This is a genomic window from Pseudomonas moorei (assembly GCF_042846945.1).
Classification (GTDB): domain Bacteria; phylum Pseudomonadota; class Gammaproteobacteria; order Pseudomonadales; family Pseudomonadaceae; genus Aquipseudomonas; species Aquipseudomonas moorei.
In genome coordinates this window covers 504,271-560,404 of record NZ_AP035776.1, presented here as the reverse complement: position 1 = coordinate 560,404, position 56,134 = coordinate 504,271, and the positions used below count along the sequence as shown (strand labels likewise).

Below are 56,134 nucleotides of genomic sequence, written 5' to 3'. Positions count from 1 at the left end.
CCAAGGCCGCCATCGGTTCCGGCGGTGTATTCGGCAAGGGCTGGTTGCTGGGTACCCAGTCACATCTGGACTTCCTGCCGGAAAGCCACACCGACTTCATTATTGCGGTGATGGGTGAGGAGTTCGGCCTGGTGGGCATCTGTGCATTGCTGCTGATCTATCTGTTGTTGATCGGTCGCGGGTTGGTGATCACCGCCCAGGCCCAGACATTGTTCGGCAAATTGCTGGCGGGCAGTCTGACCATGACGTTTTTTGTATATGTTTTCGTCAACATCGGTATGGTCAGTGGCTTGTTGCCGGTGGTGGGGGTGCCGTTGCCGTTCATTAGCTACGGAGGAACTTCGCTGGTGACGCTGCTGTCAGCGTTTGGGGTTTTGATGTCGATCCATACCCATCGCAAGTGGATCGCACAGGTTTGAATAAGGTGAAGAGTTCAATGCAAGTAATGCGTGGCTGGGCGACTCGATACGCGCCATGGGTCGGCCTGGTAAGCATCCTTGGCAATGCGCAGGAAGCGTTGGCCGGCGATTATGAGGGCTCACCCCAGGTGGCCGAGTTCGTCGGCGAAATGACCCGCGACTACGGCTTTGCCGGCGAACAGCTGATGGGCGTGTTCCGTGAAGCCGAGCGCAAACAGTCGATTCTGGATGCAATCTCGAAACCCGCCGAGCGGGTCAAGCAGTGGAGCGAATATCGCCCGATGTTCATCACCGACGCGCGGATTGCCCGCGGTGTGGACTTCTGGCGTCAGCATGAGGCGGTGTTGGCCCGCGCCGAGCAGGAATACGGCGTACCGGCCCAGGTTATTGTGTCAATCATCGGCGTTGAGACCTTTTTCGGACGCAATACCGGCAATTACCGGGTAATTGATGCCTTGTCGACTCTGGGTTTCGACTATCCTCCCCGTGCCGAATTTTTCCGCAAGGAATTGCGTGAGTTCCTGCTGCTGGCCCGGGAAGAGCAGGTCGATCCATTGACTCTCAAGGGTTCCTACGCCGGCGCCATGGGCCTTCCGCAGTTCATGCCGAGCAGCTTTCGCGCCTATGCGGTGGATTTCGACGGTGACGGCCACATTAATATCTGGACCAATCCGGACGATGCCATCGGTAGCGTCGCCAGTTACTTCAAGCAACATGGCTGGGTGGCCGGGGAGCCGGTGGTCAGTCGTGCCGATGTCCGGGGCGATCAGGTCGACGAAGGTTTGACCGACGGCATCGAACCGACGAAAACCGTCGGAGATTTGCGGGCCTTGGGCTGGTCAAGTCATGATGCGCTGCGCGATGATATGCCGGTTACCGCATTCCGCCTGGAAGGCGATAATGGCCCCGAATACTGGATGGGCCTGAAGAATTTTTATGCAATCACGCGTTATAACCGCAGCGTGATGTACGCCATGGCCGTACATCAACTGTCAGAACAGTTGGTCCAAGCACGGGGCGTCAAGTAATGCGGGCATTGCCTATGAGTAAACCCCTGAAGCTGATGGCATTCGCCGTGTTGGCAGTGCTGGTCGCCAGTTGTTCGACCAGTCGCTCGCCGACCCAGAAGTCCTCCACCGCCGTGCGCTCCATGCCGGGGCTGGACATCAACCGTGCCCACAAGGATGGCGCGCCGTGGTGGGATGTCGATGTGTCGCGCATCCCGGATGCCACGCCGACCCTGCACACCGGTCCCTACAAGGCCAACCCGTATACCGTGTTGGGCAAAACCTATTTTCCGCTGCAGGATTCCAAGACTTACGTCGCCTCGGGTACCGCGTCCTGGTACGGCACCAAGTTCCATGGTCAGAACACCGCCAACGGCGAAGTCTATGACCTGTATGGCATGAGCGCGGCACACAAGACACTGCCATTGCCAAGTTACGTTCGGGTGACCAACCTGGACAATAACAAGAGCGTGATCCTGCGGGTCAACGACCGTGGGCCGTTTTATTCGGACCGCATCATCGATTTGTCCTACGCGGCGGCCAAGAAGCTTGGCTATGCCGAAATCGGCACCGCCCGGGTCAAGGTTGAAGGCATCGACCCGCAACAATGGTGGGCAGCCAAAGGCCGTCCAGCGCCTTTGATGCTCAACGAGCCGCAAGTCGCGCAGAATAGCGCCCCGACGATCACGGCTTCGGCCGGCACCGTCGAGCAATGGACACCACCGCCACAGCAACACGCCGCTGCAGTTGTGCCCGTTCAGCTGGATGCCAAAAAAAGCGCTTCCTCACCAGCCGCTGGTCAGTATCTGCAAGTGGGAGCGTTCGCCAACCCGGACGCCGCGGAACTCCTGAGGTCGAAACTCAGCGGGATGGTGAGCACCCCGGTGTTCATCAGCTCGATCGTACGCAATCAGCAGACGCTGCATCGGGTACGACTGGGGCCGATCGCTTCACAGGGTGAAATCCAGCAAGTGCAGAACAGCGTGCGCCTGGCCAACCTGGGTTCGCCGAGTGTGGTCACGGAGTAATACGTAGGACTTGTTTGAGGGTTCACTTGCAGTCGGGAGTGAACCAGGTTGTTGGCTCGTCGAGAACAAAAGCCCGGCAAAGGGTGACTGGAGTGAGCAACTGAATACGCGATGACTCGTTAGAAAGTCATTTGATTAGTTTTGCCCTTGGGCAGTTTCCATTAGCGATTTCGAGAGACGGATGAACATCACCACCTTTGCCAAACGCCTGTGCCTTCTAGTCCCGCTGCTCCTCTCACCTGCCGCGTTCGCGGCCGAGATGATGCCATCGCCACCGCAACTGGCCGCCAAGGCCTATGTGCTCATGGACGCCAGCAGCGGCAACGTGCTGGTCGAGAACAATGGTGACCAGCGTCTGCCGCCAGCCAGCCTGACCAAGCTGATGACCGCCTACATCGCGACCCTGGAAATCCGTCGTGGCCAGATCGGCGAAAACGATCCTGTGACCGTCAGTGAAAACGCCTGGCGTACCGGCGGTTCGCGGATGTTCATCAAGGTCGGCTCGCAAGTCACCGTCAGCGACCTGCTGCACGGCATCATCATTCAGTCGGGCAACGACGCCAGCGTTGCGCTCTCCGAGCACATCGCCGGCAGCGAAGACGCGTTCGCCGACCTGATGAACAAAACCGTTGCCGATCTGGGCATGACCAACAGCCACTTCATGAACCCGACCGGTCTGCCGAACCCTGAGCATTACTCGTCGGCTCACGACATGGCGGTGCTGGCTCGCGCGATCATCCACGAAGACCCGGCTCACTACGCGATCTACTCGCAGAAAGAGTTCTTCTGGAACGGCATCAAGCAACCGAACCGCAACCTGCTGCTGTGGCGCGACAAGACCGTTGACGGTCTGAAAACCGGCCACACCGACGAAGCGGGCTACTGCATGGTGTCTTCCGCCGTGCGTGATGGCATGCGTCTGATCGCCGTGGTGTTCGGCACCAACAGCGAAGTGGCGCGCGCCGCCGAGACCCAGAAGCTGCTGACTTACGGCTTCCGTTTCTTCGAAACCCAGACCTTCTATCAGAAAGGCGCCGAGCTGGCTCAGGCCCCTGTCTGGAAAGGCTCCACCAACCAGGTCAAGGCCGGTCTGGCTGAAGACCTGACCATGACCCTGCCAAAAGGCCAGCTGAAGAAGCTTGCTGCCAGCATGACCATGAACCCGCAACTGGTTGCGCCAATCGCCAAGGGCGACGTGATCGGCAAGGTGGAAGTCAAACTGGACGACAAGGTTGTGCATAGCGCTGATCTGATCGCTCTGGATGCTGTCGAGGAAGGTGGTATCTTCCGCCGCATGTGGGATAGCATCCGTCTATTCTTCTACAGCCTGTTCAACTGAATTTAGTGTGCACCTGCATGGCTCCGCGCTGATCCAGCCCGGGGCCTTGCCCGTCGCCACGGCTTACGCTTACGAGGCCGTTACGCCATGACCGATACCGAAGTAAAGGCGCCAAAGATCGAATTTCCCAACGTTGATTACCCGGTTAAGGTGATCAGCGATACCGGCGTTGGCAACAAAGACAAGATCATCGAGATCGTCAAGAAACACGCGACGATCAACGATGAGCGTGTGGATGAGCGTCAAAGCACCAACGGCAAATACACCACGATTCAGTTGCACATCGTCGCCACCGACCAGGATCAGCTGTACAACATCAACAGCGAACTGCGGGCTACCGGCTTCGTGCACATGGTGCTGTGATGTCTGGCACGCTGGGCTTTCGCGAACTTGGCCAGATGGCTTACGAACCGGTCTGGCATGCCATGCAACGCTTCACCAACGAACGCGGCAGCAATGCCACCGACGAGATCTGGCTGGTCGAGCACCCGCCGGTGTTCACCCAGGGTCAGGCCGGCAAGGCCGAACACCTGTTGCTGCCGGGAGATATTCCGGTGGTACAGGTCGACCGCGGTGGCCAGGTGACGTATCACGGTCCGGGGCAATTGGTGGCCTACCTGTTGCTGGATGTGCGCAAGCTGGGTTTCGGTGTCCGTGACCTTGTGACCCGCATGGAGACGTGCCTGATCGAACTGCTCGCCAGTTATGGCGTGACGGCTGCGGCCAAGCCCGATGCTCCGGGTGTCTACGTCGACGGGGCGAAAATTGCTTCCCTGGGTCTTCGGATCCGCCATGGTTGTTCCTTTCACGGCCTGGCCCTGAACGTGGACATGAACCTGGAACCGTTTCGACGGATTAATCCCTGCGGCTACGCCGGGCTGGCGATGACCCAGCTGAGCGATCACGCAGGACCGATTGAATTTGCCGAGGTAAGTGCCCGGCTGCGCGCGCAGCTCGTCAAACACCTCGACTATGCTGAGCAGACGACCCTAACGGGCGGAATCGACTGATATGACTACTGATGCAGTGCAAACCATGATCCCGACGCAGGATGTCACCGAGCGTCCGGCCCCGCGTGCCAAGGTTGAAGCCGGCGTAAAGCTGCGCGGCGCCGAAAAGGTTGCACGCATCCCGGTAAAAATCATTCCGACCACTGAGCTGCCGAAAAAGCCTGACTGGATTCGCGTGCGCATCCCGGTTTCTCCGGAAGTGGACCGCATCAAGGCGCTGTTGCGTAAACACAAACTGCACAGCGTGTGCGAAGAGGCCTCCTGCCCGAACCTGGGCGAGTGCTTCTCCGGTGGCACCGCGACCTTCATGATCATGGGCGACATCTGCACCCGTCGCTGCCCGTTCTGCGATGTGGGTCACGGTCGTCCGAAACCACTGGACGTCAACGAGCCGGAAAGCCTGGCTATCGCCATCGCCGACTTGCGCCTCAAGTACGTGGTCATTACCTCGGTAGACCGTGACGACCTGCGCGACGGCGGCGCCCAGCACTTTGCCGACTGCATCCGCGAGATCCGTAAGCTGTCGCCAAACGTGCAGCTCGAGACCCTGGTTCCGGACTACCGCGGCCGCATGGATATCGCACTGGAAATCACCGCGGCCGAGCCGCCGGATGTGTTCAACCACAACCTGGAAACCGTGCCGCGCCTGTACAAGGCCGCGCGCCCGGGCTCGGACTACCAGTGGTCGCTGACCCTGCTGCAACGCTTCAAGCAGATGATGCCGCACATTCCGACCAAGTCCGGCCTGATGCTGGGGCTGGGCGAGACCGACGACGAAGTCATCGAAGTCATGAAGCGCATGCGCGAGCACGATATCGACATGTTGACCCTGGGCCAGTATCTGCAACCTTCCCGCAGCCACTTGCCGGTTCAGCGTTTCGTACACCCGGACACCTTCGCCTGGTTCGCCGAGGAAGGTTACAAGATGGGCTTCAAGAACGTCGCTTCCGGTCCGTTGGTGCGCTCTTCGTACCACGCCGACGAGCAGGCGAAACTGGTCAAGGCCGAGTTGATGTCGTCCTGATGAGCTGAAGACAGAAAAAACGCCCGCCAGGCAGTGAGCCGAGCGGGCATTTTTTTGTCTTGCCCACGACCCTCCGCGCTTTTTCCTGCAACCTGCGGGGCGACGAAGCCTCTTCTGTTTGCCCCCATTCCTGACTACTGTGTATTGAGGTTTTACGCAGGGAGATATGGATGACAGTTCGACCGACCCACACGCTTTGTCCAAATGCTCCCGTTCCGGCATTGCCGATGGAAGGGCTGATTGGCGTCATTGCGCCTGCCGGTCCGGCTGCGCTGGACACCCACAAGGCCGTGCAGTGGATGCGCGACCGAGGCTATTCGCTCAAAGTGTTTCCCGGCGTCTACGAAAAGGAAGGCTACCTCGCCGGTAGCGATGAGGTGCGGCTCAACGATTTGCATGCGGCGTTCGCTGATACCGAGGTCGACGCCATCATCTGCCTGCGAGGAGGGTACGGTACGCCACGCTTGCTTGACCGTATCGATTTCGACCTGCTGCGCAATAATGCCAAGCCGTTCATCGGTTACAGCGACATTACGGCGTTACACCTGGCGATCAGTCGCCATGCGGGTTTTGTGACGTTCCATGGTCCACTGCTCAATGCCGACCTGCTCGGCAAGCGGCAACAACCCACTGAGTCTTCGTTCCTCAACATGCTGCGTGGCCACTTGAAGACTGGCAGCGTGCTGGCGCATCCGGAGGCCTTCCCATTGACCACGATCGAGCCTGGCATCGCTCATGGACGCTTGCTGGGCGGGAACCTGTCGATGATTGCCGCAACCATGGGCACGCCTTACGAGATCGACGCCGAGGGTGTCATCCTGTTTATCGAAGACATCAACGAACCGCTGTATCGCATCGATCGATTGCTGACCCATCTACGGCTTGCCGGGACACTGCGCAAGCTGCGTGGCGTTCTGGTCGGAGACGTGGCAGGGGTCGATGTGCCCTCCCTGGAGCGATTGCTCAAGCAGACGTTCGAGCCGTTGCGGATTCCGGTGCTGTCCGGGTGGCGCAGCGGACATTGTGATCCGAATCTGACGTTGCCCATGGGCGCGCTGGTCAGGCTGAATGCGGGCAGGCAGGAGCTGCTGCTGGAGCAGGATGTGGTGATCAGGCGCTAGAACGGCACTGCCTGTCAGGTCGTCATCGCGGGCAAGCCGCCCCCCCCTGAGGGTGACGGTTTGCCCGCGAATCATTTAGCGGCTGCGAAGACCTTCCAGCAACTTGTGCGTCGGATAGCCATCCGCCGGCCAGCCAAACGACTGCTGGGCGCTGCGGATCGCCTTGCGCGTGTTGGCGCCGATGATGCCGTCCGGGGTGCCGGCATCGTAGTTCTGGGCGCTCAGCAGGTTCTGCAGTTCAATGCGCTCGGTACGGCTCAATGGCAAATCATCTTTCGGCCAGGTGCCGCTGATCAGGCCCGCGCCGTTGAAACGTTCGGCCAACAGGCTCACCGCCAGTGCGTAGGACGAAGAGTTGTTGTATTTGAGGATCGCGCGGAAGTTATCGAGCACCAGGAATGCCGGGCCGCGATAGCCGGCTGGCAGCAACAATGCGGCGGAGAGCTGTTCAGTGCCTGCCGGGGCCTGGCTTCCATTGGGCAGCGTGATACCCAGTTGGCGCCATTCGGCGACACTTTTGCGAATCGTGCCGTCAGCCAGGAAGTAGTTGAAGCCGCTCGGCAATTGCACCTCGAAGCCCCATGGCTGGCCTTTCTGCCATCCGGAGCTTTGCAGGTAATGGGCGGTCGACGCCAGGGCGTCGCTGGCACTGCCCCAGATATCCCTGCGACCGTCGCCATCAAAATCCACGGCGTGGGTGTTGTAGGTGGTCGGGATGAATTGGGTCTGGCCCATGGCGCCGGCCCAGGAGCCGAGCATCTTGTCCGGTTCGATGTCGCCCTGTTGCAGGATCTGCAGGGCGGCGATCAATTGCGCGTGAGCGAAGGCAGGGCGTCGGCCTTCATAGGCCAGGGTCGCCAGTGAATTGATCACCGATTTGTTGCCCTGGAACTGGCCGAAGTTACTTTCCATGCCCCATACCGCCACCAGGGCCTGGCGATCGACGCCGTAACGCTGCTCGATGCTTTGCAGGATGCCGTCGTATTGGCTGATCAGTGCCTGGCCTTTGCGTACCCGCAGTGGCGACAGGGCGCCGTCGAGGTATTCCCATACTGGTCGGGCGAATTCCGGCTGGCTGCGATCGGCACGAATCACGCTGGGGTCGAAGCTGACGTTGGCGAAGGCACGGTCGAACAGGTCGGCGCGGATACCGGCGGCCAGGGCCTCCTTGCGGAAACCTGCCAGCCATTCGGCGAAGGTCTGAGTCGGCTGGATGTCGAGATTTTCGTCGCTGGGTGCCACTGGCGGAACCACAGCAGGGGCGGTGGTGACGGGAAGGGTCTGAAGCGGCTGGGCGTCGGCGGCGGTGGGTTTTTCCGCGCAGGCGACTAGCAAAATGAGGCTGGAGGCAGCAATCAATTGGCGCAGGTGCCAACGACGGGAAAGACAAAGGGGCATGCACGGGTCCAGGGAAAACGGATCAGATGCAGACCTTAACATGTTGAGCCGATGCATGCCTTTCAGGCTGCCAGAAAGTAAGAAGCCTCCCAGCTATTAGACTGGAAGGCTTCGCGGCGGTAGCTGCCTTTGCCCTTGCCGGCTCGTTCCTGACGGCTGCGGAACAGTGGCTGGGCGATGATGGATTTGGCCTTGTTGGGGCCGTGTCTGGACGGCTTTTTGCTCATGATGGATGCTCGCAAGTGAGTGGTTTTTGCGGAGCAAATCATCCGCCGAAGTTGGGGTTCTGTCTATAGGGCGAGATGTCAGCCAATGCGCCGCCCCCTGTAGGAACGAGCCTGCTTGCGATCGAATCAGGAACACTGCGGGGAGCCAGACTCCCCGCGTTATCGTTAACGACCATCGCGAGCAGGCTCGCTCCTACAGGGGGGGCGAGTTCACTCGGCAGGCAGCGTAAGGCGCTGGCCCGCCATCAACAGCGTCAATCGACTCAAGCTCATCCACGGCGAGCCAGCTGCCTGGCCCTTGATCTGTGCATCGATGCGCTGTGCTTCGAGCAGCAACTGCGCCCAGCGTTGCGCCGAGTAGCGCTGCAGGGCTTTGCTCATCAGGGGTTTGCGCTTGTCCCAAACGGGCGGCTTGGCCTGGCTGAAGGCTTTGTCCAGGGGCGTTCCCTGGCTGTATTGCAATGAGATATTGGCCAGCAGGCGCAGCTCCCGGGCCAGCGCCCAGAGAATGACCGGCGGTTCGACACCTTCCCCGCGCAACCCTTCGAGCATGCGCAGGGCATGGGCGGCTTCACCGTTGAGAATCGCATCAGTCAGGCCGAAGACATCGAAGCGCGCACTGTCGGCCACCGCTGCCTGCACGGTTTCGATGGTGATCTGACCGCCTTCGGCCATCAGCTTGAGCTTTTCGATTTCCTGGGCGGCGGCCAGCAGGTTGCCTTCGACCCGTGCAGCAATCAGCTCGACCGCGTCCTGGCTGGCGGAAAGCCCGGCCTGGGACAGGCGCTGACGGATCCAGCTCGGCAGCTGGCTGACATCCACCGGCCAGATCTGCACGAACTGGGTTTGCTGACCTTCGACCAGGGCCTTGCCCCACTTGGTTTTCTGCGCGCTGCCGTCCAGCTTTGGCAGGCTGATCAGAAGCAGCGTGTCTTCGGCCGGTCGCGAGCAGTACTCGATGAGTGCGGCGGCACCTTTGTCGCCAGGTTTGCCGGAGGGCAGACGCAGTTCCAACAGGCGCTTTTCGGCGAACAACGACATGCTGGCGCCGGCTTGCAGCAGCGTACCCCAGTCGAAACTGGCATCGGCGGCAAAAACCTGGCGTTCATCGAAACCTTGCTGGCGAGCGGCGGCGCGGATCGCGTCGGCGGCTTCCTGACACAGCAAGGGGTCATCGCCACTGATGACGTAGACCGGCGCGAGGGCACCTTGCAGGTGTTTGCCGAGTTGAGCGGGGGCGAGTTTCATAGGCGAGGGCAAACGGGGCGTTTGAACGCCCCGTAAGTCTTACTGCTTCGGCAGTTCAACAGGCGACTGACGCGGTGTTTCCGCTTCAGCCTTCTGCGCCGCTTCCAGCGCCGCGGCTTCAGCCTTGGCCCTGGCATTGGCCGTCTGCTGCAACTGATCGAGCTGGGCCGGGGTCAGTTGTTGCAGGCGCAGGATCATGCGCTGAATCAACTCGCGACGGGTTTCGCCCCGTGCAGTTGCAGCTTCCTGGTCAGAGCCCACCAGATTGTTGCCGTCGTGGATGAAGATTTTCTGTACTTCAAGTTTGTCGCTCAACAGATCCAGGTTGTTCTGGCCACGGATGTCGTAATTGAGGACTGTGGTCACCTGGTATTCGCCAGTACGACCGGCACCGGCGTAGCTGAGGATGCGCTGGCTTTGCTGTTCATCGGTCAGCACCAGTTTGTAAGGTGCGCCGGTGTAGACCTTGACGCCGCTGCTTTCCAGCACCTGGCGCAATTGCGTCACGGTTTCGCCGTAGGCGTTGCGCGCGCTCAGGTCGAGCTCCTTGATCGCCAGTTCTGTAGTACCGGTGCCACGCAGCTGGAAACCGCAGGCGCTCAGCAGGACCGCAAGGCCCATCACCAGCAAATTGCGTTTGATCATTGTGTTGCTCCCCTTGAAACCACGTGGGCCGATCATGCGGCCCGAAAGGTTTTACGCGGCGCCAGGCATGAGCTGGCGCCTGATCCAATTAGCTGGCGACGATGTTGACCAGTTTCCCGGGCACCACGATTACTTTGCGAATGGTCAGACCGTCGACAAAACGCAGCACATTCTCGTTAGCCCGCGCGGCAGCTTCGACTTCTTCGCGGCTGGCGCTGGCCGGCATTTCGATATGGCCACGCAGCTTGCCGTTGACCTGGATCACCAGTTGCAGGCTGTCCTGCACCAGCGCGCTCTCGTCCAGCACCGGCCAGGCGGCGTCGATCACCGGGTCGGCATGACCCAGTTGATTCCACAGCTCGTGACTGATGTGCGGGGTGATCGGAGCCAGCAACAGGGTGACGGTTTCCAGGCCTTCCTGAACCAGTGCGCGGTCCTGCTCGGTGCCTTGCGGGGCTTTTTCCAGCACGTTCATCAGTGTCATCACCTGGGCGATGGCGGTGTTGAACTTGTGGTTCTGCCCGACATCATGGCTGGCCTGCTTGATGGCCTGGTGGATCGAACGGCGAACGGCTTTCTGCTCGTCGTTCAGGCTGGCGATATCCAGCTTGCCCGGCAGGCCCTGAACGACGTGCGCCTGAGCCAGACGCCAGACGCGCTTGAGGAAGCGGTGCGAGCCTTCCACGCCGGAGTCAGACCATTCCGCGCTCATGTCAGGTGGCGAGGCGAACATCATGAACAGGCGGCAGGTGTCTGCGCCGAACTGGTCAATCATCGACTGTGGGTCAACGCCGTTGTTCTTGGACTTGGCCATCTTCTCTGTGCCGCCGATTTCCACCGGCAGGCCGTCTGCGATCAGCTTGGCGCTGATGACCTTGGCCTTGCTGTCGCGTTCGAGTTCGACATCCGCCGGGTTGAACCAGGTGTAGGCACCGTTGGCTTCGCGACGATAGTAAGTCTCGGCGATCACCATGCCCTGGGTCAGCAGGTTCTTGAACGGCTCGTTGGAGCTCACCAGGCCTTCGTCGCGCATCAGCTTGTGGAAGAAGCGCGCATAGAGCAGGTGAAGAATCGCGTGTTCGATGCCGCCGATGTACTGGTCCACCGGCAACCAGTGGTCGGCAGCGGATTTTTCTACCAGGCCACCTTCAAAGTGCGGCGAAGCGTAGCGGGCGTAGTACCACGAGGACTCGACGAAGGTGTCCATGGTGTCGGTTTCACGCTTGGCAGGCTTACCGCATTTCGGGCAACTGCACTCGTAGAACTCGGGCATGCGCGCCAGTGGCGAGCCGGCGCCATCGGGTACGACGTCTTCCGGCAGCACGACAGGCAGTTGATCTTCCGGTACCGGCACGTCACCGCAGGTGTCGCAGTGGATGATCGGGATCGGGCAGCCCCAGTAGCGCTGACGGCTGATGCCCCAGTCGCGCAGGCGGAACTGGGTGCGCGAGGCACCAAGGTTTTTCTTGATCAGCGCCACTTCGATGGCGTCGAAGGCGCCGGCGAAGTCGAGGCCGTCGAACTCGCCGGAATTGATCAGCGTGCCGTGTTCACCGTAGGCGTCCTGCCATGGTGCCGGGTTGACGTCACCGGAGCTGGTGCGCACCACGGATTTGACCGGCAGGTTGTACTTGTGGGCGAACTCGAAATCGCGTTCGTCGTGGGCTGGAACAGCCATGACCGCGCCATCGCCGTAGTGCATCAGCACGTAGTTGGCGACCCAGACCGGCAACTTTTCACCGGTCAGCGGGTGTTCGACGAACAGGCCGGTCGGTACGCCTTTTTTCTCCTGGGTGGCGACGTCGGCTTCGGCGACGCTGCCGCCCTTGCATTCAGCGATGAACGCTTGCAGCTCAGGATTGTTCTTCGCGGCCAGGGTGGCCAGGTGGTGCTCGGCGGCCACGGCGACATAGGTCGCGCCCATCAGGGTGTCCGGACGGGTGGTGAAGACTTTCAGTGTGCCGGCTTCGCCAATGGAATCGACGTTGTACGGGAACTGCACTTCCATGCCGCGGGATTTGCCGATCCAGTTGCGCTGCATGGTCTTGACCTGTTCAGGCCAGCCAGTCAGTTCGTCGAGGCTCTCCAGCAGCTCATCCGCGTAGGCGGTGATCTTGAAGTAGTACATCGGGATTTCGCGCTTCTCGATCAGCGCGCCGGAGCGCCAGCCGCGACCGTCGATCACCTGCTCGTTGGCCAGAACGGTCTGGTCGACCGGGTCCCAGTTCACGGTACCGCTCTTTTTGTAGATCACACCTTTTTCGAACAGGCGAGTGAACAGCCATTGTTCCCAGCGGTAGTAATCAGGCTTGCAGGTGGTCACTTCACGCGACCAGTCCACCGCCAGGCCCAGGCTGCGCAGCTGGCTTTTCATGTAGGCGATGTTTTCGTAGGTCCACTTGGCGGGCGCTACGTTGTTCTTCATCGCGGCGTTTTCCGCCGGCATGCCGAAGGCGTCCCAACCCATGGGTTGCAGGACGTTCTTGCCTTGCATGCGCTGATAGCGGGAGATCACGTCGCCGATGGTGTAGTTGCGCACGTGCCCCATGTGTAGCTTGCCGCTGGGGTAAGGGAACATCGACAGGCAGTAGTAGGTCTCCTTGCCTGGCTGTTCACTGACTTCAAAGGACTTTTGCTCGTCCCAGAACGACTGGGCGGCGGCTTCGATTTCACGGGGCTGATATTGTTCGTGCATGGCTACTTTTGAACTGAATAGGGGTGGCCTAATCCTCTTCAATGCGACGCTGGACGGTGAACGCGCCTAATCGGCGTTTCGGTGCCCAGACGAGCTGGAAGTGGAGTTACAGGAAGCGCCGTAGCATACATGACCGCACTCTATCGAGGGAAACCCTGATTACGGCCGCGCGTCTCGCAAAAAACGCTGCGAGGGCCGTTGGTCGCGGCGTTCAGCCGGTTTGTTCATGGAAGCTAAGCTCTAACTGGGGAGTAGGTCTTATCTTCCAATGAGGTGAGGGATGGTTGATTCACAGCAAAAAGCTACAAAACCGGAGTTATACGAAAGACTGATAGATCGTCTTGGAATGGCCCTGGACGCGGCAAAAACCGCAGGCCGTCTACGTGATGAACGTCCACTGGAGCTTGAATTGCGCGGCTTGAGCCCCGCAGAGTTTGCCCTGGTCAAGGCGTATCTGGATCGTTGTGAGCGTGAAACGCACGGATGCTTGTCCGAGGCAGTGAAGCAACTTGATGCACCGCGTTCAGCCAAGATCATCTGGCTCAAGGACAAAACATCCGGCAGAGACGCGGTAAAGGTCCGGTCTCTGCATTGCAAGTAAGGCATAGCGCCATGCACCGGGGTTTTTTGAAGCATAGCCCTTCCGTATTTATTGTCGCATTGCGTCAACCCACTTAGGCTTCGGGCATCTTCAAGGAGATGCTCGATGCCTTTTCGTTATTTCTTAAAACAACTGCTATTGCCGCCGGGCATTCTGTTGCTGCTGCTGGCGCTTGCCTGGTGGTTGCGCCGCTCAAGGCCGAGGCTTGCCGGTGTGTGTTTTGCCTTGGGCCTGGGCGGTTTCTGGTTGATGAGCCTGCCCATCGTGGTGCAGTGGGGCGCCGGGTTCCTTGAGCGCGAGCCACCCTTGGCGCGCGACGAGTGGGCAACATTGGCCCGGCATGCCGATGCGATTGTGGTATTGGGCTCGGGGCGCGAACGGGGCGATCCGGCGTGGGGTGCCGATCAACCGACGGGTATTGGTCTTGAGCGCCAGCGTTATGCGGCGCGCCTGGCCAAGGCTTCGGGCTTGCCGGTCCTGACCAGTGGCGGGTTGCATTACGGCACGCCGCCGACCGAGGCCAGGATCATGGCCGATTCGCTGCACGATGATTTCGGTGTCACTGTTCGATGGCAGGAAGGGCGTAGCCGTACCACTTGGGAAAACGCGCAATTCAGCGCTGAAGTCTTGTTGCCTGAAGGCATCAAGCGCGTGGTGTTGGTGACCCAGGCCTGGCACATGCCCAGAGCCGTCTGGAGTTTCCGTAAGGCGGGGTTTGAAGTGGTGCCGGCGCCCGTGGGGTTTTTAGGCGTGGACAACGCCCGACCGCTGGGTGGCTGGATGCCGGAATTCAAATCGATCTGGCAGAGCGGGCAGTTGGTTAATGAGGCGGTGGGGCAGGTAGGTTATTCGTTGTTTTACCGATAGCGATGGCAGGTAAGCACCCTGTGGCGAGGGTGCTTGCTCCCTCGCCACAAAAAGCCCTCTGTCCAAGGCTCACAAGTCAGACCGTCTTGGCCATCCGGCTGGCAATCAACGCCCAGCCAAACAACAGCACGCACAGAATGATCAGCGGCCATGAACGCCATTGAAGATAAGGCGTCAGGTTGTGCATCGGCACCACGTCGCCATACAGGATGCCGCGCTCGAACTGCGGGATCTGCGCGGTGATCTGGCCGAACGGGTTGATCAGGCCGCTCACGCCGTTGTTGGTGGCGCGGATCATCCAGCGACCGGCCTCCAGGGCGCGCATCTGCGCCATCTGCAAGTGTTGCAGCGGACCGATCGAGGTGCCGAACCAGGTGTCGTTGCTGATGGTCAGCAGCAAATCGCTTTTGGCCGCGAGGCCGGCCGCGAATTCCGGATACACCACTTCGTAGCAGATGAATGGCGCAATCTGGTAACCCTTGGCCTGCAACATGATCTGATCGTCCGGGCCTCGGGCGAAGTCCGACATCGGCAGGTCGAAGAAGGCGATCAACCCGCGCAACAGATCCTGCAATGGAACGTATTCGCCAAACGGCACCAGTTTCTGCTTGAGGTAAGTGCCATCGCCTTCACCGACAACGGTGATGCCGTTGTAGAAGCGTTTTTCGTGATGGGCCATCTGGCGGATTGGCACGCCGGTGATCAGTGCCGATTTACGTTCTGCGGCAAAGTTTCCCATCATGTTCAGGTAGCCCTCGGCGGACTCCTTGAGCACTGGCACGGCAGTTTCCGGCCAGATCAGCAGGTCGGCGCGCTTGGAACTGAAGCTCATGTCGCGATAAAGCGCCAGTTGCGCATTGAGCTGCGCCGGGTCCCACTTCATGCTTTGTTCGATGTTGCCCTGGATCGCCGCGACACTCAGCGGTGCGCCCGAAGGGCTGGTCCAGGCGTGGTGCTTGAGGGCCATGCCGGCGACCCAGGGGCCGACCAGCAGCAGGGCGCCCGCCACGATGAAGCCCTTGCGTCCGCTGCGCACCAGGCGCATGCCGTTGTAGATCAGTGCGGCGGTCAGGGCCAGGGTGAAGGAAATCAGCCACATCCCGCCCAGGGGGGCGAGCCCGGTCAGCGGGCCATCGAGCTGGCTGTAGCCGGAGTAGAGCCATGGGAAACCGGTGAGGAACCAGCCACGGAACGCTTCCTGGCCAACCCACAGCGCTGCAAATGTCAGGGCGTCAGCCAGTGGCGCTTCGTTGCGTCTTAGCCAGCGCGCCCAGAGCCAGGCGGGCAGGGCAAAGAACCAGGCAATCGCCGCCGTGAACAGCAGCATCAGGAACCCCGCCAGCAACACCGAGGCGCCACCGAAGTTGTGAATGCTGTAGTAGATCCAGCTGGTACCGGCGCCAAACAGGCCAAAGCCGAAACACCAACCGCGACCAAGGGCCTGGCGAGGGCTCAGCTCGCGTAAGCCGGCATAGAACAGGCCGACGGCAAGCAGTGCCAGAGGCCAGATATTAAACGGCGCCAACGCCAGGGTGGTGATTGCACCGGCCGCCACGGCCAGCAGGTTACCGGGCCAGCCGGGGCGGGTTGTCCAGCGCATTTCTATCCTTAATGTTTTACCGGGCGATGGGCGTCAAGCGCAGCAGATGAATCCGACGACTGTCGGCGTTCAGGATGCGGAAGCGATAGGGGCCGATTTCGGTGATTTCGTTGCGTTTTGGCAAGTGCCCGAATGCACTCATCACCAGGCCTCCGACGGTATCGAACTCGTCGTCGGAGAACTCACTGTCGAAAAATTCGTTGAAGTTCTCGATCGGCGTCAGGGCCTTGATCAGGAAATCTCCGCTGGGCAGCGGCTTGATGTAGCTGTCTTCTTCTACGTCGTGTTCGTCTTCGATGTCGCCGACAATCTGTTCGAGCACGTCTTCAATGGTCACCAGGCCCGCCACGCCGCCGTATTCGTCAATGACGATGGCCATGTGGTTGTGGTTGGCGCGGAATTCGCGCAGCAGCACGTTCAGGCGCTTGGACTCGGGCACGAACGTGGCCGGGCGCAACAGGTCCTTGATGTTGAAGCTGTCGCCATTCTCCCGAAGGATCAACGGCAGCAAGTCCTTGGCCAGCAACACGCCCATCACGTCATCGTGGCTTTCGCCGATCACCGGGTAGCGGGAGTGGGCCGAGTCGACCACGGCAGGCAGGAACTCGCGGGGTGTCTGGGTCGCCTTGATGCTGACCATCTGCGAGCGCGGGACCATGATGTCCCGAACTTGCAGGTCAGCGACCTGGATGGCGCCTTCGACGATGGCCAGCGCTTCGCTGTCCAACAGTTTGTTTTGGTGTGCGTCGCGCAGCAGCTCCAGTAGCTCCTGGCGGTTTTTCGGCTCGTGGGCAAAAGCCTGGGTGAGCTTACCCAGCCAAGACTTCTGCCCGTTGCTCGATCGATCTTCGCTCATAGCGATTACTCTGAATCCTTTGTTGTAACGGTTGGGGATGTATCGGTTTCGTCGTCTGCATACGGATCGGGATAGCCCAATTCTGCAAGCAACGTTCGTTCCAGTGCTTCCATTTCCTCGGCTTCGTCGTCATCTATATGGTCGTAACCCAGTAGATGCAAGCAGCCGTGAATCACCAGATGGGCCCAGTGGGCCTGGAGTTCCTTGCCCTGTTCGGCGGCTTCGCGCTCGACCACAGCCACGCAGATCACAAGATCGCCCAGCAATGGGATGTCAAGAAACTCGTCGGGTACGTCGGCAGGGAATGACAAGACGTTAGTGGCGTAATCCTTTTGCCGCCAGGTGTGATTCAGTTCGCGGCCTTCGGCTTCGTCGACCAGGCGAATGGTCATCTCGGAATCGGCGCTGCGCTGGCGCAAGGCCGGCTCGCACCATTGGCGGAACTCGGCCTCGCTGGGGGCGGGCGCCTGGGTAGCCACTTGCAGATCAAGCTCAAGCATCGCGGCGGCTGTCCTTTGGCGCTTCATCGGTCGCGCGGTTCTCGAAGCGCTCGTAGGCTTCGACTATGCGCTGCACCAACGGATGGCGCACAACGTCCTTGGGCATGAAATGGGTAAAGCTGATACCCGGCACGTCTTTCAGTACTTCGATCACGTGGTGCAGCCCGGATTTGGTGCCTTTAGGCAGGTCGACCTGGGTGATGTCACCGGTGATGACGGCGGTAGAGCCGAAGCCGATCCGGGTCAGGAACATTTTCATTTGCTCGACCGTAGTGTTCTGGCTTTCGTCGAGGATGATGAAGCTGTTGTTCAGCGTGCGCCCGCGCATGTAAGCCAATGGCGCGACTTCGATGATCTGGCGTTCGATCAGCTTGGCGACGTATTCGAAGCCGAGCATCTCGTAGAGTGCGTCGTAAAGCGGGCGCAAATACGGGTCGATCTTCTGGGACAAATCGCCGGGCAGGAAGCCGAGTTTCTCGCCCGCTTCGACCGCTGGACGCACCAACAGAATGCGGCGGATCTGCTCGCGTTCCAGTGCATCGACCGCGCAGGCAACCGCCAGATAAGTCTTGCCGGTACCGGCCGGGCCGATGCCGAAGTTGATGTCGTTGCCGAGGATTTCCTTCACATAGCGCAACTGATTCAAGCCGCGAGGGCGAATCATGCCTTTCTTGGTGCGCAGGGCGACGGAGGCTTCAGCGGGGGAGTGATTGTCCAGTTCTTCGACGGCCGATTCCTGCAGGAACAGGTGAACCATGTCCGGCGACAGCTCGGTACCCTTGGTTTCCCGGTACAGGCGGCGCAACAGGTTTTCCGCGGAGGTGGTGTGTTTGGGTTCGCCGATCAGCTCGAACTGATTGCCGCGGTTGCGGATCTCGATGGTCAGGCGCTGTTCGATCAAGCGCAGGTGCTCGTCGAATTGCCCGCACAGATTGGCGAAGCGGCGAGCTTCAAAAGGCTCGAGGATGAAACGATGTGGTTCGATGGGTGCGTTCAAGGTCGTATTTAGCCGCCCTGGGGCAATGGTGATGAGTTCAAGGATAGCGCCAGTGGCGTGGGTGCGAAAGCTCTTAAAACAGTCTCGTGTGATTCCCTGTGGCGAGGGAGCTTGCTCCCGCTGGAGTGCGAAGCGCTCCCGAGTCTGCCAACCTCAGTCTTACTGGGTGATTGAGGCGCCTGGTTTGCGTTTGCTGCGCAACCGAGCGGGAGCAAGCTCCCTCGCCACAGAGACTTTCTGATGCCTCACTGTTATTGAATCAGCGAGCCCCGCAGCGAGTGCGGCTGTGCGGCATCGATGTGCACGTCGGCAAACTGACCGATCAGGGTTGGATTGTCACACTTGAAGTTGACGATACGATTATTTTCGGTCCGGCCTTGCAGCTCGCCGGGGTCTTTTTTCGAATAATCGGTGACCAGGATCCGCTGGATCGACCCGACCATTTGTCGGCTGATTTCGAAACCTTGTTGGTTCAGGCGATGTTGCAAGGCGTTCAGGCGCTCTTTTTTCAGCTCTTCCGGGGTGTCGTCGGGCAAATCGGCGGCCGGTGTGCCTGGACGCGGGCTGTAGACGAACGAATAGGAAAAGTCGAAACCGACGTCCTGGATCAGTTTCATGGTCTGTTCGAAGTCTTTCTCGGTCTCGCCGGGGAAACCGACGATGAAGTCCGAACTGATGCAGATGCCCGGTACCGCGGCCCGCAGCTTGCGCAGTTTGGATTTGTATTCCAGCGCGGTGTGATTGCGCTTCATCGCCGCGAGGATGCGGTCCGAGCCTGACTGCACCGGCAAATGCAGGTGTTTCACCAGTTCCGGCACCTCGGCGTGGGCCTGAATCAGGCTGTCGGAAAATTCCAGCGGATGCGAAGTGGTGTAGCGGATGCGGTCGATGCCATCGATGGCGGCGACCACGCGGATCAGCTCCGCCAGATCGGCCAGGCGACCGTCGTGGGTCGTGCCGCGATAACCGTTGACGTTCTGCCCAAGCAAGGTCACTTCGCGCACGCCGTTTTCGGCCAGGTGAATGATCTCGGCGATCACGTCGTCGAACGGCCGGCTCACTTCTTCGCCGCGGGTGTACGGCACCACGCAGAACGTGCAGTACTTGCTGCAGCCTTCCATCACCGACACATAAGCGCTGGGGCCGTCGATGCGCGGCTCGGGCAAGTGGTCGAATTTTTCGATTTCCGGGAATGAGACGTCGACTTGCGGCAGCTTGCTGATGCGCGCCGCGTCGATCATTTCCGGCAGGCGGTGCAGGGTCTGCGGGCCAAAGACGACGTCCACGTAGGGCGCGCGATCACGGATGGCGGCGCCTTCCTGACTGGCCACGCAACCGCCGACGGCGATGACCATGTCCGGGTTGGCCAGTTTCAGTTCGCGCCAGCGGCCGAGCTGAGAGTAGACACGATCCTGAGCGCGTTCGCGGATCGAGCAGGTGTTGAGCAGGATCACGTCGGCGTCTTCTGCGCGAGCGGTGACTTCCAGGGCCTGGTGTTCGCCCAGCAGATCGACCATGCGCGAGCTGTCGTACTCGTTCATCTGGCAACCGTGGGTTTCGATGTAAAGCTTCTTGGCCATGGATAGAGTCATCACGTGATTCAAAGAACCGCGCATTATAGGGAACATGAACCCAGGTTCCTACCGCTATGCGTCCGGCGGCTATGCTATAGTTCGCCCCCCATTTTTTATCCCTCGATGTGTTACCCGCCCACCATGACCAAACGTGAAGCTCCAATCTACAAGGTGATTTTCCTCAACCAGGGCCAGGTGTTCGAAATGTACGCCAAGCAGATCTATCAAAGCGATCTGTGGGGCTTTCTGGAAGTGGAAGAGTTCGTCTTTGGCGAGCGCACGCAAGTGGTCGTCGATCCGAGCGAAGAGAAGCTCAAGGCTCAGTTCGAAGGCGTGGTGCGCAGTTTTGTGCCAATGCATTCGATCGTGCGCATCGACGAAGTCGAGCGCCTGGGCACGCCGAAAATCAGCGAAGCCCGAGGCACGGTCGGCAATGTCATGCCATTTCCGATGCCGATGCCTGAGAAGTAAGCCTCTGGATTGAGTTGTCCCCATCGCGAGCAGGGCTCGCTCCCACAATGAATCGTCCGCGAACACAATATTTGTGAACGCCAGAAATCAATTGTGGGCGCGAGCCTGCTCCGATGGGGTCGGAAAGATCGGTACAGAATTCAAGGCAGCGGTGAGAAAGGCGTACGCCCATCAGCGCTCTGCAATTCCATCAGGTATTTGCGGAAAATTTGCCCTAGCACCTGGGTAGCCACTTCCAGTTCCTGGCGGGGCATCTTTTCGGAGACTTCGTCGGCGGTGTCCAGCGCATCTTCGTCGCCATTGACCGCAGCCATTTTCAGCAGGATATAGGCCTGAACGTTATTGGCCGGTACGCCTTCACCGTGGAAAAACATGGTGCCGAGTTTGAATTGCGCCTGGGCGTGGCCTTGCAGCGAGGCTTTTTCGAAATAGCTCAGGGCTTGATTGAGGTCGCGTGGCGCGTTTTTGCCTTCATAGTAGAACTCACCCAACTCGTATTGCGCCTGGGCATCCCCTTCATCCGACGCTTTCTGGCAGGCGGCGAGTGCCTGTGCCAGGTCTTGCGGCTGGGTATTGAGGGTGCAGCGACCCATCGCTGGGATTAACAACGAGTTACCGCCTGCTTGTGCGAGCGCGAGCAGGGGCTGAAGGAGCAACAGGCAGCCCAGTGAAAGGGCGCGGCCGGTGCGGTTCATGGGAATCGACTTACCTCTGAAGGGCGCGCGGACCCATCGAGGGGATCCAATAAGCGCGCATTATGAAATAAGCAGGGCCAACCTTACAAAGTCTTTACTCGTTTTTCTGCTGCGCGGGAAATATATCGCCCACTTTGCTGGAGATTATTGGCAGACGAGTAGGAAAAAACGCGGGAATGTAGGTGAAAGCTGACGCTGGCAATGGCCAACGTCAGCTGGATCACATTACTTCAGTGCGGCGAAGGCGCGTTCAGCGGCATCCAGAGTTAGTTTCAGCTCGGTTTCGCCGTGGGCGATCGAGGTGAAGCCGGCTTCGAAGGCGCTCGGTGCCAGGTACACACCGCCCTCGAGCATCAGGTGGAAGAAGCGACCGAACAGCGCCGCATCGCTGGCCATCACGTCATCGAAGGTCACGATGTCGTCGGCGCCGCTGAAGTACAGACCGAACATGCCGCCGGCCTGGGTGGTCACGAACGGGATGCCCGCCGCGTCGGCACGCACTTGCAGGCCATCGAGCAGGCGTGTGGTGTAGTCGGTCAGCTCCGCGTGGAAACCCGGACGGCTGATCAGGCGCAGGGTGGTCAGGCCTGCCGCCATCGCCAGCGGGTTACCCGACAGCGTACCGGCCTGGTAGACCGGGCCCAGGGGCGCGATACGCGACATGATTTCGCGTTTGCCGCCGAAGCAGCCCACCGGCATGCCGCCACCGATGATCTTGCCGAATGTGGTCAGGTCCGGCGTTACACCGTAGTAAGCCTGGGCGCCGCCCAGGGCGACGCGGAATCCGGTCATCACTTCGTCGAAAATCAGCACGACGCCGTGCTTGTCGCACAGGGTCCGCAGGCCTTCGAGGAAGCCTGGTGCCGGTGGTACGCAGTTCATGTTGCCGGCCACCGGTTCAACGATGATGCAGGCCACGTCCTGGCCGACTTCGGCGAGCATCGCTTCAACCGCGTCTATATCGTTGAATGGCAGGGTCAGGGTGTGTTTGGCGAACGCCGCCGGTACACCGGCCGAGCTCGGTACGCCTTGGGTCAGGGCACCGGAACCGGCCTTGACCAGCAGGCTGTCGGAGTGACCGTGGTAGCAGCCTTCAAATTTGATGATGCTGTCGCGACCGGTGAAACCGCGGGCCAGACGAATGGCGCTCATGGTCGCTTCGGTGCCGGAGCTGACCATGCGCACCATGTCCATCGACGGCACCAGCGAGCAGACCAGGTCGGCCATCTGGGTTTCCATTTCGGTCGGCGCGCCGTAGGACAGACCGTGCTCCAGCTGTTTACGCACCGCGTCCAGCACGTCCGGGTGGCTGTGGCCGAGAATCATCGGGCCCCAGGAGCCGACGTAATCCACATAACGCTTGTTGTCTTCGTCGGTGACGTAGGCGCCTTCAGCGTGTTTGAAGAACAACGGCGTGCCGCCAACGCTCTTGAACGCGCGCACCGGCGAGTTCACGCCACCGGGAATGTGTTTCTGGGCATTGGCAAACAGGGTTTCGGAACGAGACATGTGCGGACTCTCAAATCAGATTTTTAGTAATTCATTGAATGCGCGGGCGCGGCGGGTCACTTCAGCCGTGCTTTCGGCGCCAAACAGACCATGCACCACCGCCAGCAGATCGACGCCATGGGCCACCAGCGGGGCGGCGTTGTCCAGGGTGATGCCGCCGATCGCACAGATTGGTAGGTGCAGTTGCTGGCGTGCCCGGTCCAGCAGATCGAGGCTGCAGGTCGGGGCGCCGGGCTTGGTGTTGGAATTGAAGAAACGCCCGAACGCGACGTAACTGGCGCCTTCCTTGACGGCTTGCTCGGCCAGTTCGAGTTGTGCGTGGCAGGTCGAACCGATGATGGCTTTGGAGCCGAGCAGGGCGCGGGTCGGCGACAGCGGGCCGTCGGTCTGACCCAGGTGCACGCCCACGTTCAGGCGTGCGGCCAGTTCAGCGTCGTCATTGATGATCAACTGCGTCTTGTAGCGATCGCACAAATTGCGCAGGGTTTCGGCCTCGCGCAGGCGGCGGGCCTCATCGCTGCTCTTGTCGCGGTACTGCAAAAGGGCGACGCCGCCTTCCAGCGCCGCCTCCACGTACGAGAGAAATTTACCGGCCAGCAACTGGCTGTCGGTAATGGCGTACAGGCCACGTAGTTTCATCGGACAGGCCTCATGGCGTTACGAACAGAAGTCCAGTGGCAGGCGGCGTGGCACGAATTGCCCTTTGCCCAGCTGCTCCGCATCACGCAGGGTGCGCCACGTGTAGTTAAGTGCAGTCTGTACGGCGCTGGCGAGGTTTTCACCCTGGGCCAGACGGCCGGCGAGGGCGCTGGCCAGGGTGCAGCCGGAACCGTGATAACTGCCGGGCAGGCGCTGACAGGTAAAGGTGTCGCGATGACCGTCGCGGCTGTAGAGGCGATTGTGGATTTCGGTTTCGTCGCCATGGCCACCGGTGATCAGCAGGTGTTTGACGAACGGCAGGAGTTTTTCAGCGCACTCGTCCGCGGTGCCTTCTGGCAGTTCGGCGAGGATGCGGGCTTCGGGAAGGTTGGGGGTGGCGATGATCGACAAGGGAAGCAGGCGTTCACGCATGGCGTAGCCGACTTCGTCCTTGCCCAGGCGTCCGCCGCCGCCGGCGCGCAACACCGGGTCGCAGACCACCGGCAAATGCGGGTGCGCCGAAAGCAGTTCGACCACGGTGTCGACCATTTTCAGTGAACCGAGCATGCCCAGTTTGACGGCCGCGACCTCGGAATCGTTGAGCACGGCATTGGCCTGGGCCAACACCCACTCACGGTCGAGGACGCGGAAGTCAGTGACATTGACCGTGTCTTGCACGGTCAGGGCGGTGACGGCCGGAGCCGCATGGCAACCCTGAGCGAGCAGGGCTTCGATATCTGCCTGCAAGCCGGCGCCACCACTTGGGTCGTGGCCGGAGAGACAGAGGACAACGGGGCGAGAGCTATAGATATTCATGGTGCGCGAGCTTACCACCAAACATCTTTTTTCGGGTGCGGCGACATGCTTGTGGCGAGGGCGCTTGCTCCCGCTCGAATGCGAAGCAGTCGTAAAGTCCAATGGCCCGGCGCAACGGACAAACTGTTGGGGCCGCTTCGCTGCCCGGCGGGAGCAAGCGCCCTCGCCACAAGCACGTTGCCCGGCGATTTTTGCTGCCTGATCAGTCAAACAGCTCTATCTCAATAATCTTCTCTGGAACACCCGTGCTAGAGCCTTTGTAGGAAAAATTTCAGTAGTGCTCAATGGCCATCAACGGCTATGCTAGAGTGGATCCAAATCAATAACAGGTAACACCGGTTTTACGTCTACTCAAAAGGAATGGGGGGCTTCCTGACAGGACCGGACAGGCCACGCTGGGGCACCAATGCGCTATTTGCTGATGTTGATCTTGTGTTTGCCCCTTTTGGCGAACGCCATCGAATTCGATGAGTCCACTCAAAGCCTTCCCCTGGGCCGATCCCTGCAGGTGTTTGAAGACGCAGGGGGGCAGGCAACCATTGCCGATGTGCGCGCCCAGGCAGCGGCCGGCAACTTCAAGCCTCACGATAAAGACACCCTCAATGCCGGATACTCGCGTTCGGTGTTCTGGCTGAAAATCGATCTGCGCTACCGCCCGACCGACCCGACGGTGCAACGAACCTGGCTGCTGGAACTGGCTTATCCACCCCTCGATCACCTTGACCTCTACTTGCCTGATGCGGCCGGTAACTATCAATTGGTTCGCCGGACGGGCGATGCCTTGCCGTTCGCCAGTCGCGAGATCCGTCAGAACAACTACCTGTTCAATCTGAATTTCACCGCCGACCAGTCGCAAACCCTGTACCTGCGTCTGCAAAGCGAAGGCTCGATCCAGGCGCCGGTGACATTGTGGTCGAGCACGGCGTATCTCGAAGAACAACCGGTGCGCCTCTATGTGCTGGGGCTGATCTACGGCGTCCTGTTGGGCATGGTGGTCTACAACCTGTTCATCTACCTCAGTGTGCGCGACACCAGTTACCTCTACTACATCGTCTACATTGCCTCGTTCGGCCTCTACCAGCTCTCGGTGAACGGCGCCGCCGTGCAGTATTTCTGGCCGGACAATCCCTGGTGGGCCAACGCCGCGACGCCATTTTTCATTGGTTGCGCCGGACTGTTCGGCAGCCAGTTCGCTCGCAGTTTCTTGCAGACAGCCAACCACAGTCGTTGGCTCGATCGCTTGTTGCTGGCATTGGTGGCGTTCAGCGCGCTGGTGGTCGGGTTGTCCTTGATGACCAGCTACGCCCTGGCCCTGCGCCTGGCCACGGCGCTGGCACTGAGCTTCACCGTGGTGATTTTTTCTGCGGGGATTTTCGCCTGGCTGCGGGGCCTGCGGGTGGCGCGGTATTTCATCATTGCCTGGTCGGCTTTTTTGCTGGGGGGCATCATCAACACACTGATGGTGCTGGGTTACCTGCCGAACGTATTCCTGACCATGTACTCCAGCCAGATCGGTTCGGCCATTGAAGTGGCGCTGCTATCTCTGGCCCTGGCCGACCGCATCAACGCCATGCGCGAGCAGCAGGCGCAGACGTTGCTCGACGCCGGGCAAAAACTGGAAGTGCTCAACCAGCAACTGGCCCGCAGTAACAAGCTCAAGGACGAATTCCTCGCCACCCTGACCCATGAACTGCGCACGCCCATGAACGGGGTGATCGGTTCGCTGGAGCTGATGCAGACCGTCGAGATGGACCCCGAGCTGGAGCAATACCAGCAAACAGCCGCGGGATCGGCGCGGGAAATGATGCGCATGGTCAACGGCATTCTGACCCTGACCGAGTTGCAGGCCGGCAAACTCAAGGTCTACCCCGAGACCTTCAGTTTGCGCGGTGTGATCGAGGCATTGCGTGTGCAATTCGACGGCAATGCGTCGGGCAAGTCGCTGGACTTCAAGGTCGACGTGGCACCCGGCGTGCCGGATCGACTGCATGGCGATAGCACCAAGCTGGCGCAATGCCTTGAGTGCCTGCTGGATAACGCGATCAAGTTCACCAAAGTGGGCGGGCTGGCGTTGCGGGTGACGGGGAAGGCTGTGGAGCCTGACCGGTTGGCGCTGTCTTTCGCAGTGATCGACACCGGTATCGGCTTTACCGATCTGGGGGAGGCGACCATGTATCAGCGCTTCTTCCAGCTTGACGGTTCGATGACCCGTGAATACGGCGGTTTGGGCGTGGGGCTGGCCATTTGCCGGCAGTTGGTGGAATTGCTTGGTGGACGCCTGACTCATCGCTCGGAGCCTGGACGTGGGAGTCGCTTCCAGCTCGATGTCGAGTTCGAAGTGCCGGCACTGGAGCATTCGGCAGCGCCCTCCATGGCTCGGGATTTCCCGCGCCTGCGCCTGCCGCAGGATTGCTCGGTGCTGCTGGTGGACGAAAACAGTATCAATCAGCTGGTGATGCGCGGCATGTTGCTCAAGCTCGGTTTCCGGGTCCGCACCGCTGACAGCGGCCTCACTGCACTGGAGTTGTTGCAGCGTGAAACCTTCGACGCCGTTTTGCTCGATTGTCAGTTGCCAGCGCTGGACGATGTGTCGGTCTGCTGCCAGATCCGCGCCTTGCCGGGCTGCGCCGACGTGCCGATATTCATGATCGCACTGGGTGTTGACCGGGAGCGCTGCCCGACTGGCGCAATGATCGACTACCTGAGCAAGCCGGTGAAATTCGAAGATTTGCAGGTTGCGCTCTATCGTCGGGTGCTCTGCGCGAAACAGGGTGAAAGCGCCGGAAGTTAGGCGGATATGACACTTTGTTCGGCCGAGGTGCGGTGCTTAACTGGTCTCCTTGGCTAACCAAAGGAGCCCCGTCATGAACCTGCACCAGTTCGCCGAAACCCACGAAGTCACCAATCAGCCGCCGTCCCTCGATGGCGTCAACCTGTATCGCATCGACTTGCCGTTGCAGGAGTGGTCGCGGCGTTTCGGGGCCGGTTGGGCCGAATCGCGGATCGATGCCTACGGTGCACTGGCCGGGGGCCCGCTGATGGAGGCGGGATTCCTGGCCAATGAGAACAAGCCGGTGTTCAGCAGTCACGACCGCTATGGGCATCGTATCGACCTGGTGGAATTTCATCCGGCCTATCACCAACTGATGCGCACGGCGATCGAACATGGCCTGACCTCGTTGCCCTGGGCGCACCCGCAGGACGGCGCCCATGTCGCCCGGGCTTCCATGACCTACTTGCACAGCCAGGCCGAAGCCGGCAGTGGCTGCCCGCTGACCATGACCTTCGCCAGCGTACCGGCCCTGCGCCTGCAGCCGGATCTGGCCAGACAATGGCTGCCGAAAGTGCTCGCCACCGAATATGACCCGCGCAACATCGGCATGGCCCACAAGGCCGGGGTCACCCTCGGCATGGCCATGACCGAGAAACAGGGCGGCACCGACGTTCGTGCGAACACCACCAAGGCTTATCCGGTCGGTGCCAGCGGTCCTGGCCAGGCTTATGAACTGTTGGGGCACAAGTGGTTCTGTTCGGCGCCGATGTGCGATGCCTTCCTGACCCTGGCGCAGACGGACAAGGGCTTGACCTGTTTCCTGCTGCCGCGCCATCGCCCGGATGACACGCGCAATCAGTTCTACATCCAGCGCCTGAAAAACAAACTCGGCAATTGCTCCAACGCTTCCAGCGAAGTGGAGTTTCGTGGCGCCCTGGCCTGGATGGTCGGCGAGGAGGGGCGGGGTGTACCGACCATCATCGAGATGGTGGCCATGACCCGCTTCGATTGCATGGTCGGCTCCAGTTCGCTGATGCGTCAGGCGCTGACCCAGGCCAGCCATCACTGTGCACACCGCTCGGTCGGCGGCAAATTACTGAGCGAACAGCCCTTGATGCAAAACGTGCTGGCTGACCTGGCACTGGAAAGCGAAGCGGCCCTGGCCTTGAGTTTGCGCATGGGCCGGGCGCTGGATCATCTGGGTGACGAACAGGAAGCAAAATTCGCGCGGTTGGTGACGGCAGTGGGCAAGTATTGGATCTGCAAGCGCGCGCCGGCCATGATCAACGAAGCCGCCGAGTGCATGGGCGGGGCCGGTTATGTCGAAGACAGCATCCTGCCGCGGCTGTACCGCGAGGCGCCGGTCAACTCGACGTGGGAAGGCTCCGGCAACGTGCAATGCCTCGACGTGCTGCGAGCGCTGTCGAAAGAGCCGGGTGCCCTCGATGCCCTGTTCACGGAGTTGGGTGATGGCCATGGCGACAAGCGCCTGGCTGCGCATATCAGTCAGTTGCAAAAGGCCTTCAAGGACACCGGCGACATTCAGTACCGTGCCCGGCAATTGACCGAAGACATTGCCTTGGGGCTGCAAGCCAAACTGCTGCTGGAGGCGGGCAATGCGGCGGTGAGCGATGCCTTCATCGCCAGCCGCCTCGGTTCTGCCGGACGCGTATATGGCGCGTTGCCACGGGGGCTGGATGTTGAAGCCATCGTCGCCCGATCGACTCCGCAGGGTTTTTGACCACGAACAATAAAAACACTGCACAACCTGTGGGAGCGGGCTTGCCCGCGATAGCGGTATCTGAGTCAACAGATAGGTCGATTGATAGGCCCTCATCGCGGGCAAGCCCACAGGGTTTTCGGTGTGTGCAATATTTTTGTATCAGCATGCCACTGTTCCCGTGAAGCGACGATGCAGGCAAGATGAAGGCCTGCAAGTCAGAACACAGGATGCTGATCGTGACCGAAGCTTTTATTGTCGTTCAAACCGCCGAGCAAGCCGTTGACCGGCTTGCGCTCTTGCACAATCGTGCAACCACCGCATTGAGCCAGGCGCTCAAGCGCTACCTCAAGGATCGCGTCGAGCCCGATGCCGAGCAGCGGGCATTGTTCCGTTATCCCGAATTGCGTCTGACCTACCATTGCCAGGGCGAAGTCCCGCAGACCACCCGCGCCTACGCCAAGGTTCAGTTACCGGGCACCTACAGCGTCACCGTGACCCACCCGTCGGCGTTCCGTAAATACCTGCTGGAACAGCTCGTACCTCTGATGCACGACTTCACCGTGACCGTAGAGGTCGGTGTCAGTCAGCAAAACATTCCTTATCCGTACGTAGTCGAGCAGGGCGATGAGCTGGCTGGCTCGGGCGTCACCGCGGCCGTGCTGGCGCGGGTGTTCCCGAGTACCGACCTGTCGGCGGCGACCGACGGCATTGCCGATGGTTTGTACGATTGGGAAAACACCGACCCGCTGCCGCTGGCGCTGTTCGATGCCGCGCGGGTGGATTTCTCCCTGCGCCGACTGGTGCATTACACCGGTAGCGACTGGCGTCATGTGCAGCCGTGGATCCTGCTGACCAACTACCACCGTTACGTTGACCAGTTCATCGTCCATGGCCTTGAACAATTGCGCAAAGACCCGCGTTTCATCCGCATGGTGCTGCCGGGCAACGTGATCATCGAAAAGAGCATGGACCACGGTGAAGCCTCGGCGATTGCCGCCGGCGTGGTCTGGCACCGCTACCAGATGCCGGCCTATCACCTGATCGCCAGCGACGGTCATGGCGTGACCCTGGTGAACATCGGCGTCGGCCCGTCCAACGCCAAGAACATCACCGATCACCTGGCGGTGCTGCGTCCGCACTGCTGGCTGATGATTGGCCACTGCGGCGGCTTGCGTCAGTCGCAGACCATTGGCGACTACGTGCTGGCGCACGCCTACATGCGCCGCGACGGGATTCTCGACCGGGTGGTACCGCCGAACATTCCGATCCCGGCCCTGGCCGAAGTGCAGATGGCCTTGCAACAAGCGGCGGCCAACATCACCGGCGAGCAAGGCGACCAACTGAAAAAGCGTCTGCGCACCGGCACCGTGCTGACCTACGACGACCGCAACTGGGAATTGCGCTGGGCCCAGGAGCGTCCACTGATCAACTTGTCTCGCGCCGTGGCGGTGGACATGGAAAGCGGCACCATCGCCGCCCAGGGCTATCGCCTGCGCGTGCCTTATGGCACGTTGCTCTGCGTGTCGGACAAGCCGCTGCACAGTGAAATCAAGCTGCCGGGTTCGGCCAACGCTTTCTATGAGCGCGCGGTCAGCCAGCATTTGAAGATCGGCATCGAGGCGGTGGACTTGCTGCGCACCGAACTCAACTCGCTGCACTCGCGCAAACTGCGCAGCTTCGACGAACCGCCGTTCCGCTAACGGTTTGTCATGGTCATTTAGCGGTCAGGGCACTAGCATTAGCAGCCCTGACCGTTAGATGTCTCTTTTGCCATGTCCCGTCCTCAACGTCCCGTTTCCCGCCGTCCTGGCGCGAAGCCATCCCCTTCGGCCCCGCGCCGTGTCGCCAAGGCACCACCGGCCGAGCCAAAACTGATCCTGTTCAACAAACCGTTCGATGTGCTGACGCAATTCAGCGATGGCGAAGGTCGGGCGACGCTCAAGGACTTTATCGAGATCCCGGGGATTTACCCCGCCGGACGGTTGGACCGTGACAGCGAAGGCTTGCTGCTGCTGACCAACGACGGTCAGCTACAGGCGCGGATCGCCGATCCGAAACACAAACTGGCCAAGACTTATTGGGTGCAAGTGGAAGGGGAGCCGAGCGCCGAGCAGTTGCAGCGTTTGCGTGATGGCGTGGAGTTGAACGACGGCATGACCTTGCCTGCCGAGGCGCGGCAACTCGACGAGCCCGAGTTGTGGCCGCGCAATCCGCCCGTGCGTTTTCGCAAGAGTGTGCCGACCAGTTGGCTGGAGCTGGTGATTCGCGAGGGACGTAACCGTCAGGTAAGGCGCATGACGGCGGCGGTCGGACTGCCGACGTTGCGCCTGGTGCGGGTCAGAATCGGCGACTGGACTCTCGAAGGGCTCGATCAAGGCCAGTGGAAGGAAGTGCCGGCGCGCTTATAAAGTGCCGGACTCGATCAGTCCGATCACCACGCTCTTGATGACGAATGCCGCTACGCCAAGGCCCAGTACGAAGAACAGAATGAACGAGCCGAAACGCCCGGCCTTGGACTTCTTCGCCAGATCCCAGACGATGAAACCCATGAAAATGATCAGGATGGAGACCAGGCCGGTCATCATCCACTCTTCGAAAACTGCAGGATCCATCGAACATCTCCACGCGGGCGAGGCTAAAAGGGCGCGGGGAGTATACGCCTCGCTGGTGGAGGGCAGTATTGACCTGCGGCGGTGTGTCGCAGTCATTCGTCGGCTGTTGCGGCCCCATCGCGAGCAAGCTCGCTCCTACGGTTGATCCTGGTGCGCTGAAGATCCCTGCAGGAGCGAGCTTGCTCGCGATGGCGTCCTCAGCTTCGCAGATGAGTCAGCGGCAGCTCAGTGCTGTTCAAAACCTGATTCAACACAAAACTCGACCGCACGCTCGTCACGCCTTCAATCCGCGTCAGATGCCCCAGCAGCAGTTTCTGGTAGTGATCCATGTCCGGCACCACGACCTTGAGCTGATAGTCGGCATCCATCCCGGTCACCAGGCTGCATTCCAGGACTTGCGGCAAGGTTCGGATGGCCGCTTCGAAGTTCTCGAAGCGCTCCGGCGTATGGCGGTCCATGCCGATCAGCACATAGGCTGTCAGGCTCAGGCCGAGCATTTTGCGGTCGAGCAGGGCGACCTGGCGGGAAATGTAGCCGTCATCCTCCAGTTGCTTGACCCGCCGTGAGCACGGCGACGGTGACAGGCCGATGCGTTCGGCCAGCTCCTGATTGGAGATGCGTGCATCACGCTGCAATTCAGCCAGAATGCTCAGGTCGTATCGGTCGAGTTTGCTCATCAATCAGGCCTTTGTCATAACTATTGCGGCAGATTATCTATCCAGGGTTAAAAATTGCGCAAGTAATGTTTATTTGAGCAATCTTCGCAATCCTCTGCCGGCCCTCCGAGCCTATTCTTATCACCAGAATCACTGCTCGGACAAACAGTCCAGTGCGGCTCGCCCAATCAGGCCAGCTGCGGTCGCCACCCCCACAGGGGATGTGCCGGCCCCCGAGCTACACACTGTCCAGAAGACGGCGTGAGGTGAGCCGACGTCAAAAGCGTCGAGCACGGACGAAGTTCTCAAGGGGAGGCCGACGGGTCTCCCCTTTTTCTTGCCCGTCATTTGACGCCCGTCCTCAATAAATAAGTTGCGCGACTGATAACCTGTTGCAGAACCAGCCTGTGCATTTCCAGTCTTACGTACAAGCGCTGTTCGCTTCACTGTAGGAGCGAGCCTGCTCGCGATGGACGTTAACGATGACGCGCGTGCTTTTTGAATAAACGCATTGCGCTTGAGTTCATCGCGAGCAGGCTCGCTCCTACGCAATCCGTACCCCAGCAGTCCCCACAGTGAGGAAAAGCATGAAGTCGCGCATCTGGCGTTTGGCCGGAGTTGGTTTGCTGTGTGTCAGTGTCACTGCGCAATCGCTCGCCGACGAGCCGCAGAACCGGGGGCCCGATGGTGGGCAGCGCTGGGAGGGCGGTCATCAGGGAAACAATCAGGGTCATGGCGGCAACAATCAGCCGCACCCGCAGGAAGGTCAACCACAGAACCCGCCACGTCCGCAGAACAACGACGTCAATCGTGGCGAAAACAGCCGGCAGTTCGAACACAACGACCAGCATCAGAACCAGGGTCAGTGGCAGCGCCATACGCCGCCCGATTACAACAGCCCGGTTCGCCCGCCGCCGCCGTCACCGCAATTGCCGGCCAATGATTTGCCCATCCAGCCCCGGCCCGATGCGGTGCGCCAGACCCAGCCACCGCAGCGCGGGTATTACCAGGACGTTCCGCGTCGCAACGACAACAACCAGCACTGGGGCGGCTACACCGGTTCGCCGTCGAGTAACAATCAGTGGCAGGGCCACCCGAACGGACACGACAATGGCTGGGGCCCAGGACCGCAGTATCGCCCTGGCCACGTGATCGATCGCTTCCCCGACCGCGAATACCGCGTGCCGTACCGCGGCATGGATTATTTCTACTCCGGCGGCTACTGGTATCGCCCACTGGGCCCACGCTATGTGGTGGTCGAACCGCCGCGCGGAATTCGCGTCAGTTACTTGCCCGATTACGCCGAGCAGGTGTTGATCGGCGGTACGGTGCTATTTTTGGCGGCGGGCGCGTATTACGCCTATCAGGAGAGCACCCAGGACTACGTCGTGGTCGAGCCACCGGTTGGCAGCCTTCAACCGCAGCCGCAGCCACAACAGCCGCCACCACCCGTCAACAACAGTTATGACGTGGTGGCGTACCCGGCCAACGGCCAGTCCCAGGAACAGGTCAATCAGGATGGCTACGAGTGCTATCAATACGCGGTGCAGCAGAGCGGTTTCGATCCGCGAACCGCAACCTACCAACCGGACCCTTCGGTGGTGCAGGCCTACCGCCAGGCTCAGGGCAATTGCCTGAGCAGTCGCGGCTATCAGGTGAGTTACTGAGCCCGGGCGGCGTTCACCGCTTCCTGCGGGTCGGCGTGCACCAGCACCTCGGCTCGCGGGTAGGCGGCGTGAATCGCATCGGCGGCCTGATCGCTGATGCCGTGGGCAACTGACAGCGTCAGATCCCCCGGCAATTCCAGGTGCAGTTGTACGAACCACTGATTACCGGACACCCGCGTGCGCAGGTCATGCGCGCCCAGCACCCCCGGAACGCCGCATGCCAGTTCGAGCATGTGCTGGCTGACATCCGGCGGCAGCTCTTCATCCATCAGCACCGTGAAACTTTCCCGGGCGATCTGCACCGCGCTCCAGAGGATGTACGCGGCGATACCCAGACCGAACCAGGCGTCGACCTGATGCCAGCCAAACCCGGCCAGCACCAGCGCCAACAGTATGCTGCCGTTGAGCAGCATGTCCGAGCGGTAATGCAAGGAGTCGGCGTGTACGGCATTGGAGCCCGTGGCCTTGACCACACGATGCTGCAATATCAGCAGTGCCAGGGTCAGGACCAGCGAGAACACAATCACCCCGATGCTGATCCATGGCGCGCCCACCGGCTCTGGATGCTTGATCCGCTCGAATGCCTGCATCGCAATCAGCACCGCACTGCCGCCGATGAACAACGCTTGCGCCATGCCGGCCAGCGATTCGGCCTTGCCATGCCCGTAGCGATGATCGTCGTCGGCGGGGCGCAGGGCATAGTGCACGGCCAGCAAGTTGAGCATCGAAGTGATGCCGTCGAGTGCCGAGTCGGTCAACCCGGCGAGCATGCTCACCGATCCGCTCAGCCACCAGGCGATGGCTTTGGCGACGACCAGCGTGCAAGCCACCGCCACCGAGGCACGGGTCGCCAGCCGCAGCAGGCGGGCGTGTTCGGAGCTGGAGATCATAAGGGCGGCCTTTCCTTGAAATGCACCGATTACGCGGCGGGTTGCAGGCCGAACATGGCCAGTTGTTGGGCACTGCCCTTGTGCTGGATCAGGCGTGGATCATCCAGCGGGAAGCTGCGGCCCAGTTCACGCTGCAGAATAGCCTGCAACTTGAGGTTATCGACCTTGCCGTCGGCGCCGATGGCTTCCTTGAGTTTTTCCGGGTCGACCTGGGCGGTTTTGCCCGGTTCGAAGTAAATCGCGCCGGTGGCGAAGTCCACGGCAAACGCGATCAGGCCGGGAATGATATAGAACAGCAGGCCAACGGCATCGAGCGCGGCAATGGCCGGGTCGATCTTGCCATCGATCTGTCCACGGCGATCCGGATAGAAGATCGAACCGCAGGCTGTTACTTGGGTCAGCAGGGTCGCGACCAGAACACCGCCAATCAGGCGAACGGGAATACGCATATGAAATCTCCTGGGTCATTTCAAAACGAAGTGTCATCGGTATGAATTAGGACCGCAACGAACACTGGGCAGTTCGCCGTTATACTCGCCGCTCTGTTTGGGAGCCAGCATGATTTCTTTGCCGATTGATGAAGTTTTACCCGCCCTGCGTGAAGCCTTGGCTACGCGCCACGAAGCCGTGCTTGAAGCACCGCCTGGCGCCGGTAAAACCACCCGCGTGCCCTTGGCCTTGCTCAACGAGTCGTGGCTGGCCGGGCAAACCATCCTCATGCTCGAGCCGCGCCGGTTGGCGGCGCGCGCGGCAGCGGAGCGCCTGGCCAGTGAGCTGGGCGAGAAAGTCGGCGAAACCGTGGGTTATCGCATCCGGCTCGACAGCAAGGTTGGCCCCGACACCCGCATCGAAGTGGTCACCGAAGGCATCCTCACCCGGCGCTTGCAGGACGATCCGGCGCTGGAAGGCGTGGGCCTGCTGATTTTCGACGAATTTCACGAACGCAGCCTCGACGCCGACCTGGCGTTGGCCCTGAGCCTCAATGGTCGGGAGCTGTTTCGCGACGATCAACCGCTGAAAATCCTGCTGATGTCCGCGACCCTGGAGGGCGAACGCCTGGCCGGGTTGCTGGACGATGCGCCGATCCTGCGCAGCGAAGGGCGCATGTACCCGGTGGCGATGCGCTGGGGGCGGCCGTTTCAGGCCGGTGAATTCATCGAGCCACGCCTGGTGCAGACCATCCTCGAAGCCTTGAACGATGAAACCGGCAGCGTGCTGGTGTTCCTGCCGGGGCAGGCGGAAATTCGCCGCGTGCATCAACAACTGGCCGATGCGCTGGGCGACAACCCTCAAGTGTTGCTTTGCCCGTTGCACGGTGAACTGGACCTGGCCGCGCAACGGGCGGCGATTGATCCGGCGCCGTCAGGCAAACGCAAAGTGGTGCTGGCCACCAACATCGCCGAGACCAGCCTGACCATCGACGGCGTGCGCGTCGTCATCGATGCCGGATTGGCGCGCGTACCGCGTTTCGACCCCGGCAGCGGCATGACTCGCCTCGACACGCAACGTATCTCCAAGGCCAGTGCGACCCAGCGTGCGGGCCGCGCCGGGCGACTGGAGCCTGGCGTTTGCTATCGCCTGTGGTCGCAGGATCAACACGAACAGTTGGCGGCCTACGGCAGTGCGGAAATTCTCTCGGCGGATCTCGCCGGCCTGGCCTTGCAACTCGGCCGCTGGGGCGTGGCACCCGGGCAATTGGTCTGGCTCGATGTGCCGCCCGCCGCCGCGTACGCGCAGGCGCAGGATCTGCTCGAACGTCTGGGCGCACTGGACGGCGAAACGCTGACCCGTCACGGTCAGGCCATGGCCGAGTTGCCGGCGCATCCGCGCATCGCCCATTTGCTGTTGCGCGGGCAGGCCCTCGGTTTGGCAGACATGGCCTGCGATGTGGCGGCGCTGCTCGGCGAGCGCGACATCTTGCGTGGTGCCGGCGCGGATCTGCACAGCCGACTGGTGTTGTTGTCCGGCGAAGCGCGCGCCGCTCGCGGTGCCCAGGGCGGGGTGCAGCGGGCTCGGCAACTGGCGCGGCAATATCGAGGCTATCTGCGCGGCAAGGCCACGGAGCCGGTCAGCGATCCCGATCACCCGCGCTGGCTCGGTGCGCTGCTGGCACTGGCCTACCCCGACCGCGTTGCCCAGCAGCGCCGCGCGGGTGGCGCCGAGTATCGACTGGCCAACGGCCGGGCAGCCTTGTTCGCCGAAGCGGACAGCCTGATGAAACAACCCTGGCTGGTGATCGCCGACCTTGGCAGTCGTCAGGGCCAGCGTGAAGAGCGGATTTATCTGGCGACGGATTTCGATCCGGCGCTGTTCGACTCGGTGCTGGCCGAGCAGGTGCGGGTGGTCGATCAACTGGATTGGGACGAACGCGAAGGCGTGTTGCGAGCCGAGCGCCAGCGCAAGGTTGGGGAACTGATCCTCAGCCGCGAACCGCTGACCGGCCTTGATGAGTCCGCCCGCAGTCAGGCGCTGGTCAATCTGGTCCGCCGCAAGGGGCTGGAATTGTTGCCGTGGACGCCGGAGCTGCGTCAGTGGCAGGCGCGGGTAGCCTTGTTGCGCCAACTGGATCTGGCCGGCAAGGGCGAGAGTGAGTGGCCGGATGTCAGCGACGCCGCGTTGCTCATAACCCTGGAGCACTGGCTGATGCCTTATCTGGGCAAGGTCTCGCGGCTCAGTCACTTCGCCAACCTGGACCTGTCGAGCATCGTCCATAACCTGTTGCCCTGGCCTTTGCCGCAACGGCTCGACGAGTTGGCCCCGCATCATTTAAGCGTGCCGTCGGGTTCGTCGATCCGTCTGGATTACAGCGAACAGCCGCCGATTCTGGCGGTGCGTCTGCAGGAACTGTTTGGCCTGGCCGAGACCCCGCGCATCGCCGGTGGCCGGCAAGTGGTCAAACTGCATCTGTTGTCCCCGGCGCGGCGGCCGGTGCAGGTGACCCAGGACCTGGCGAACTTCTGGCGCAGCACCTACGCCGAGGTAAAGAAAGACTTGAAGGGGCGCTACCCGAAACACTACTGGCCGGATGACCCGTTGGTGGCCGAAGCGACCGCGCGGATCAAGCCGCGCAAGTAGGCGCCGGCAAGCCGGCTCCTAAAGATGGCGTCCGCCGAACCACCACGGAACTTGTGGGAGCTGGCTTGCCAGCGAAGGCGTCCTGCAAAACACCACAGGTTCCAAACCCTTCGCCAGCAAGCCGGCGACTACAGGGTCGGGTGTGTTTTTTCGGATTTTTCGGTGAGCTGCTCGCGACAATAATCGGCAAACATCTGCGCCGGTTTGGTCAATTGGCCACGTTTCAACCACGCCGCCACCAATCCAGACCCCGTGACATCCTCGACAATGTCCACGCACACCACTTTCTGCCCGTCATAGGTGCATTCCGAATGCGGCCGTGTGACCAGGATCGAAAAACCAAACCCTTGCCCGACCATCCCGCGCACCATCTCGATCGACGGTGAGCTGAAAGCGATGTGCGGCGTCAGGCCCAGCTCCTCGAACAGGCTGACGAAGTAGGTCCGGCTCGGCTGTACATCCAGCAGAATCATCGGCTCCAGGCACAGGTCGCGCAGCGACACTTGCTTCAACTGGGCAAAGCGATGATCCGCCGGCAGCAAGGCATAAGGGCGCTGCGCCGGCATCAGGGGTTCGGTCTGGATGGTGGCGTCCAGGTCATGTTCATACAGGATCGCCAGATCGAAGGTGCCCGAGGTCAGGCCTTGCACCAACTCCTGCTGCTCGCCGTCGCGGATACGGATTTTCACCCCCGGGTACAACGCCGAAAACCCGGCAATAAGCTGGGGCAGGTACAGCGGCGCGACGGTTTCGAAGCAACCGATGTCGATTTGCCCGGCCACCACATCGTTGTCGGCCAGAGCGTTCTGCTCGAACTCCTTGGCCATGCGCAGCAGCTCCTGGGCCTTGCGGTAGAAGCGCGCACCGCTGGGTGTCAGGGAGACGCCCTGGGCGTGATGGCGGATCAGCAGTTGCACACCGAAGCTGTCTTCCAGGCCTTTGATCGCCGTGGAGATCGCCGGCTGGGCGATGTACAACTTGCGCGAAGCCTCGGCGACGCTGCCGCAATCGACGGTGGTAATGAAGTACTTCAATTGACGCAGGTTGTAGGCAGCCACGACAAACCTCGGGACGGACGGGTAAGGCATCCAAGCAATTTGCGCACCGCCCGCATCCCGTCAGGCGAAGTTTTTGTTGTGTTTGAACAATAACCACATGCAGCGCAACCCGGGAGATTGGCTACCCAGTTTTTTCATCGTCTGCGAAGACATTTTTACTATTTTTCCTCGACACGGGCCTGGGCCACCATCAATGCACAAGAAAAGCCCATGGAGCATCTGAACGTGTTCGAGCTTGCATACTGGCAAAACAAGGCCGCTGCGCTGCGGTTACCCGACCAGGCCGTGATCGACGGCAAATCCCGTGCAGCGCAGTCGGGACAGACATTCGCGGCCATCAACCCCGCTACTGGCCAGCATCTGGCCAACGTGGCGGCCTGCGGCGAGGAGGACGTCGAGGCGGCGGTGCGCAACGCGCGCCAGGTGTTCGAAGCCGGCACCTGGGCGGCGCGTTCCCCAAGCGAGCGCAAGCAAGTGTTGTTGCGCCTGGCCGATCTGATTCTGGTCCATCGCGAAGAACTGGCGCTGCTCGATTCGCTGAACATGGGCAAACCCGTCATGGACGCCTACAACATCGACGTGCCGGGCGCCGCCGGGGTGTTCCGCTGGTACGCCGAGAGCCTCGACAAACTCTACGATCAGGTCGCCCCCAGCGCACAGAACGTGCTGGCGACCATCACCCGCGAAGCGTTGGGCGTGGTCGCGGCCGTGGTGCCCTGGAACTTTCCACTGGATATGGCCGCGTGGAAACTCGCGCCAGCCCTGGCGGCGGGTAACTCGGTGATCCTCAAACCGGCCGAACAGTCACCGTTTTCCGCGCTGCGCCTGGCTGAACTGGCGCTGGAAGCCGGACTGCCAGCCGGTGTGCTCAATGTACTGCCGGGGCTTGGCGAACAGACCGGTAAAGCCCTCGGCCTGCACCCGGACGTTGATTGCCTGGTGTTCACCGGTTCTACCGAAGTCGGCAAATACTTCATGCAGTACTCGGCGCAATCGAACCTGAAACAGGTGTGGCTGGAGTGCGGCGGCAAGAGCGCGAACCTGGTGTTCGCCGACTGTCAGGACCTTGATCTCGCGGCACAAAAAGCCGCGTTCGGCATCTTCTTCAATCAGGGTGAAGTCTGTTCCGCCAACTCGCGGTTGCTGGTGCAGCGCTCGATTCACGATGAATTCGTCGAGCGCCTCAAGGCCCAGGCCGAGCGCTGGCAGCCAGGTGATCCTCTGGACCCGTCGAGCACCGCCGGCGCCATCGTCGACAGCCGCCAGACAGCCCGCATCATGAAGTTCATCCAGCAGGCCGAGCAGCAGGGCGCGACCCGCGTCTGTGGCGGCCGGCAGTCGATCTTCAACGGCTCGGACAACTTCATCCAGCCGACGATCTTTACCGGCGTGAGCCCGGACATGCCGCTGTTTCGCGACGAAGTGTTCGGCCCGGTGCTGGCGGTCACGGCGTTCGATGACGAGGCCCACGCCTTGCAATTGGCCAACGACAGCGTCTACGGTCTGGCGGCATCGCTGTGGACCGACGACCTCAATCGCGCCCACCGCGTGGCGCGACAATTGCGAGCCGGGACCGTGTCGGTCAACAGCGTCGATGCGCTGGACGTGACCGTGCCTTTCGGCGGTGGCAAACAGTCCGGTTTTGGCCGTGACCTGTCGCTGCACTCATTCGATAAATACACCCAGTTGAAGACCACCTGGTTTCAATTGCGCTGATAACAAAAACGGAGAACTGGCGATGACCACCCCACGTGAAACCCGCGACTACCAGGCAGCCGACGCCGCGCATCACATCCACGCGTTCGTCGATCAAAAGGCACTCAATGACGAAGGGCCACGGGTGATGGTCCGTGGTGAGCGCCTGCACCTGTGGGACAACGACGGTCGGCGTTACCTCGACGGCATGTCCGGGCTGTGGTGCACCAACCTCGGTTACGGGCGCAAGGACCTGGCGTTGGCGGCGAGCCAGCAGCTGGAACAGCTGCCGTACTACAACATGTTTTTCCACACGACCCACCCGCAGGTGATCGAGCTATCCGAGCTGTTGTTCAGCCTGCTGCCGGGTCACTACAGCCACGCGATCTACACCAACTCCGGCTCCGAAGCCAACGAGGTGTTGATCCGTACCGTGCGCCGTTATTGGCAAGTGCTCGGCAAGCCCGAGAAGAAAATCATGATCGGCCGCTGGAACGGCTACCACGGTTCGACCCTGGCCGCGACGGCGCTCGGTGGCATGAAATTCATGCACGAAATGGGCGGCATGATCCCCGACATCGAACACATCGACGAACCGTACTTCTTCGCCCACGAGGGCAACCTGACGCCGGCCGAATTCGGCCTGCGTGCAGCGCAGCAGCTGGAAGCGAAGATTCTCGAACTGGGTGCGGACAAGGTGGCCGGCTTCATCGCCGAACCGTTCCAGGGCGCGGGCGGCATGATCTTCCCGCCGGAAAGCTACTGGCCGGAAATCCAGCGCATCTGCCGCAAGTACGACGTGCTGCTGTGCGCCGACGAAGTGATTGGCGGCTTCGGTCGTACCGGCGAATGGTTCGCCCACGAGTACTTCGGTTTTGAGCCGGATACGTTGTCCATCGCCAAGGGCCTGACCTCGGGCTACATCCCGATGGGTGGCCTGGTGCTGTCGAAAAAAATGGCCCAGGTGCTGGTGGAGCAGGGCGGTGTGTTCGCCCACGGCCTGACCTATTCCGGGCACCCGGTAGCGGCGGCGGTGGCTATCGCCAACCTCAAGGCATTGCGTGATGAAGGGGTGGTGGCGCGGGTCAAGGATGACATCGGCCCGTACCTGCAACAGTGTCTGCGCGAGGTGTTCGGCAATCACCCGCTGGTGGGCGATATCCAGGGCACGGGCATGGTGGCGGCACTGCAACTGGCCGAAGACAAAACCAGCCGTAAACGCTTTGCCAACGAGAACGACATCGCCTGGCGCTGCCGCACGATTGGCTTTGAAGAAGGGGTGATCATTCGTTCGACTCTGGGGCGGATGATCATGGCGCCGGCGTTGATTGCCAGCCGTGAAGAGATTGACGAGCTGGTGGGCAAGACCCTGAAAGCGGTCGATCGCACGGCGCAGGAATATGGGCGGCTCTAACAGCGTCTGAAGGTCCTGCGGACCTTATCGCGAGCAGGCTCGCTCCCACAGTGAGATTGTGTCGAACCCGGTAATGGTGTCGACATCTAACCCCTGTGGGAGCGAGCCTGCTCGCGATTGTTTTTGCCCATTCAACACACACCTTTCCTTTTTTGCCCCCACCCTGTGCATCCCCGCCAAGTCCGCCCTTGTACCGCGCACGCTACCCAGTTTTTTCATCGTTCCCATCGACATATTTCCTCATTTTCCTAAGCCCTGCCTTGGGCCAACATCGACTTTGCCAGTCAGCCCCATGCTGCCCAACCCAAGGTCCATCAGAGACCGCCGGTGGCAGCTGATATCCGGGGCCGCTGGTCGTACTGCCCATCAAAACTAAATCAACAGCTTTGGGAGTGCTCCATGATCAAGTCCTTGCTTACCCGCGTTACCTATCCACTGGCGGTCACCGCCATCGCCGCGACGGTCGCCACCAGCGCCCAGGCCGGCACCCTGTCCATCGGTCACACCACCTGGGTCGGCTACGGCACCCTCTACCTCGCCCAGGACCTGGGCTACTTCAAGGAAAACGGTCTGACCGTGGAACTGCCGGTCGTCGAAGAGGCTTCGATGTACATGGCGGCGCAAGCGTCGGGCGAGTTGTCGGGCTCGGCCTCGACCATCGACGAAGTGCTGAAATACCGTCCGCAGTTTTGCTTCAAGGCGGTGGCTGCGCTGGATGACAGCCATGGTGGCGATGGCGTGCTGGTGGGCAAGGACGTCAAGAGCCTGCAGGAACTCAAAGGCAAGGCCGTGGCGGTCAACGAAGGGTCGACCTCACAGTTCTGGTTGTCTTACCTGCTGAAAAAACAGGGCATGACCATGAGCGACATCACCGTGCAGAACATGACGGCTGACGACGCCGCCACCGCGTTCATCGCCGGTCGCGTGCCCGCGGCGGTGACCTGGGAGCCGCACCTGTCGATGGTCCGCGACAAGCAACAGGGTAAGGTGCTGATCGACAGCAGCAGCACGCCGGGGGTGATTGTCGACGTGGTGGCACTTAACTGCACCGTCATCGAAAAACAACCGCAAGACGTCAAGGCCCTGGTGGCCGGTCTGTACAAGGCCGTGCAGTACACCAAGGACCACCCGGAGCAAGCCTACAAAATCATGGCCAAGGGTGTCGGCGGCTACCTGGCCGATCCGAAGGAACTGGCCGCAGCCGCCAAAGGCGTGCGTTTCTACGATCAGGCCATGAGCGAACAACTGCTCGGCTCGCCGGGCAAGCCGGGTGACAGCGAACCGCTGATCAAACTGGCCAACGAGACCGCCAGCGAGCTGCAGGGCAAGCCGTACAACGTCAGCAATGACGACCTGATCGACAACCGTTTCGTCAGCCCGCTCTAGGAGGTTTGCATGTTCAAGCGCAATTCATGGCTGAGCCGCTGCATCACACCCAAGACCGGTTTGCCGGTGTCGGTGATCTGGAGTGCGAGCGGCCTGGCCTGGGTCTTGTTGGTCGGCCTCTGGGCCGGGTTGTCCTACGGCGGCGTGGTGCCGGGCATGTTCCTGCCGACACCGGGCGCCGTGGTCGAGGCCGCCGTGCGCCTGAGTCGCGACGGCACTCTCGGCCAGCACGTATGGGCCAGCGTCGAAGTGGTGATGGTCGGTTTCATTGTCTCGTCCCTGGTCGCCGTGCCGCTGGGGCTGCTGATGGGCAGCTTCCGCATCGTCCAGGCGTTCCTCGAGCCGATGGTCAACTTCATCCGCTACCTGCCGGTTACGTCCTTCGTGCCGCTGTTCATTCTGTGGATCGGCATCGGTCTGGAGCAGCGGGTGTCGGTGATCATCTTCGGCGTGTTCTTCCAGCAACTGGTAATGATCGCGGACGTGTCCAAGGGCATCTCCAAGGACCTGATCAACGCCTCTTACACCCTGGGCTCGAACCGCCGCGACGCGGTGCTGCATGTCATTGCTCCGGCGTCATTGCCGGGCGTGCTCGACACCCTGCGCGTGACCATGGGCTGGGCCTGGACTTACCTGGTCGTCGCCGAACTGGTCGCGGCCTCCAGTGGCCTGGGCTACCTGAGCCTCAAAGCCATGCGCGGCTTTCAGGTGGATGTGATTTTCCTGGCCATCGCCATCATCGGCCTGCTGGGCCTCGCTACCGATCAACTGTTCCGTTTCCTTCGTCTGAGGATCACCGCATGGGCTCAGTAACCGCTGCCAATCATCGATTCGCCAACTCCCAGGCCACCGCGGTGCAGGCCGCGCCACGACTGCAAGTGGACAAGGTCAGCCTGCGTTACAAAAAGCCCGATGGCGGCACGTTTACCGCGTTGGAGCAGGTCTCGTTCGAAGTGCCGGATCAGCAATTCGCCGTGCTGGTCGGCCCTTCGGGGTGCGGCAAGTCGAGCCTGCTGTACCTTACCGCCGGCCTGAACGAACCCACGTCGGGCGAGATTTATGTGGGAGGCCAGCAAGTGCAGGGGCCGGGTGCGGATCGCGGCATGGTGTTCCAGAGCTACACGCTGTTTCCGTGGCTGACCGTGCGCCAGAACGTCGAGTTCGGTCTCAAGCGCCGTGGCATGTCGGCGGCGCAACGCAAGGACATTGTCGACTACTACGTCAACGAAGTCGGCTTGAGCAACTTCGCCGACAACTACGCCAAGCAGCTCTCCGGCGGCATGATGCAGCGCGTGGCGATCGCCCGCGCGCTGGCCAACGACCCGCAGATCCTGCTGATGGACGAACCCTTCGGCGCTCTCGACAGCCAGACGCGCCTGCAAATGCAGCAGCTGTTGTTGCGGGTCTGGGGCAACAGCAAGAAGACCGTATTGTTCGTCACCCATGACATCGATGAAGCGATTCTGCTCGGTGACCGGGTCTATGTGATGGGCGCGCGGCCGGGGCGGATCAAGCAGATTCTCGACGTGCCGATCGAGCGCCCACGCACGCTGGACATGGTCATGGAGCACTCGTTCATCGACATGAAACGCAAGATTTTCGGCTTGCTGCATGACGATCTGGAAGAGGTGCATTGATGCACATTCCTTGTGGGAGCGAGCCTGCTCGCGATGGCGGAATGTCAGTCGACATCCTTTTTGAATGATGAATCGCCATCGTCGGAACGCCGCCCGGAGCAGGCACGTACAGGTTCGGTGTTGGCCTGGAGCGTGGCGCTACGGCGCCGCCGGCAACAGGAACCGGGCGATCAACGGCAAGTGGTCAGAGATGCGCAACGTATCGTCCTGTCGCACCCTCGCTTCAACCCGTTTGATGCGCGGGCTGTAGAACAGGTAGTCGACCGTCCGGTCCGGGCCGCTCACGCCCGGATCGTTCGGGTAGTGCGTCAGCCAGCGCGCCCGGTCGATGCCACTGGCCTCGTTGTTGGTGGGGATCATCGGGTATTTGTCCCACAGCGCATGCAAGGCGCTGTCGGCGGAATAGGGTGTGCGTTGCTCGCTGGGCAGGCGCTGGTATTGGCCCAGCGGCAGGAGGTTGAAATCGCCGCCGATCAGCCAGGGCGTGCCACGGCTTTCGAATTTGTCGAGGACCTTGGTCACGGCCGAGATTTGCGTTTGCAGGGTGTCGTCGAGTTGGGTCGCACGGTCCAGGTGGGTGTTGAGGATCGCCATCTGGCCGCCATCGCTCAACGGCAGGTAGGTGAGCAGCAAGGCGTCTTTCGGCTTGAACTGACGGCTGATCAGGTTGACCTGTGACACCGGCAGTTGCAGGCGCTCGGCGTGTTCGATCTCGTAGCGACTCAAGGTCGCCAATTGCCGGCCAACGCTGCCGAAAATGTGCGGATCAGGGATGAAATCGGCTTTCCAGTCGAATGCGTGGGCACTGCATGGATAGAGATCGGCGACCCGTTCCTGCAAGAGTTTGAGCTGATTCTGGTAATCGCTGGCCTTGGCGCCGTCATCGAGTTCCTGCAACAACACCACGTCCGGTTGCTCGTCGCGAATCACCCGCGCCACTTCATCGAGGCTGAAGGCCATGTCGTCGGCGGTGGGGGCTTCGTCGGTGCCGGCCGCCTGGTCATTCCAGAACACGTAGCGCTTGCCCGCCAGGTACTGGACGTTCCAGGTCATCACCTTCAACGCCTGGCCAGGTGCCAGGAGGGGGGCCTGAGTACTGCAACTGACCGGTAGCACTTCCCTGGCGTCGGGGCGCCAGGTCAGGCTGTAGACCATCGCGCCTGCCAGGCCGGTCACGATCAACAATCCCAGCAGGGCGTAGCGCAGTGGTCGGGTCATGGCTCGGCTTATCAGTGTTACGAAAATTGATCCCGAGCATACCCGAGTGACGAACCGTCGCCCAAGGTCAGCGTGGTCCCTCGATTTTTTCCGGTGCATCGCCGATCAGCATGAACAGGCGGAACAACACCACGCTGGTAAACAGTTGCAGGAAGCTGTGGGCGCTGTCGATCAACAGTGAGATCGCCGGGTTCTGCGGGTCGGGATACACCGCCAGCGTCGCGCCCTTGAGCACCCACAACGGCCCCATCACGCACAGAATGCACACCAGGATGCGTATGAAATGACCGCGTGTCAGGCGCAGGCTTTCCTTCATCGCCGCCAGCGGGGCCAGGCCACGCAGCACCAGCAGGTACTCGCCGAAGGCCAGGGTCACCATCAGGTAAATGCCGGGCAGGAAATACAGGGACAGGCCGAGCAGAATCAGCACGGTATTGAGGGCGGTCAGCAAGGCAAAGCGCGGCCACAGGTAGGCGGACCTTGCCAGCAGATCGCGGTTACGGGGCGATTCCCCCCGGCTGCGGGCATCGAGAAACAGAATCAGCGCGGCGGTGTACAGCGGATAGACCAGCAAACCGACGATCACGCTCACGCCGGGAAAACTGTCCGGCTCGGTGGAACGGTCGACCACTTGTTGCAGCAGGGCCTCGATGATCACCAGCGGCAGGCACAGTTGCACAATCTGACCCAGATTGCGTTTGAAGAAATACAGGGAGTCACGCAGTACATCGAACGGATTCATCAGTCGGTATCGCAGGTTGAAAGCAGTGGCCCACTTTAACCGATGATGTGCACAAGGGCACAAACGTAAACGTTCGGTAAAGGTCATTGAAACAACTTGTTTCAGCCTCCATTAAGGTCGAGCACCTTATCCTGTGTGGATACAGGCAACGATTTTCCCGGCAATCTAAGAGGTCGCCATGAACAGCGAAGAACAAACCCTGATCGATGGACTGTTTTCCCGGCTGCAACAGGCCGAAACGAACTCAGCTCCGCGCGACGCCCTGGCCGAGGCGCGGATCAAGGAACACCTGACTCGCCAACCCGCAGCTGGCTACTTCATGACCCAGGCGATTCTGGTGCAAGAGGCGGCAATCAAGAGCCTCGACGAGCAGAACAAGCAATTGACGGCACAAGTCCAGCAATTGCAGGCCGAACTGCAACAGGCCAAGGCACAGACAGCGGCGCCGGCGCCGACCAGTGGCGGCTTCCTGTCGAGCATCTTTGGTGGCAGCTCCCGCGAGCCGCAGCCGGCGCCGAGCCAAAGCGCACCGGTATCGAGCGGTGGCGGCTGGCGTGAGCCTGGCCGTTCGTCGTTCGGTGGCCAACCGCCGCAGCAAAACTACGGTGCCCCGCCACAGAACTATCCACAGCAGGGCTATGCACCGCAGCAACAGGCTCCAGCAGCGGCCGGTAGCAGTTTCCTCGGCGGCGCGCTGAAAACCGCAGCGGGCGTCGCGGGTGGCGTAATGCTGGCAGAAGGCATCAGCAGCCTGTTCCATCACAATCAGCAGCCGCAAGAAATCGTCGAAGTCATCAAGGAAGTGCCGGCCCAGGTCAACGACCAGGGCAACAATGGCTGGGGCGACGATCAGCGCATGGCCGGTAACGATTCCTACGGCAACGACCGGGGCGGCTTTGCCGACGCCGACTACAGCGATGACAGCTCCTCGTTCTTTGGCGGCGACGACGACTCTTTCGTCTGACCCTTCTGTAGACGCTGACCCGTGGCGAGCAAGCACGCTCGCCACGGGTGTCATTCTCCGGCGTTGCCCATTCCGCAGGTGCCATTCGTCCGGGGTGCCCGGGTGCCTCGGGCCGATTATTCGCGGAACACTCCTTCAGGCTGGCATACTGGGCGACTTTTCGGGCCTGGTGCCTGATCCTGCCTGCGCCCAAGGGGATGTGCGGTGAAAAAAATCGCAGTGTTCGCCGATGTCCAGAACCTCTACTACACCGTTCGTCAGGCTTACGGTTGTCACTTCAATTACGCCGCGCTGTGGGCTGAAATCAGCAAGCAGGGGCAGATTGTCGAGGCCTACGCCTACGCCATCGATCGTGGCGACAGCAAACAGCAGCAGTTCCAGCAGATCCTGCGCAATCTCGGCTTCACCGTGAAGCTCAAGCCCTTCATCCAGCGCAGCGACGGCTCGGCCAAGGGCGACTGGGACGTGGGCATCACCCTCGACATCATGGACGCCGCCGACCATGTCGACGAAGTGGTGCTGGCCTCCGGCGACGGTGATTTCGACATGCTGCTCGAGCGCATCATCAGCAAGCACGGCGTGCAGGCGGTGGCCTACGGCGTGCCGGGCCTGACCGCCAACTCGCTGATCCGCGCGGCCAGCCGCTACGTGCCGATCGAAGGCGCCTTGCTGCTCAAGAATTGATTTTTACGGAGTTCAAACAGGTTTGGAACGCATCGCAGTCATCGACTTTGAAACCACCGGGATCTCCCCGAGCAGCAGTTGCCGGGCCACGGAAATTGCCGTGGTGATCCTTGAACAGGGGCGCATCGTCGAGCGTTACCAGAGCCTGATGAATGCCGGCGTGCGCGTCCCGGCGTTCATCGAACAACTCACCGGCATCAGCAACGCCATGTTGCGCACCGCGCCATCGGCCGAGCAGGTGATGAATGAGGTCAACGAATTCGTCGGCACCACGCCCTTGCTGGCGCACAACGCCGCGTTCGACCAGAAATTCTGGGACTTCGAGCTGGGGCGAATCAAACGCACGCGATTGCAGAATTTTGCCTGTTCGCTGCTGTTGGCCCGCCGTCTGATGCCCGCCGCGCCCAACCACAAGCTCGGCACCCTCACCACCTTCGCCAACCTGCCCCACACCGGCAAGGCCCACCGGGCCATGGCCGACGCGGAAATGGCCGCCAACCTCATGGCGCACCTGGCCGACGAGCTGCGCCAGAAACACGGCTTGCGCGAGTTGTCCCACGATCTGCTGTGCAAATTGCAGAAAGTGCCGGCGGCGAAAATCAATGAGCATCTCAAGCGCCATCGCAGCGCCTGAGCACCATTCCCCTGTAGGCGCGAGCAGGCTCGCTCCTACAGGAATTGTGTTTAACGATGTCTCTGATTCGGCGATGGATCCTACCGAAACTTAGGGATTGTCTGTCTTGCCCGCCCAACCCCGCATCTCTAACCTCTCGGTGTCGCTGCAAACTCAGCGACCGGGCCTGCAAGCCCGCCGTAGTTTGTGAGGAGAGAACATACTCACCTATAATCGCGTCGCTTTACTTGGCGACCATCGATTTATGGTGGCTGTGTACGGGGTGACCTTCGGGTCTGCCGGGGTTTCTCCTACCACTCGGTCTTGCAGACTCGTACACAGCTGCCACCCATCACCTGCAAGTAATGCTGGCATCTCCCACTTTTAGGTAGGATGTTCGCCATGTTCAAAGTTACCCCCAACCCCCCTGAATCCTCAGATCACTTCACCCCCCAAACCTTCATCCGTCATCACATCCAGTTGCGAGCGCTGTTGCTGCATGCCGAACCGTGGTTTTCAGCCCGGGACATCGGCCGCTTGATGGGCGTGGACATCAACCCAAGGCAAGCGCTCAAGCTCGACGCGGATCAGCGGCGGATGATGGTTTTGTCTGGCCGCGACGGGTTGCAAGAAACCCTGATGCTCAGCGAGTCCGGCGTGTACGCGATGCTGGTCTATCACTACTGCCCGGAAAATCGCCATTTGCGGCGTTGGTTGACCCACCACGTAATCCCGATGTTGCGCGAAGAGGCTGGAGCGGTCTCCTATCAAGCCCCCCGCCTGCGTTCGATGGACTGGGCGGGCGGGACGCTGAGGCTGCTGCAATGGCGTAAAGAGCCGTGGATTCGCCTGCGGGATATGCCGGGCTTGTTGTCAGGCGGTTACAGCGGCATGTGATGTATTGCTCGTAGGAGCGAGCCGGCTCCGGGCGGCGTTCCGACGATGGTCGCCAACGATATCGCGGGGAACCTGACACCCCGCGTTGTTCTCCGGTTCATCGCGAGCGAGCTCGCTCCTACAGGTTGTTCACTTGCCATTGCCCTCGATGTGCCCCAGCGGCACGCGCTTTTCGATGGCGCTCGACAACACAATCGACGTCTTGCTGAAGCCGAACGTGGCGATCCGGTTGATCAGCTCTTCCAGCTCCGGCATCGAACCCACCGCCGCCTGCATGATCACGCACGGATCGCCCGTCACCCGGTGGCATTCTGTCAACTGTGGGATTTTGATCAGGTCGTCGTAGGCTTTCTGATTGCCGTGCTGGTTCAGGCGCAGTTCGATCACGCACTGGATCGGCAGGCCCAGCTTGGCCATGTCGACTTTCGCCTGGTAACCGGTGATGACGCCGCTGGCTTCAAGCTTGGCCACGCGTTCGGCGACAGCGGGGGCGGACAGGTTGACCTTGCGCGCCAGGTCCGCGTAGGACGCGCGACCGTTTTCCAGCAGGGCGCTGAGCAGCATGCGGTCGTATTTATCCACGGGCGACTCCTGAAAAGGGCTGACTTTCGAAACAACGGTATATAGCGTTGAAGTCCGTGTTTTGAAAAGTGTACCGGCGCTTTAAAAAGGTTTTGTAACTTATTTTCCGCTGTCAGCCTTTCTAGAATAGCGGCTCACTTGTCTTGCCTGTGAGCTGCCCCCATGCCTGGCCTACGTCGTTTTCCCTTACCGCTGATCGCCGCCTTCTTCGCCTTGTATGTGATTTGGGGCTCGACCTACCTGGTGATCCGCATCGGCGTGGAGTATTGGCCGCCGCTGTTGCTGGCCGGAATTCGCTTCGTCATTGCCGGGAGCTTGATGTACGCCTTCCTGCGCTGGCGCGGGGCGCCGGCACCGACCTGGGCGCAATGGAAAGCCGCGGGCATCATCGGCGTGTTGTTGCTGGCGTGCGGCAACGGCGCGGTCAGCGTGGCCGAGCACACAGGCGTGGCCTCAGGTGTCGCGGCATTGGCGGTGGCGACGGTGCCGCTGTTTACGTTGCTCTGTGGCTACTTCTGGGGCGCGCGTAATACCCGCCTCGAATGGGCCGGGATTGTCCTCGGGCTGATCGGGATCGCCATGCTCAACCTCGGCTCCAACCTGCAATCGAGCCCGCTGGGCGCTGCGTTGCTGGTATTTGCCGCAGCCACCTGGGCCTTCGGCTCGGTGTGGAGCAAACACTTGCCATTGCCTCAGGGCGCGATGGCCAGTGCCGTGGAAATGCTGGTGGGCGGGGTGGTGTTGCTGATCGGCAGTGCCGTGAGCGGCGAGCACCTGGAAAAGATGCCACCGATCGAAGGCTGGGCCGCGCTGGCGTACCTGACCGTGTTCGGTTCGATCATCGCCTTCAACGCCTACATGTACCTGTTGAAACACGTGCGCCCGGCGGCGGCCACCAGTTATGCCTACGTCAACCCGGCGGTGGCGGTGTTGCTCGGGATCGTGTTTGTCGGCGAGACCATTGGCATCGAAGAAGCGCTGGCAATGGCTGTGATCATCAGTGCCGTGGTGTTGATTGGCTTGCCGCAGTGGCGCCGTTCGCCGCAGCTGCCGGTGGTGAAGGCGGTGCCGACAGAATCCCGTGTGAATTAGGGTAAACTGCGCGCCATTGCATCTTGTTTTGCACACTTGTTTTGCACACCCGCGCTGAATTTTCCTACGGTATTCCCATGACTTTCGCCACCCTTGGCCTGATCGAACCCTTGCTGCGCTCCCTCGAGAAGCTTGGCTACCAGACCCCGACGCCGGTTCAGGCGCAAGCCATACCGGCGGTGCTGGCCGGTCGCGACCTGATGGCCGCCGCCCAGACCGGCACCGGCAAGACCGCCGGTTTCGCGCTGCCACTCCTGCAATTGCTGGCCATGGAAGGGCCGAAAGTCACGGCCAACTCGGTGCGCGCGCTGATCCTGGTGCCGACCCGCGAACTGGCCGAGCAAGTTCACGAAGCCGTGCGCCAGTACGCCGAGAACCTGCCGTTGCGCACCTACGCGGTGTACGGCGGGGTCAGCATCAACCCGCAAATGATGAAGCTGCGCAGCGGTGTCGATCTGCTGGTGGCGACCCCGGGCCGTTTGCTCGACCTGTTCCGCCAGAACGCGCTGAAGTTCAACCAGCTGCAAACCCTGGTGCTGGACGAAGCCGACCGCATGCTCGACCTGGGCTTTTCCGAGGAGCTGGCGAACATTTACCGCGCGCTGCCGAAAAAACGTCAGACGCTGCTGTTCTCCGCCACCTTCTCCGACGACATCCGCCTGCTGGCCGGGCAAATGCTCAACGACCCGCTGACCATTGAAGTCAGCCCGCGCAACGTGGCCGCCAACACCGTCAAGCAATGGGTGGTGACGGTGGACAAGAAGCGCAAGCCCGAGCTGTTCGTGCACTTGATGCGCAAGGGCAAGTGGAAGCAGGTGCTGGTGTTCGCCAAGACCCGTAATGGCGTGGATGCGTTGGTCGAGAAGCTGCAGGGCCTGGGCATCAATGCCGACGGCATCCATGGCGACAAACCCCAGGCGACCCGTCAGCGTGCGCTGGACCGTTTCAAGCTCAGTGAAGTGCAGATCCTGGTCGCCACCGACGTCGCGGCCCGTGGTCTGGATATCGAAGACTTGCCGCTGGTGGTCAATTTCGACTTGCCGATCGTCGCCGAGGACTACATCCACCGCATCGGCCGTACCGGCCGCGCGGGTTCGACCGGTGAGGCGATTTCCCTGGTGTGTGCCGATGAAGTGAACCTGCTGTCGGCCATCGAGATGCTCACCCGTCAGACCTTGAAGCGTCAGAACGAGCCGGACTTCGAGCCCGAGCACCGGGTGCCGGACACCGATGCCAGTGGTCAGGTGATCAAGAAACCGAAAAAGCCGAAGAAACCGAAAACGTCGGGTGGTGGCGGCAAGCGTAACCTCGGCAAGTGGGTCGACAGCGGTGAAGTCGCGCCAGCGGAACCTTCGGTCAAGCCTGTGCGCAAGGTGCCGGTGTTCAATACCGGGCCGCGTAAGCGTAAGCCTTAGTAGTTAAGGCGCCGGCCAAATCGCTATCGCGAGCAGGCTCGCTCCCACAGGGGATTTGTGAACGACACAGGTCCAATGTGGGAGCCTGCTCGCGATGGGCGCGCCACGGTACTCAGCCCTTGTGCTGCAACCACTGAATGACCCCCAACCCCGCCGCTCGCCCACTGGCGAAACACGCGGTCAGCAGATAACCGCCCGTCGGTGCCTCCCAATCCAGCATTTCCCCCGCGCAGAACACGCCAGGCAACTGCTTGAGCATCAAGCGTTCATCCATCGCTTCGAACAACACGCCGCCCGCACTGCTGATGGCTTCGCCCAATGGCCGGGTTTTCACCAGGGTCAGTGGCAATGCCTTGATCGCTTGGGCCAGCAATGCCATGTCCGCGAAGGTTTCGGCAGACGTCAGTTCGCGCAGCAGCGCAGCTTTCACCCCGTCGATGCCCAACTGGCTGTGCAGGTGTTTGGCCATCGAGCGTGAGCCGCGCGGCTTGCTCAATGCTGCCTGCACTTTATCCACAGGCCGGCCGGGCAGGAGGTCGAGATGAAGGGTTGCCGAGCCGTGCCGGTTGATCGCTTCGCGGATCGGCGCCGACAGGGCGTAGATCAGGCTGCCTTCGATGCCGGTGGCGGTTATCACACATTCGCCGAGGCGCGGCACGTCGTCGTTGAGGCCGAAAGCGATGTTTTTCAGCGGGCTGCCGGCGAATTTGCTGACCATCAATTCGCTCCAGGCCTGCACCTCGAAGCCACAATTGCTCGGTTGCAGCGGTGCGAGTCCTACGCCGCGTTGCGCCAGTGGCTGCATCCAGGCGCCATCCGAGCCCAGGCGCGCCCAACTGCCGCCACCGAGGGCCAGCAGCGTGGCGTCGGCCTGAACGGTTTTTTCGCCCTCGGGACTGTCGATGCGCAAACCGCCGGTTTCATTCCAGCCGAGCCAGCGATGGCGGGTGTGGATAACCACGCCGCTGTCACGCAGACGCTTGAGCCAGGCACGGAGCAGCGGCGCGGCTTTCATGTCGGTCGGAAAGACCCGGCCCGAGCTGCCGACAAAGGTGTCGATGCCCAAGTCGTGAATCCATTGGCACAGGGCTTCGGCGCCAAAGCCGCGCAGTAGCGGGGCGATCTGTGGCGCCCGTTCGGCGTAGCGCGAAAGGAATGCCGGGTAGGCTTCGGAGTGGGTGATGTTCATGCCGCCAACACCGGCCAGGAGGAATTTTCGACCAACCGAAGGCATGCCGTCGTACAGATCGACCTTGATCCCTGCCTGACTCAACACTTCGGCCGCCATCAAGCCGGCGGGACCACCACCGATGATGGCGACGTGAGGGGCGGAGAGTGTCGAGGGCTGGGTCATGGGCTGCGCTGCGGTCTGGCGGAATGAAGGCAGGCATTCTAGCAGCCAAAATCCCTGTGGGAGCGGGCTTGCCCGCGATGGCGGAGTGTCAGTCACCGAAGAGGTGGAGGGTGCCGGCCTCATCGCGGGCAAGCCCGCTCCCACAGGGATTGTGTGAGGTTGGAAAAAGGGTGGTTAAAAAATGATCACCGGTCTGTAGCCCTCATTCCATATGGCCTGTAGTCCCTTTCTCTCAGGTTATCCACAGGCAGCTCCACAGGCATTGTGGGTAAAGCGTCCACAATTCAGTGACAACCTGATGACTGCCAGACCCGATTCTGTAGGAGCGAGCTTGCTCGCGAAGGTCTTGAACGATGATGCGTGCCACCAGATGCTCAGCGGTGACGTTACGTTTTTCGCGAGCAGGCTCGCTCCTACAGGGTTATTGGTGTTTTTAAGGGTGGTTAAAAAATGATCACCGGTCTGTAGCCCTCATTCCATATGGCCTGTAGTCCCTTTCACTCAGGTTATCCACAGGCGGCTCCACAGGCATTGTGGGTAAAGCATCCACAATTCAGTGACAACCTGATGAATGCCAGACCCGTTGCGCGCTGTGGTGGAGAATGCCGTGGCGGCGGGCCAGGGCTTTGCGGTCCTTGCTGTAGCCGCCGCCGATCACCCCGACCACCGGGATATCGCGGCCCAGGCAATGGCGCATCACGGCTTCATCGCGGGCGGCGAGGCCTTCGTCTGTCAGCTTCAGATAACCGAGGGCGTCGTCCTTGTGTACATCGACGCCGGCGTCATACAGCACCAGATCCGGCTGGTAGAGCGGCAACAGGTAGTTGAGCGCGTCATCCACCACCTTCAGGTAATCGACATCGCCCATGCCGTTGGGCAATGGAATGTCCCAGTCGCTTTCGGCCTTGCGTGCAGGAAAATTCTTCTCGCAATGCAGGGAAACGGTAATGGCCTCCGGGGTGTCCTGCAGGATGCGTGCAGTCCCGTCGCCCTGGTGCACATCGCAATCGAAGATCAGTACCCGGTTCACCCGGCCACTTTCCAGCATGAAATGACTGATCACCGCCAGGTCGTTGAAGATGCAGAAGCCGGCCGGGTGATCATAGTGGGCGTGGTGAGTGCCGCCGGCCAGGTGACAGGCCAGGCCATGTTCGAGCGCCTGGTCGGCCGCCAACAACGAGCCGCCGACCGCCCGCACCGTGCGCCGGGCCAGGGCTTCGCTCCAGGGCAGGCCAAGGCGACGTTGATCCTCGCGAGACAACTCGCCGCCCATGTAGCGTTCGATATACGAAGGGTCATGGGCAAGGGCGAGAATCTCTGGCGGGCAGAGTTCCGGGCGCAGCAGGTCGGCGTCGCGGGTCAGGCCGCTGTCCACCAGGTGATCGCGCAGCAGGCGGAACTTGTCCATGGGGAAGCGGTGATCCGCCGGGAATTCGGGACTGTAGTCTTCGTGATAAATCAGCGGCAGCGGCATGATGCTTTCGTACAGGAATGAGTGAATGATCCTACCAGCGTTGTAGACTCGCGGCATGGAAATGGGGGGAGGAGCACGATGGAGCCGATAATGGAACTGACGAGCGCGCGGCTGCTGTTGCGGCAGTGGAGCGATGAAGACTTGCCGGAATTTGCGGCGATGTGTGCCGATCCACAGGTCATGCGTTATTTTCCGGCGCCCTTGAGCCGGCTGGAAAGTGCTTCATT

General features: G+C 61.0%; 53 protein-coding genes (2 of these 53 running past the window's edge). 29 read left to right on the top strand and 24 right to left on the bottom strand.

The genetic code is table 11. The features are described from left to right. The 8 genes from rodA to ACGJAX_RS02670 form a co-directional block, all read left to right on the top strand. A protein-coding gene (rodA, locus tag ACGJAX_RS02705; protein ID WP_090327560.1) for a rod shape-determining protein RodA crosses the window boundary here: on the top strand, positions 1–419 show its 3' portion. 685 nt of this gene lie to the left of the window's left edge; only the last 419 of its 1,104 coding nucleotides appear in the window; the start codon falls outside the window, past its left edge; it ends in the stop codon at positions 417–419. A gap of 17 nt (positions 420–436) precedes the next feature. Beyond that, a complete protein-coding gene (gene mltB / locus ACGJAX_RS02700; protein WP_090325482.1) occupies positions 437–1,447 on the top strand; it encodes a lytic murein transglycosylase B in 1,011 nt (336 codons plus the stop codon). Then, complete coding sequence (locus ACGJAX_RS02695) at positions 1,447–2,454, top strand: septal ring lytic transglycosylase RlpA family protein (RefSeq protein WP_248915626.1); 1,008 nt, start codon at positions 1,447–1,449, stop codon at positions 2,452–2,454. Before mltB ends, ACGJAX_RS02695 begins: the two co-directional genes overlap by 1 nt. Positions 2,455–2,635: 181 nt before the next feature. After that, positions 2,636–3,793, top strand: a complete 1,158-nt coding sequence (locus ACGJAX_RS02690) for a serine hydrolase (protein ID WP_390957357.1) — start codon at positions 2,636–2,638, stop codon at positions 3,791–3,793. Positions 3,794–3,880: 87 nt separating this feature from the next. After that, complete coding sequence (locus ACGJAX_RS02685) at positions 3,881–4,156, top strand: DUF493 domain-containing protein (protein ID WP_247254612.1); 276 nt, start codon at positions 3,881–3,883, stop codon at positions 4,154–4,156. Beyond that, positions 4,156–4,803: a lipoyl(octanoyl) transferase LipB gene (gene lipB, locus ACGJAX_RS02680; protein ID WP_390957356.1), complete on the top strand. Its 648-nt coding sequence runs from the start codon at positions 4,156–4,158 to the stop codon at positions 4,801–4,803. Before ACGJAX_RS02685 ends, lipB begins: the two co-directional genes overlap by 1 nt. A gap of 1 nt (position 4,804) precedes the next feature. Then, the gene (gene lipA / locus ACGJAX_RS02675) at positions 4,805–5,827 is read left to right on the top strand and encodes a lipoyl synthase (protein WP_090325473.1); all 1,023 of its coding nucleotides are present in this window, start codon (positions 4,805–4,807) and stop codon (positions 5,825–5,827) included. Positions 5,828–5,997: 170 nt separating this feature from the next. Further along, positions 5,998–6,948, top strand: a complete 951-nt coding sequence (locus ACGJAX_RS02670) for an LD-carboxypeptidase (protein WP_090325471.1) — start codon at positions 5,998–6,000, stop codon at positions 6,946–6,948. 75 nt (positions 6,949–7,023) lie between these two features. Here ACGJAX_RS02670 and ACGJAX_RS02665 read toward each other — a convergent pair whose 3' ends face one another. From ACGJAX_RS02665 to leuS, 5 genes are all read right to left on the bottom strand, one after another. Next, on the bottom strand, positions 7,024–8,346 hold the full coding sequence (locus ACGJAX_RS02665) for a lytic murein transglycosylase (protein WP_390957355.1): 1,323 nt from the start codon (positions 8,344–8,346) through the stop codon (positions 7,024–7,026). Between the two features lie 62 nt (positions 8,347–8,408). Continuing rightward, positions 8,409–8,573, bottom strand: a complete 165-nt coding sequence (arfA, locus tag ACGJAX_RS02660; protein WP_065908951.1) for an alternative ribosome rescue factor ArfA — start codon at positions 8,571–8,573, stop codon at positions 8,409–8,411. Between the two features lie 210 nt (positions 8,574–8,783). Continuing rightward, entirely contained in the window at positions 8,784–9,821 is a 1,038-nt protein-coding gene (gene holA, locus ACGJAX_RS02655; protein ID WP_090325466.1) for a DNA polymerase III subunit delta, read from the bottom strand. A 39-nt stretch (positions 9,822–9,860) separates the two neighbouring features. After that, the gene (gene lptE / locus ACGJAX_RS02650; RefSeq protein WP_390957354.1) at positions 9,861–10,466 is read right to left on the bottom strand and encodes an LPS assembly lipoprotein LptE; all 606 of its coding nucleotides are present in this window, start codon (positions 10,464–10,466) and stop codon (positions 9,861–9,863) included. Between the two features lie 88 nt (positions 10,467–10,554). Then, complete coding sequence (gene leuS / locus ACGJAX_RS02645; protein WP_390957353.1) at positions 10,555–13,161, bottom strand: leucine--tRNA ligase; 2,607 nt, start codon at positions 13,159–13,161, stop codon at positions 10,555–10,557. 280 nt (positions 13,162–13,441) lie between these two features. On the opposite strand from leuS, the gene ACGJAX_RS02640 reads away from it, so the two are divergent. Together ACGJAX_RS02640 and ACGJAX_RS02635 are read left to right on the top strand one after the other, a co-directional pair. Next, positions 13,442–13,762 carry a hypothetical protein gene (locus tag ACGJAX_RS02640; protein WP_390957352.1) on the top strand — a complete coding sequence of 107 codons (321 nt, stop codon included), beginning with the start codon at positions 13,442–13,444 and terminating at the stop codon, positions 13,760–13,762. Positions 13,763–13,867: 105 nt separating this feature from the next. Next, on the top strand, positions 13,868–14,629 hold the full coding sequence (locus tag ACGJAX_RS02635; protein WP_390957351.1) for an ElyC/SanA/YdcF family protein: 762 nt from the start codon (positions 13,868–13,870) through the stop codon (positions 14,627–14,629). Positions 14,630–14,705: 76 nt separating this feature from the next. Here ACGJAX_RS02635 and lnt read toward each other — a convergent pair whose 3' ends face one another. The 5 genes from lnt to miaB form a co-directional block, all read right to left on the bottom strand. After that, positions 14,706–16,229, bottom strand: coding sequence for an apolipoprotein N-acyltransferase (gene lnt / locus ACGJAX_RS02630; RefSeq protein WP_390957350.1), 1,524 nt, complete (start codon positions 16,227–16,229; stop codon positions 14,706–14,708). Between the two features lie 16 nt (positions 16,230–16,245). Then, positions 16,246–17,085, bottom strand: a complete 840-nt coding sequence (locus ACGJAX_RS02625; RefSeq protein WP_046028710.1) for an HlyC/CorC family transporter — start codon at positions 17,083–17,085, stop codon at positions 16,246–16,248. Between the two features lie 5 nt (positions 17,086–17,090). Beyond that, a complete protein-coding gene (gene ybeY, locus ACGJAX_RS02620; protein ID WP_390957349.1) occupies positions 17,091–17,585 on the bottom strand; it encodes an rRNA maturation RNase YbeY in 495 nt (164 codons plus the stop codon). After that, positions 17,578–18,582, bottom strand: a complete 1,005-nt coding sequence (locus ACGJAX_RS02615; RefSeq protein ID WP_247254620.1) for a PhoH family protein — start codon at positions 18,580–18,582, stop codon at positions 17,578–17,580. Before ACGJAX_RS02615 ends, ybeY begins: the two co-directional genes overlap by 8 nt. Positions 18,583–18,833: 251 nt before the next feature. Beyond that, positions 18,834–20,162, bottom strand: a complete 1,329-nt coding sequence (gene miaB, locus ACGJAX_RS02610) for a tRNA (N6-isopentenyl adenosine(37)-C2)-methylthiotransferase MiaB (protein ID WP_248915618.1) — start codon at positions 20,160–20,162, stop codon at positions 18,834–18,836. 135 nt (positions 20,163–20,297) lie between these two features. Here miaB and ACGJAX_RS02605 point away from each other — a divergent pair, with 135 nt between their 5' ends. After that, entirely contained in the window at positions 20,298–20,627 is a 330-nt protein-coding gene (locus ACGJAX_RS02605) for a DUF1820 family protein (protein WP_024780849.1), read from the top strand. Between the two features lie 140 nt (positions 20,628–20,767). On the opposite strand, the gene ACGJAX_RS02600 is transcribed toward ACGJAX_RS02605, so the two are convergent. The 4 genes from ACGJAX_RS02600 to ACGJAX_RS02585 all read right to left on the bottom strand — a co-directional run bounded on the left by ACGJAX_RS02600 (position 20,768) and on the right by ACGJAX_RS02585 (position 24,286). Further along, the gene (locus ACGJAX_RS02600; RefSeq protein ID WP_090325448.1) at positions 20,768–21,322 is read right to left on the bottom strand and encodes a tetratricopeptide repeat protein; all 555 of its coding nucleotides are present in this window, start codon (positions 21,320–21,322) and stop codon (positions 20,768–20,770) included. Positions 21,323–21,547: 225 nt separating this feature from the next. Further along, positions 21,548–22,831, bottom strand: coding sequence for a glutamate-1-semialdehyde 2,1-aminomutase (hemL, locus tag ACGJAX_RS02595; protein WP_248915617.1), 1,284 nt, complete (start codon positions 22,829–22,831; stop codon positions 21,548–21,550). A 15-nt stretch (positions 22,832–22,846) separates the two neighbouring features. Next, positions 22,847–23,470, bottom strand: coding sequence for a thiamine phosphate synthase (gene thiE / locus ACGJAX_RS02590; protein ID WP_390957348.1), 624 nt, complete (start codon positions 23,468–23,470; stop codon positions 22,847–22,849). Between the two features lie 18 nt (positions 23,471–23,488). Further along, on the bottom strand, positions 23,489–24,286 hold the full coding sequence (locus ACGJAX_RS02585) for a bifunctional hydroxymethylpyrimidine kinase/phosphomethylpyrimidine kinase (RefSeq protein WP_390957347.1): 798 nt from the start codon (positions 24,284–24,286) through the stop codon (positions 23,489–23,491). A gap of 406 nt (positions 24,287–24,692) precedes the next feature. Here ACGJAX_RS02585 and ACGJAX_RS02580 point away from each other — a divergent pair, with 406 nt between their 5' ends. The 4 genes from ACGJAX_RS02580 to ACGJAX_RS02565 all read left to right on the top strand — a co-directional run bounded on the left by ACGJAX_RS02580 (position 24,693) and on the right by ACGJAX_RS02565 (position 31,190). Then, a complete protein-coding gene (locus tag ACGJAX_RS02580) occupies positions 24,693–27,077 on the top strand; it encodes a 7TM diverse intracellular signaling domain-containing protein (protein WP_390957346.1) in 2,385 nt (794 codons plus the stop codon). Between the two features lie 73 nt (positions 27,078–27,150). Then, entirely contained in the window at positions 27,151–28,800 is a 1,650-nt protein-coding gene (locus ACGJAX_RS02575; RefSeq protein WP_390957345.1) for an acyl-CoA dehydrogenase family protein, read from the top strand. 182 nt (positions 28,801–28,982) lie between these two features. Beyond that, positions 28,983–30,482 carry an AMP nucleosidase gene (gene amn / locus ACGJAX_RS02570; RefSeq protein WP_174552488.1) on the top strand — a complete coding sequence of 500 codons (1,500 nt, stop codon included), beginning with the start codon at positions 28,983–28,985 and terminating at the stop codon, positions 30,480–30,482. A 72-nt stretch (positions 30,483–30,554) separates the two neighbouring features. Next, positions 30,555–31,190, top strand: a complete 636-nt coding sequence (locus ACGJAX_RS02565; RefSeq protein ID WP_090325438.1) for a pseudouridine synthase — start codon at positions 30,555–30,557, stop codon at positions 31,188–31,190. On the opposite strand, the gene ACGJAX_RS02560 is transcribed toward ACGJAX_RS02565, so the two are convergent. Together ACGJAX_RS02560 and ACGJAX_RS02555 are read right to left on the bottom strand one after the other, a co-directional pair. Further along, complete coding sequence (locus ACGJAX_RS02560; RefSeq protein ID WP_007937369.1) at positions 31,185–31,394, bottom strand: DUF2788 domain-containing protein; 210 nt, start codon at positions 31,392–31,394, stop codon at positions 31,185–31,187. The genes ACGJAX_RS02565 and ACGJAX_RS02560 overlap by 6 nt on opposite strands. A gap of 197 nt (positions 31,395–31,591) precedes the next feature. Continuing rightward, positions 31,592–32,071, bottom strand: coding sequence for an Lrp/AsnC family transcriptional regulator (locus ACGJAX_RS02555; protein ID WP_007937367.1), 480 nt, complete (start codon positions 32,069–32,071; stop codon positions 31,592–31,594). Positions 32,072–32,637: 566 nt separating this feature from the next. On the opposite strand from ACGJAX_RS02555, the gene ACGJAX_RS02550 reads away from it, so the two are divergent. After that, positions 32,638–33,717, top strand: a complete 1,080-nt coding sequence (locus ACGJAX_RS02550) for a DUF6515 family protein (protein WP_390957344.1) — start codon at positions 32,638–32,640, stop codon at positions 33,715–33,717. On the opposite strand, the gene ACGJAX_RS02545 is transcribed toward ACGJAX_RS02550, so the two are convergent. Both ACGJAX_RS02545 and ACGJAX_RS02540 read right to left on the bottom strand, forming a co-directional pair. Next, positions 33,711–34,607, bottom strand: coding sequence for a cation diffusion facilitator family transporter (locus ACGJAX_RS02545; RefSeq protein WP_390957343.1), 897 nt, complete (start codon positions 34,605–34,607; stop codon positions 33,711–33,713). The two genes, ACGJAX_RS02550 and ACGJAX_RS02545, sit on opposite strands and share 7 nt — an antisense overlap. Before the next feature lie 29 nt (positions 34,608–34,636). Continuing rightward, positions 34,637–35,056, bottom strand: coding sequence for a polyribonucleotide nucleotidyltransferase (locus tag ACGJAX_RS02540; protein ID WP_390957342.1), 420 nt, complete (start codon positions 35,054–35,056; stop codon positions 34,637–34,639). A 109-nt stretch (positions 35,057–35,165) separates the two neighbouring features. Between ACGJAX_RS02540 and hrpB the strand changes: the two genes are divergently transcribed. Continuing rightward, complete coding sequence (hrpB, locus tag ACGJAX_RS02535; protein ID WP_390957341.1) at positions 35,166–37,682, top strand: ATP-dependent helicase HrpB; 2,517 nt, start codon at positions 35,166–35,168, stop codon at positions 37,680–37,682. Positions 37,683–37,810: 128 nt separating this feature from the next. Here hrpB and ACGJAX_RS02530 read toward each other — a convergent pair whose 3' ends face one another. Continuing rightward, positions 37,811–38,740 (bottom strand): LysR substrate-binding domain-containing protein, encoded by a 930-nt coding sequence (locus tag ACGJAX_RS02530; RefSeq protein ID WP_090325427.1) that lies wholly within the window; start codon positions 38,738–38,740, stop codon positions 37,811–37,813. 225 nt (positions 38,741–38,965) lie between these two features. Here ACGJAX_RS02530 and ACGJAX_RS02525 point away from each other — a divergent pair, with 225 nt between their 5' ends. From ACGJAX_RS02525 to ACGJAX_RS02505, 5 genes are all read left to right on the top strand, one after another. Next, positions 38,966–40,456 carry an aldehyde dehydrogenase family protein gene (locus ACGJAX_RS02525; RefSeq protein WP_390959794.1) on the top strand — a complete coding sequence of 497 codons (1,491 nt, stop codon included), beginning with the start codon at positions 38,966–38,968 and terminating at the stop codon, positions 40,454–40,456. A gap of 22 nt (positions 40,457–40,478) precedes the next feature. Continuing rightward, positions 40,479–41,849, top strand: a complete 1,371-nt coding sequence (locus ACGJAX_RS02520; RefSeq protein WP_390957340.1) for an aspartate aminotransferase family protein — start codon at positions 40,479–40,481, stop codon at positions 41,847–41,849. A gap of 399 nt (positions 41,850–42,248) precedes the next feature. Further along, on the top strand, positions 42,249–43,235 hold the full coding sequence (locus ACGJAX_RS02515; protein ID WP_247254633.1) for an ABC transporter substrate-binding protein: 987 nt from the start codon (positions 42,249–42,251) through the stop codon (positions 43,233–43,235). Between the two features lie 9 nt (positions 43,236–43,244). Then, positions 43,245–44,048, top strand: coding sequence for an ABC transporter permease (locus ACGJAX_RS02510; protein WP_090325420.1), 804 nt, complete (start codon positions 43,245–43,247; stop codon positions 44,046–44,048). After that, positions 44,036–44,872 (top strand): ABC transporter ATP-binding protein, encoded by an 837-nt coding sequence (locus ACGJAX_RS02505; RefSeq protein ID WP_090325418.1) that lies wholly within the window; start codon positions 44,036–44,038, stop codon positions 44,870–44,872. Before ACGJAX_RS02510 ends, ACGJAX_RS02505 begins: the two co-directional genes overlap by 13 nt. A gap of 138 nt (positions 44,873–45,010) precedes the next feature. Here ACGJAX_RS02505 and ACGJAX_RS02500 read toward each other — a convergent pair whose 3' ends face one another. Together ACGJAX_RS02500 and ACGJAX_RS02495 are read right to left on the bottom strand one after the other, a co-directional pair. Continuing rightward, on the bottom strand, positions 45,011–46,090 hold the full coding sequence (locus tag ACGJAX_RS02500; RefSeq protein ID WP_390957339.1) for an endonuclease/exonuclease/phosphatase family protein: 1,080 nt from the start codon (positions 46,088–46,090) through the stop codon (positions 45,011–45,013). A gap of 67 nt (positions 46,091–46,157) precedes the next feature. Then, positions 46,158–46,832, bottom strand: coding sequence for a YciC family protein (locus ACGJAX_RS02495; protein WP_090325414.1), 675 nt, complete (start codon positions 46,830–46,832; stop codon positions 46,158–46,160). A gap of 178 nt (positions 46,833–47,010) precedes the next feature. On the opposite strand from ACGJAX_RS02495, the gene ACGJAX_RS02490 reads away from it, so the two are divergent. From ACGJAX_RS02490 to ACGJAX_RS02475, 4 genes are all read left to right on the top strand, one after another. After that, the gene (locus tag ACGJAX_RS02490; protein ID WP_090325412.1) at positions 47,011–47,796 is read left to right on the top strand and encodes a DUF2076 domain-containing protein; all 786 of its coding nucleotides are present in this window, start codon (positions 47,011–47,013) and stop codon (positions 47,794–47,796) included. Between the two features lie 204 nt (positions 47,797–48,000). Next, positions 48,001–48,480: an NYN domain-containing protein gene (locus ACGJAX_RS02485; protein WP_047533625.1), complete on the top strand. Its 480-nt coding sequence runs from the start codon at positions 48,001–48,003 to the stop codon at positions 48,478–48,480. Between the two features lie 22 nt (positions 48,481–48,502). Then, positions 48,503–49,114 carry an exonuclease domain-containing protein gene (locus ACGJAX_RS02480; protein WP_390957338.1) on the top strand — a complete coding sequence of 204 codons (612 nt, stop codon included), beginning with the start codon at positions 48,503–48,505 and terminating at the stop codon, positions 49,112–49,114. A 381-nt stretch (positions 49,115–49,495) separates the two neighbouring features. Then, on the top strand, positions 49,496–49,990 hold the full coding sequence (locus tag ACGJAX_RS02475; RefSeq protein WP_390957337.1) for a BRO family protein: 495 nt from the start codon (positions 49,496–49,498) through the stop codon (positions 49,988–49,990). 129 nt (positions 49,991–50,119) lie between these two features. On the opposite strand, the gene ACGJAX_RS02470 is transcribed toward ACGJAX_RS02475, so the two are convergent. Beyond that, a complete protein-coding gene (locus ACGJAX_RS02470) occupies positions 50,120–50,572 on the bottom strand; it encodes an Lrp/AsnC family transcriptional regulator (RefSeq protein WP_007990688.1) in 453 nt (150 codons plus the stop codon). Between the two features lie 162 nt (positions 50,573–50,734). Here ACGJAX_RS02470 and yedA point away from each other — a divergent pair, with 162 nt between their 5' ends. Then, entirely contained in the window at positions 50,735–51,664 is a 930-nt protein-coding gene (gene yedA / locus ACGJAX_RS02465) for a drug/metabolite exporter YedA (protein ID WP_090325408.1), read from the top strand. Between the two features lie 77 nt (positions 51,665–51,741). Next, positions 51,742–53,079, top strand: a complete 1,338-nt coding sequence (locus ACGJAX_RS02460; protein WP_090466929.1) for a DEAD/DEAH box helicase — start codon at positions 51,742–51,744, stop codon at positions 53,077–53,079. Positions 53,080–53,191: 112 nt separating this feature from the next. Here the strand turns inward: ACGJAX_RS02460 and ACGJAX_RS02455 are convergent, their stop codons facing one another. Then, complete coding sequence (locus tag ACGJAX_RS02455; RefSeq protein WP_390957336.1) at positions 53,192–54,433, bottom strand: TIGR03862 family flavoprotein; 1,242 nt, start codon at positions 54,431–54,433, stop codon at positions 53,192–53,194. A gap of 553 nt (positions 54,434–54,986) precedes the next feature. Continuing rightward, positions 54,987–55,907 carry a histone deacetylase gene (locus ACGJAX_RS02450; RefSeq protein ID WP_390957335.1) on the bottom strand — a complete coding sequence of 307 codons (921 nt, stop codon included), beginning with the start codon at positions 55,905–55,907 and terminating at the stop codon, positions 54,987–54,989. Between the two features lie 78 nt (positions 55,908–55,985). Here ACGJAX_RS02450 and ACGJAX_RS02445 point away from each other — a divergent pair, with 78 nt between their 5' ends. After that, on the top strand, positions 55,986–56,134 hold the 5' portion of the coding sequence (locus ACGJAX_RS02445) for a GNAT family N-acetyltransferase (protein ID WP_390957334.1). The gene runs 421 nt beyond the window's last position; 149 of the gene's 570 nt are visible here — the first part of the coding sequence; it begins with the start codon at positions 55,986–55,988; the stop codon falls past the right edge of the window.

Bases quoted from the DNA above. Each gene is read 5' to 3' on its own strand.
- lipA (WP_090325473.1), top strand. From the start codon at position 4,805: ATGACTACTGATGCAGTGCAAACCATGATCCCGACGCAGGATGTCACC.
- ACGJAX_RS02495 (WP_090325414.1), bottom strand. From the start codon at position 46,832: ATGAATCCGTTCGATGTACTGCGTGACTCCCTGTATTTCTTCAAACGC.
- ACGJAX_RS02670 (WP_090325471.1), top strand. From the start codon at position 5,998: ATGACAGTTCGACCGACCCACACGCTTTGTCCAAATGCTCCCGTTCCG.
- arfA (WP_065908951.1), bottom strand. From the start codon at position 8,573: ATGAGCAAAAAGCCGTCCAGACACGGCCCCAACAAGGCCAAATCCATC.
- ACGJAX_RS02625 (WP_046028710.1), bottom strand. From the start codon at position 17,085: ATGAGCGAAGATCGATCGAGCAACGGGCAGAAGTCTTGGCTGGGTAAG.
- ACGJAX_RS02685 (WP_247254612.1), top strand. From the start codon at position 3,881: ATGACCGATACCGAAGTAAAGGCGCCAAAGATCGAATTTCCCAACGTT.
- ACGJAX_RS02575 (WP_390957345.1), top strand. From the start codon at position 27,151: ATGAACCTGCACCAGTTCGCCGAAACCCACGAAGTCACCAATCAGCCG.
- ACGJAX_RS02690 (WP_390957357.1), top strand. From the start codon at position 2,636: ATGAACATCACCACCTTTGCCAAACGCCTGTGCCTTCTAGTCCCGCTG.
- lnt (WP_390957350.1), bottom strand. From the start codon at position 16,229: ATGCGCTGGACAACCCGCCCCGGCTGGCCCGGTAACCTGCTGGCCGTG.
- ACGJAX_RS02580 (WP_390957346.1), top strand. From the start codon at position 24,693: ATGCGCTATTTGCTGATGTTGATCTTGTGTTTGCCCCTTTTGGCGAAC.
- mltB (WP_090325482.1), top strand. From the start codon at position 437: ATGCAAGTAATGCGTGGCTGGGCGACTCGATACGCGCCATGGGTCGGC.
- ACGJAX_RS02515 (WP_247254633.1), top strand. From the start codon at position 42,249: ATGATCAAGTCCTTGCTTACCCGCGTTACCTATCCACTGGCGGTCACC.
- ACGJAX_RS02665 (WP_390957355.1), bottom strand. From the start codon at position 8,346: ATGCCCCTTTGTCTTTCCCGTCGTTGGCACCTGCGCCAATTGATTGCT.
- ACGJAX_RS02555 (WP_007937367.1), bottom strand. From the start codon at position 32,071: ATGAGCAAACTCGACCGATACGACCTGAGCATTCTGGCTGAATTGCAG.
- ACGJAX_RS02600 (WP_090325448.1), bottom strand. From the start codon at position 21,322: ATGAACCGCACCGGCCGCGCCCTTTCACTGGGCTGCCTGTTGCTCCTT.
- ACGJAX_RS02695 (WP_248915626.1), top strand. From the start codon at position 1,447: ATGCGGGCATTGCCTATGAGTAAACCCCTGAAGCTGATGGCATTCGCC.
- ACGJAX_RS02450 (WP_390957335.1), bottom strand. From the start codon at position 55,907: ATGCCGCTGCCGCTGATTTATCACGAAGACTACAGTCCCGAATTCCCG.
- ACGJAX_RS02635 (WP_390957351.1), top strand. From the start codon at position 13,868: ATGCCTTTTCGTTATTTCTTAAAACAACTGCTATTGCCGCCGGGCATT.
- ACGJAX_RS02505 (WP_090325418.1), top strand. From the start codon at position 44,036: ATGGGCTCAGTAACCGCTGCCAATCATCGATTCGCCAACTCCCAGGCC.
- ACGJAX_RS02490 (WP_090325412.1), top strand. From the start codon at position 47,011: ATGAACAGCGAAGAACAAACCCTGATCGATGGACTGTTTTCCCGGCTG.
- ACGJAX_RS02640 (WP_390957352.1), top strand. From the start codon at position 13,442: ATGGTTGATTCACAGCAAAAAGCTACAAAACCGGAGTTATACGAAAGA.
- ybeY (WP_390957349.1), bottom strand. From the start codon at position 17,585: ATGCTTGAGCTTGATCTGCAAGTGGCTACCCAGGCGCCCGCCCCCAGC.
- ACGJAX_RS02455 (WP_390957336.1), bottom strand. From the start codon at position 54,433: ATGACCCAGCCCTCGACACTCTCCGCCCCTCACGTCGCCATCATCGGT.
- hemL (WP_248915617.1), bottom strand. From the start codon at position 22,831: ATGTCTCGTTCCGAAACCCTGTTTGCCAATGCCCAGAAACACATTCCC.
- lptE (WP_390957354.1), bottom strand. From the start codon at position 10,466: ATGATCAAACGCAATTTGCTGGTGATGGGCCTTGCGGTCCTGCTGAGC.
- ACGJAX_RS02510 (WP_090325420.1), top strand. From the start codon at position 43,245: ATGTTCAAGCGCAATTCATGGCTGAGCCGCTGCATCACACCCAAGACC.
- hrpB (WP_390957341.1), top strand. From the start codon at position 35,166: ATGATTTCTTTGCCGATTGATGAAGTTTTACCCGCCCTGCGTGAAGCC.
- ACGJAX_RS02605 (WP_024780849.1), top strand. From the start codon at position 20,298: ATGACCAAACGTGAAGCTCCAATCTACAAGGTGATTTTCCTCAACCAG.
- lipB (WP_390957356.1), top strand. From the start codon at position 4,156: ATGTCTGGCACGCTGGGCTTTCGCGAACTTGGCCAGATGGCTTACGAA.
- ACGJAX_RS02550 (WP_390957344.1), top strand. From the start codon at position 32,638: ATGAAGTCGCGCATCTGGCGTTTGGCCGGAGTTGGTTTGCTGTGTGTC.
- ACGJAX_RS02520 (WP_390957340.1), top strand. From the start codon at position 40,479: ATGACCACCCCACGTGAAACCCGCGACTACCAGGCAGCCGACGCCGCG.
- ACGJAX_RS02540 (WP_390957342.1), bottom strand. From the start codon at position 35,056: ATGCGTATTCCCGTTCGCCTGATTGGCGGTGTTCTGGTCGCGACCCTG.
- ACGJAX_RS02475 (WP_390957337.1), top strand. From the start codon at position 49,496: ATGTTCAAAGTTACCCCCAACCCCCCTGAATCCTCAGATCACTTCACC.
- yedA (WP_090325408.1), top strand. From the start codon at position 50,735: ATGCCTGGCCTACGTCGTTTTCCCTTACCGCTGATCGCCGCCTTCTTC.
- ACGJAX_RS02585 (WP_390957347.1), bottom strand. From the start codon at position 24,286: ATGAATATCTATAGCTCTCGCCCCGTTGTCCTCTGTCTCTCCGGCCAC.
- ACGJAX_RS02565 (WP_090325438.1), top strand. From the start codon at position 30,555: ATGTCCCGTCCTCAACGTCCCGTTTCCCGCCGTCCTGGCGCGAAGCCA.
- ACGJAX_RS02545 (WP_390957343.1), bottom strand. From the start codon at position 34,607: ATGATCTCCAGCTCCGAACACGCCCGCCTGCTGCGGCTGGCGACCCGT.
- holA (WP_090325466.1), bottom strand. From the start codon at position 9,821: ATGAAACTCGCCCCCGCTCAACTCGGCAAACACCTGCAAGGTGCCCTC.
- leuS (WP_390957353.1), bottom strand. From the start codon at position 13,161: ATGCACGAACAATATCAGCCCCGTGAAATCGAAGCCGCCGCCCAGTCG.
- thiE (WP_390957348.1), bottom strand. From the start codon at position 23,470: ATGAAACTACGTGGCCTGTACGCCATTACCGACAGCCAGTTGCTGGCC.
- miaB (WP_248915618.1), bottom strand. From the start codon at position 20,162: ATGGCCAAGAAGCTTTACATCGAAACCCACGGTTGCCAGATGAACGAG.
- ACGJAX_RS02460 (WP_090466929.1), top strand. From the start codon at position 51,742: ATGACTTTCGCCACCCTTGGCCTGATCGAACCCTTGCTGCGCTCCCTC.
- ACGJAX_RS02560 (WP_007937369.1), bottom strand. From the start codon at position 31,394: ATGGATCCTGCAGTTTTCGAAGAGTGGATGATGACCGGCCTGGTCTCC.
- amn (WP_174552488.1), top strand. From the start codon at position 28,983: ATGAAGGCCTGCAAGTCAGAACACAGGATGCTGATCGTGACCGAAGCT.
- ACGJAX_RS02500 (WP_390957339.1), bottom strand. From the start codon at position 46,090: ATGACCCGACCACTGCGCTACGCCCTGCTGGGATTGTTGATCGTGACC.